54 protein-coding genes (1 of these 54 cut by a window edge) are annotated in these 56,845 nt (G+C 62.6%); 24 read left to right on the plus strand and 30 right to left on the minus strand.

Going from position 1 to position 56,845, the window contains the following annotated elements:
- Positions 1-66 precede the first annotated feature (66 nt).
- Together MA04_RS09330 and MA04_RS09335 are read right to left on the minus strand one after the other, a co-directional pair.
- The gene (locus MA04_RS09330; RefSeq protein ID WP_163121073.1) at positions 67-210 is read right to left on the minus strand and encodes a hypothetical protein; all 144 of its coding nucleotides are present in this window, start codon (positions 208-210) and stop codon (positions 67-69) included.
- A gap of 398 nt (positions 211-608) precedes the next feature.
- Complete coding sequence (locus tag MA04_RS09335) at positions 609-1,529, minus strand: LysR family transcriptional regulator (RefSeq protein ID WP_163121071.1); 921 nt, start codon at positions 1,527-1,529, stop codon at positions 609-611.
- Between the two features lie 214 nt (positions 1,530-1,743).
- Between MA04_RS09335 and MA04_RS09340 the strand changes: the two genes are divergently transcribed.
- Complete coding sequence (locus MA04_RS09340) at positions 1,744-2,259, plus strand: DUF192 domain-containing protein (protein ID WP_262460213.1); 516 nt, start codon at positions 1,744-1,746, stop codon at positions 2,257-2,259.
- 80 nt (positions 2,260-2,339) lie between these two features.
- Positions 2,340-3,083, plus strand: coding sequence for an NUDIX hydrolase (locus MA04_RS09345; protein WP_262460214.1), 744 nt, complete (start codon positions 2,340-2,342; stop codon positions 3,081-3,083).
- Between the two features lie 141 nt (positions 3,084-3,224).
- On the opposite strand, the gene MA04_RS09350 is transcribed toward MA04_RS09345, so the two are convergent.
- The 3 genes from MA04_RS09350 to MA04_RS09360 all read right to left on the minus strand — a co-directional run bounded on the left by MA04_RS09350 (position 3,225) and on the right by MA04_RS09360 (position 5,737).
- Complete coding sequence (locus MA04_RS09350; protein ID WP_262460215.1) at positions 3,225-4,118, minus strand: carbon-nitrogen hydrolase; 894 nt, start codon at positions 4,116-4,118, stop codon at positions 3,225-3,227.
- A gap of 1 nt (position 4,119) precedes the next feature.
- A complete protein-coding gene (locus MA04_RS09355; protein WP_262460216.1) occupies positions 4,120-5,133 on the minus strand; it encodes an agmatine deiminase family protein in 1,014 nt (337 codons plus the stop codon).
- An 88-nt stretch (positions 5,134-5,221) separates the two neighbouring features.
- Complete coding sequence (locus MA04_RS09360) at positions 5,222-5,737, minus strand: outer membrane protein assembly factor BamE (protein ID WP_262460217.1); 516 nt, start codon at positions 5,735-5,737, stop codon at positions 5,222-5,224.
- 196 nt (positions 5,738-5,933) lie between these two features.
- On the opposite strand from MA04_RS09360, the gene MA04_RS09365 reads away from it, so the two are divergent.
- Positions 5,934-7,169: a lipoprotein-releasing ABC transporter permease subunit gene (locus MA04_RS09365; protein WP_262460320.1), complete on the plus strand. Its 1,236-nt coding sequence runs from the start codon at positions 5,934-5,936 to the stop codon at positions 7,167-7,169.
- The gene (locus MA04_RS09370; RefSeq protein ID WP_163121062.1) at positions 7,162-7,845 is read left to right on the plus strand and encodes an ABC transporter ATP-binding protein; all 684 of its coding nucleotides are present in this window, start codon (positions 7,162-7,164) and stop codon (positions 7,843-7,845) included. Before MA04_RS09365 ends, MA04_RS09370 begins: the two co-directional genes overlap by 8 nt.
- 209 nt (positions 7,846-8,054) lie before the next feature.
- Here the strand turns inward: MA04_RS09370 and betT are convergent, their stop codons facing one another.
- The 10 genes from betT to arsC all read right to left on the minus strand — a co-directional run bounded on the left by betT (position 8,055) and on the right by arsC (position 18,437).
- The gene (gene betT, locus MA04_RS09375) at positions 8,055-10,088 is read right to left on the minus strand and encodes a choline BCCT transporter BetT (RefSeq protein WP_163121060.1); all 2,034 of its coding nucleotides are present in this window, start codon (positions 10,086-10,088) and stop codon (positions 8,055-8,057) included.
- Between the two features lie 346 nt (positions 10,089-10,434).
- Positions 10,435-11,757 carry a DUF58 domain-containing protein gene (locus MA04_RS09380; RefSeq protein ID WP_262460218.1) on the minus strand — a complete coding sequence of 441 codons (1,323 nt, stop codon included), beginning with the start codon at positions 11,755-11,757 and terminating at the stop codon, positions 10,435-10,437.
- Positions 11,754-12,725, minus strand: coding sequence for an AAA family ATPase (locus MA04_RS09385; protein WP_014994215.1), 972 nt, complete (start codon positions 12,723-12,725; stop codon positions 11,754-11,756). The genes MA04_RS09380 and MA04_RS09385 overlap by 4 nt, the downstream gene beginning before the upstream one ends.
- Positions 12,722-14,047: a DUF4350 domain-containing protein gene (locus tag MA04_RS09390; RefSeq protein ID WP_262460219.1), complete on the minus strand. Its 1,326-nt coding sequence runs from the start codon at positions 14,045-14,047 to the stop codon at positions 12,722-12,724. The genes MA04_RS09385 and MA04_RS09390 overlap by 4 nt, the downstream gene beginning before the upstream one ends.
- A complete protein-coding gene (locus MA04_RS09395; protein ID WP_262460220.1) occupies positions 14,044-15,537 on the minus strand; it encodes a DUF4129 domain-containing protein in 1,494 nt (497 codons plus the stop codon). Before MA04_RS09395 ends, MA04_RS09390 begins: the two co-directional genes overlap by 4 nt.
- Entirely contained in the window at positions 15,524-16,489 is a 966-nt protein-coding gene (locus MA04_RS09400) for a stage II sporulation protein M (RefSeq protein ID WP_014994218.1), read from the minus strand. The genes MA04_RS09395 and MA04_RS09400 overlap by 14 nt, the downstream gene beginning before the upstream one ends.
- The gene (locus MA04_RS09405; RefSeq protein WP_014994219.1) at positions 16,486-17,163 is read right to left on the minus strand and encodes an RDD family protein; all 678 of its coding nucleotides are present in this window, start codon (positions 17,161-17,163) and stop codon (positions 16,486-16,488) included. The genes MA04_RS09400 and MA04_RS09405 overlap by 4 nt, the downstream gene beginning before the upstream one ends.
- Positions 17,150-17,488: a DUF2069 domain-containing protein gene (locus MA04_RS09410; protein WP_014994220.1), complete on the minus strand. Its 339-nt coding sequence runs from the start codon at positions 17,486-17,488 to the stop codon at positions 17,150-17,152. The genes MA04_RS09405 and MA04_RS09410 overlap by 14 nt, the downstream gene beginning before the upstream one ends.
- The gene (gene wrbA, locus MA04_RS09415) at positions 17,485-18,084 is read right to left on the minus strand and encodes an NAD(P)H:quinone oxidoreductase (RefSeq protein ID WP_262460221.1); all 600 of its coding nucleotides are present in this window, start codon (positions 18,082-18,084) and stop codon (positions 17,485-17,487) included. Before wrbA ends, MA04_RS09410 begins: the two co-directional genes overlap by 4 nt.
- Complete coding sequence (gene arsC, locus MA04_RS09420) at positions 18,081-18,437, minus strand: arsenate reductase (glutaredoxin) (protein WP_163121052.1); 357 nt, start codon at positions 18,435-18,437, stop codon at positions 18,081-18,083. The genes wrbA and arsC overlap by 4 nt, the downstream gene beginning before the upstream one ends.
- Positions 18,438-18,858: 421 nt before the next feature.
- On the opposite strand from arsC, the gene MA04_RS09425 reads away from it, so the two are divergent.
- The 3 genes from MA04_RS09425 to MA04_RS09435 are packed head-to-tail and all read left to right on the plus strand — an operon-like array spanning position 18,859 to position 21,331.
- Complete coding sequence (locus MA04_RS09425) at positions 18,859-20,178, plus strand: YihY family inner membrane protein (RefSeq protein WP_262460222.1); 1,320 nt, start codon at positions 18,859-18,861, stop codon at positions 20,176-20,178.
- Entirely contained in the window at positions 20,175-20,444 is a 270-nt protein-coding gene (locus MA04_RS09430; protein WP_262460223.1) for an acylphosphatase, read from the plus strand. Before MA04_RS09425 ends, MA04_RS09430 begins: the two co-directional genes overlap by 4 nt.
- A complete protein-coding gene (locus MA04_RS09435; RefSeq protein WP_262460224.1) occupies positions 20,441-21,331 on the plus strand; it encodes an alpha/beta fold hydrolase in 891 nt (296 codons plus the stop codon). Before MA04_RS09430 ends, MA04_RS09435 begins: the two co-directional genes overlap by 4 nt.
- Positions 21,332-21,523: 192 nt before the next feature.
- Here the strand turns inward: MA04_RS09435 and MA04_RS09440 are convergent, their stop codons facing one another.
- The 8 genes from MA04_RS09440 to MA04_RS09475 all read right to left on the minus strand — a co-directional run bounded on the left by MA04_RS09440 (position 21,524) and on the right by MA04_RS09475 (position 30,334).
- Positions 21,524-22,792 (minus strand): DUF1835 domain-containing protein, encoded by a 1,269-nt coding sequence (locus MA04_RS09440; protein WP_262460225.1) that lies wholly within the window; start codon positions 22,790-22,792, stop codon positions 21,524-21,526.
- Positions 22,793-23,039: 247 nt separating this feature from the next.
- Positions 23,040-24,029 (minus strand): alpha/beta hydrolase, encoded by a 990-nt coding sequence (locus MA04_RS09445; RefSeq protein ID WP_262460226.1) that lies wholly within the window; start codon positions 24,027-24,029, stop codon positions 23,040-23,042.
- Entirely contained in the window at positions 24,023-24,406 is a 384-nt protein-coding gene (locus MA04_RS09450) for a hypothetical protein (protein ID WP_262460227.1), read from the minus strand. The genes MA04_RS09445 and MA04_RS09450 overlap by 7 nt, the downstream gene beginning before the upstream one ends.
- Positions 24,403-24,789 (minus strand): MaoC/PaaZ C-terminal domain-containing protein, encoded by a 387-nt coding sequence (locus MA04_RS09455; protein ID WP_262460228.1) that lies wholly within the window; start codon positions 24,787-24,789, stop codon positions 24,403-24,405. The genes MA04_RS09450 and MA04_RS09455 overlap by 4 nt, the downstream gene beginning before the upstream one ends.
- Entirely contained in the window at positions 24,776-26,293 is a 1,518-nt protein-coding gene (locus tag MA04_RS09460; RefSeq protein ID WP_262460229.1) for an acyl-CoA synthetase, read from the minus strand. The genes MA04_RS09455 and MA04_RS09460 overlap by 14 nt, the downstream gene beginning before the upstream one ends.
- 75 nt (positions 26,294-26,368) lie before the next feature.
- Positions 26,369-28,840, minus strand: a complete 2,472-nt coding sequence (locus tag MA04_RS09465; RefSeq protein WP_262460230.1) for an NHL repeat-containing protein — start codon at positions 28,838-28,840, stop codon at positions 26,369-26,371.
- A gap of 112 nt (positions 28,841-28,952) precedes the next feature.
- A complete protein-coding gene (locus MA04_RS09470; RefSeq protein WP_262460231.1) occupies positions 28,953-29,711 on the minus strand; it encodes an enoyl-CoA hydratase/isomerase family protein in 759 nt (252 codons plus the stop codon).
- Positions 29,708-30,334 carry a TetR/AcrR family transcriptional regulator gene (locus tag MA04_RS09475; RefSeq protein ID WP_262460232.1) on the minus strand — a complete coding sequence of 209 codons (627 nt, stop codon included), beginning with the start codon at positions 30,332-30,334 and terminating at the stop codon, positions 29,708-29,710. Before MA04_RS09475 ends, MA04_RS09470 begins: the two co-directional genes overlap by 4 nt.
- A 387-nt stretch (positions 30,335-30,721) precedes the next feature.
- Between MA04_RS09475 and MA04_RS09480 the strand changes: the two genes are divergently transcribed.
- The 6 genes from MA04_RS09480 (at position 30,722) to MA04_RS09505 (ending at position 36,690) form a co-directional block, all read left to right on the plus strand.
- Positions 30,722-31,948 carry a substrate-binding domain-containing protein gene (locus MA04_RS09480; protein ID WP_262460233.1) on the plus strand — a complete coding sequence of 409 codons (1,227 nt, stop codon included), beginning with the start codon at positions 30,722-30,724 and terminating at the stop codon, positions 31,946-31,948.
- Positions 31,949-32,038: 90 nt separating this feature from the next.
- Positions 32,039-32,818 (plus strand): ABC transporter ATP-binding protein, encoded by a 780-nt coding sequence (locus tag MA04_RS09485; protein WP_262460234.1) that lies wholly within the window; start codon positions 32,039-32,041, stop codon positions 32,816-32,818.
- Positions 32,815-33,540 carry an ABC transporter ATP-binding protein gene (locus MA04_RS09490; RefSeq protein ID WP_262460236.1) on the plus strand — a complete coding sequence of 242 codons (726 nt, stop codon included), beginning with the start codon at positions 32,815-32,817 and terminating at the stop codon, positions 33,538-33,540. The genes MA04_RS09485 and MA04_RS09490 overlap by 4 nt, the downstream gene beginning before the upstream one ends.
- 12 nt (positions 33,541-33,552) lie before the next feature.
- A complete protein-coding gene (locus MA04_RS09495) occupies positions 33,553-34,614 on the plus strand; it encodes a branched-chain amino acid ABC transporter permease (protein ID WP_262460237.1) in 1,062 nt (353 codons plus the stop codon).
- Between the two features lie 10 nt (positions 34,615-34,624).
- The gene (locus MA04_RS09500) at positions 34,625-35,863 is read left to right on the plus strand and encodes a branched-chain amino acid ABC transporter permease (RefSeq protein WP_262460238.1); all 1,239 of its coding nucleotides are present in this window, start codon (positions 34,625-34,627) and stop codon (positions 35,861-35,863) included.
- Between the two features lie 32 nt (positions 35,864-35,895).
- Positions 35,896-36,690, plus strand: coding sequence for a 3-hydroxybutyrate dehydrogenase (locus MA04_RS09505; protein WP_262460239.1), 795 nt, complete (start codon positions 35,896-35,898; stop codon positions 36,688-36,690).
- Positions 36,691-37,050: 360 nt separating this feature from the next.
- Here MA04_RS09505 and minE read toward each other — a convergent pair whose 3' ends face one another.
- The 3 genes from minE to minC form a co-directional block, all read right to left on the minus strand.
- A complete protein-coding gene (gene minE, locus MA04_RS09510) occupies positions 37,051-37,311 on the minus strand; it encodes a cell division topological specificity factor MinE (RefSeq protein WP_014994240.1) in 261 nt (86 codons plus the stop codon).
- A 3-nt stretch (positions 37,312-37,314) separates the two neighbouring features.
- Positions 37,315-38,127, minus strand: a complete 813-nt coding sequence (gene minD / locus MA04_RS09515; protein ID WP_014994241.1) for a septum site-determining protein MinD — start codon at positions 38,125-38,127, stop codon at positions 37,315-37,317.
- Positions 38,128-38,197: 70 nt separating this feature from the next.
- Positions 38,198-38,929 carry a septum site-determining protein MinC gene (minC, locus tag MA04_RS09520; protein WP_262460240.1) on the minus strand — a complete coding sequence of 244 codons (732 nt, stop codon included), beginning with the start codon at positions 38,927-38,929 and terminating at the stop codon, positions 38,198-38,200.
- A gap of 680 nt (positions 38,930-39,609) precedes the next feature.
- On the opposite strand from minC, the gene MA04_RS09525 reads away from it, so the two are divergent.
- The gene (locus MA04_RS09525) at positions 39,610-39,954 is read left to right on the plus strand and encodes a GFA family protein (protein WP_063139748.1); all 345 of its coding nucleotides are present in this window, start codon (positions 39,610-39,612) and stop codon (positions 39,952-39,954) included.
- 91 nt (positions 39,955-40,045) lie between these two features.
- Here MA04_RS09525 and MA04_RS09530 read toward each other — a convergent pair whose 3' ends face one another.
- From MA04_RS09530 to MA04_RS09540, 3 genes are all read right to left on the minus strand, one after another.
- Entirely contained in the window at positions 40,046-41,305 is a 1,260-nt protein-coding gene (locus MA04_RS09530; RefSeq protein ID WP_163127341.1) for a type II toxin-antitoxin system HipA family toxin, read from the minus strand.
- Between the two features lie 3 nt (positions 41,306-41,308).
- A complete protein-coding gene (locus MA04_RS09535; RefSeq protein WP_063139664.1) occupies positions 41,309-41,614 on the minus strand; it encodes a helix-turn-helix domain-containing protein in 306 nt (101 codons plus the stop codon).
- A gap of 161 nt (positions 41,615-41,775) precedes the next feature.
- Positions 41,776-44,235, minus strand: a complete 2,460-nt coding sequence (locus MA04_RS09540) for an acyl-CoA dehydrogenase (RefSeq protein WP_262460241.1) — start codon at positions 44,233-44,235, stop codon at positions 41,776-41,778.
- 259 nt (positions 44,236-44,494) lie between these two features.
- Between MA04_RS09540 and MA04_RS09545 the strand changes: the two genes are divergently transcribed.
- From MA04_RS09545 to MA04_RS09585, 9 genes are all read left to right on the plus strand, one after another.
- Positions 44,495-45,364: a tetratricopeptide repeat protein gene (locus tag MA04_RS09545; protein WP_163127340.1), complete on the plus strand. Its 870-nt coding sequence runs from the start codon at positions 44,495-44,497 to the stop codon at positions 45,362-45,364.
- A gap of 474 nt (positions 45,365-45,838) precedes the next feature.
- Positions 45,839-47,152 (plus strand): ammonium transporter, encoded by a 1,314-nt coding sequence (locus MA04_RS09550; RefSeq protein WP_262460242.1) that lies wholly within the window; start codon positions 45,839-45,841, stop codon positions 47,150-47,152.
- A gap of 517 nt (positions 47,153-47,669) precedes the next feature.
- A complete protein-coding gene (locus MA04_RS09555) occupies positions 47,670-48,485 on the plus strand; it encodes a polyphosphate kinase 2 family protein (RefSeq protein WP_262460243.1) in 816 nt (271 codons plus the stop codon).
- Positions 48,486-48,623: 138 nt separating this feature from the next.
- Positions 48,624-49,010 (plus strand): SCP2 sterol-binding domain-containing protein, encoded by a 387-nt coding sequence (locus tag MA04_RS09560; protein WP_014994252.1) that lies wholly within the window; start codon positions 48,624-48,626, stop codon positions 49,008-49,010.
- Positions 49,011-49,194: 184 nt separating this feature from the next.
- Positions 49,195-51,114, plus strand: coding sequence for an ATP-dependent DNA helicase (locus MA04_RS09565; RefSeq protein ID WP_014994253.1), 1,920 nt, complete (start codon positions 49,195-49,197; stop codon positions 51,112-51,114).
- Positions 51,115-51,175: 61 nt separating this feature from the next.
- Positions 51,176-51,853 carry a tRNA (adenosine(37)-N6)-threonylcarbamoyltransferase complex dimerization subunit type 1 TsaB gene (gene tsaB / locus MA04_RS09570; RefSeq protein ID WP_262460244.1) on the plus strand — a complete coding sequence of 226 codons (678 nt, stop codon included), beginning with the start codon at positions 51,176-51,178 and terminating at the stop codon, positions 51,851-51,853.
- Positions 51,853-52,290, plus strand: coding sequence for an acyl-CoA thioesterase (locus MA04_RS09575; RefSeq protein ID WP_014994255.1), 438 nt, complete (start codon positions 51,853-51,855; stop codon positions 52,288-52,290). Before tsaB ends, MA04_RS09575 begins: the two co-directional genes overlap by 1 nt.
- Positions 52,291-52,295: 5 nt before the next feature.
- A complete protein-coding gene (locus MA04_RS09580; RefSeq protein WP_262460246.1) occupies positions 52,296-53,111 on the plus strand; it encodes an undecaprenyl-diphosphate phosphatase in 816 nt (271 codons plus the stop codon).
- 50 nt (positions 53,112-53,161) lie between these two features.
- Positions 53,162-53,854 carry a class I SAM-dependent methyltransferase gene (locus MA04_RS09585; RefSeq protein ID WP_262460247.1) on the plus strand — a complete coding sequence of 231 codons (693 nt, stop codon included), beginning with the start codon at positions 53,162-53,164 and terminating at the stop codon, positions 53,852-53,854.
- Between the two features lie 137 nt (positions 53,855-53,991).
- On the opposite strand, the gene plsB is transcribed toward MA04_RS09585, so the two are convergent.
- On the minus strand, positions 53,992-56,496 hold the full coding sequence (gene plsB, locus MA04_RS09590) for a glycerol-3-phosphate 1-O-acyltransferase PlsB (protein WP_041716968.1): 2,505 nt from the start codon (positions 56,494-56,496) through the stop codon (positions 53,992-53,994).
- Between the two features lie 211 nt (positions 56,497-56,707).
- Here plsB and MA04_RS09595 point away from each other — a divergent pair, with 211 nt between their 5' ends.
- Positions 56,708-56,845 carry the beginning of a Dyp-type peroxidase gene (locus MA04_RS09595; RefSeq protein WP_262460248.1) on the plus strand. 726 nt of this gene lie beyond the right edge of the window, so 138 of the gene's 864 nt are visible here — the first part of the coding sequence; its start codon is at positions 56,708-56,710; its stop codon lies beyond the right edge, outside the window.

A 56,845-nucleotide genomic window follows, 5' to 3' on the forward strand; every position in this document is an offset into this window, starting at 1 on the left:
CTCTAAACCGCGATGAACCATAAAAAAGCCCACCGCTATGCGGTGGGCCAGAGCCCCCGATTGGCGTCAGGCAGAGAAGACGACAGCGCTTTGGGAGAAGGGCAAAGAAAGGGATGAGTCGGGTTCGTGGGCACGCGTGGAGGTGGTGGCGCCGAGCAGGTAGATCAGCGCGAATGCCAGCAGTAGTTTGTAAAGCAAGCGGTCAGTCATGATATGAACCTCCCTGTGAGGCCTCCTTTTGGGAGGCCGGTAATGGGCTGCGCATGGGGGCATCGAACGGAACCGTCTTGCCGTTTCCAGTGGATCCGGCCGGGTTCCTTCGAGACTGCTCCGGCGGGGGTAGTGCCGGCTCGGGAGTCGGTAAAAACTCCGGGACCTGCGTGGGAGCTCATCTGCTCCCGTATCGCCCGTGCGCCATGTTCAGTCGGGTCTTGCTGCAACCTGTATCGCCCGATCCCTCGGGCCTCACCTCCGGTCTCTAACCGAAGGTTCTGCTCTTCAAGCTACGCTTATGGAGGGATAAAGAAAAGAAAAAAGAATGAAAAATAATCACCGCCCCGATAGCCGGGTCGGGTCACCGGGGCGGCGTGGGTATGTTAAACAGTCGCTCAGGCGCGTAGGCGTTCAGGATCTTCCCGGGGACGCAGCTGATTCTCGATGAACTGCACGAAAGCCCGGGTTTTCGCCGGTATTAATTGGCGGCCACCGTAGATCACATAGAAACTGAGCCGGGGCATTTCGTAATCGGGCAGGACTTTGACCAATTCACCCCGACGTAAGTGTTCGGCGATGTCCCACTCGCTTTTCAAGGCCAGTCCGTGGCCGTCCAGCAGCCACTGCTTGAGCTGTTCGCTGTTATCGGTGATCTTGTGCGGCGCCACCTTGATGGTGTGGGTGCCGCCACGAGGGTCGCGCAGCACCCAGCGATCGCGGAAGGCGCCGTGGCAATCGAGTATCAGACAGTCGTGCTGATGCAGTTCCCGGGGATGGGCAGGTGCCGGCCGCCGTGCCAGATAGTCCGGCGCGGCGCACAGGCAACACGGGTGAGTGATCAGTCTGCGCGCCACCAGCGACTGATCGATGGGCTCACCGGGGGAGATCACCACGTCCACGCCGGAGCGGAACAGATCTTCCGGTGCGTCGCCCAGTTGCAGCTGGATGGACACCTCCGGATAACGGGCGCTGAATTCCGATAGCAACGGCGCCACCCGGTGACGCCCCAGCGCAATGGAGGAGACCACTTTCAGGGTGCCGGTGGGATGGTCCAGCCGCGACATCGGCTCACCGAGAATCGGGGTCAGTTCCGGCAGCATGTGATCGAGACTTTCGAACAGTTCACGACCATGCTCGGTAAGATGAAAGCCGCGGGCGCTGCGGGCCAGCAGGCGCAGCTTCATGTGCTGTTCCAGTTGCGTGAGATACTTGCTGATCGCCGCCGCGGACATACCGAGAACCCTGGAAGCTTCCGACAGGGTGCCGGCTTTCACCACGGCGAGAAAGAGGCTGAAGTCTGGCGTCCGTTTCATCATTCTTATCCTTCGTTCCGCACTTGTTTGTTGTTATGCGCGGAGGTGTGCCGACGGAGAAGCCTTTCTCCGCCTGGGGAGTCCTTGATGCACACCTCAGGAAAGCGAATTCAGTTGACTATATCACAAAACAACTTTTTGAATACAATTGTGCACATAAGTAATGAACCCGGCAATGAGGCGTTGCCACGTTAATAACCATGGGAGAATTAACGCGGTGAGAGCAAGGATTATCCTTCAATGGTTTTCGGTCGGGTCGCTGGCGGCCGGGGTGGCGGTGATGGCGTCTCCGGGGATGGCCGTGGAAGTGCCGCCGGGGCATACCATGCTGTGCGTGGACGGCGTGCCGCAGAGGATACTGGTGGAACTGGCGGATACCGGTGAAGAGCGGGCCCGTGGTCTGATGGAGAGGGATAACCTGGGTGAGTTCAAAGGCATGTTGTTCCGGTTTGAACGGCCACAGCCGGCGGTTAATGGATTCTGGATGTTCAATACACGCATTCCGCTGGATATTGCTTTCCTGGACCCGAGCGGTGAAATCCTGGCGATTCACACCATGGAACCCTGTACCCACAGTGAGCCCTCCTCCTGTCCCGTGTACCGCCCGGGGGCCAGCTATTCAAGCGCTCTGGAAGTGAATGCTGGTTTTTTCGCCCGCCACGGCGTGACGCCGGGCAGCCGGGTCAGACCGGCCAATTACGACATAGAATGCGAGCCGGTGAAGGAGGAGTGAACGGAGTCGATCGCCAAGCGTCGCATTCCGCTCAAGGACCGGCTATGGTGAAGGGAAAGAAGAATCAAGCGAGCTGATCTATGCAACCACGTCCCGCGGCCACCCTGGCCCTGCTTCGGGACGCCCGTGAGGGCCTCGAAGTACTTATGCTGCAGCGCACCCACAAAGCGGTGTTCATGCCCGGTTTCTATGTTTTTCCCGGTGGCGCGGTGGATCGCGCCGATTCCGATCCGGCGCTGATGCCCCATCTGGACGGCATCGATGAGGACGCCGCCAACACATTGCTGAATCTGGAAGCGGGCGGTCTGGGCTATCTGGTGGCGGCGATTCGTGAGTGTTTCGAGGAAGCCGGTGTGTTGCTGGCTCGGCCCGCCGCCGCCGACTGGCCAGAACCACACCATCCGGTATTGGCCGATGACCGCGACGCGATAATGAACGGCGAACTGGACTGGCTCACTTTATGTCAGCGCCATGATTTGCGGGTGGCGCTGGAAAGTCTGGGCTATTTTGACCATTGGGTGACTCCGCCGGGGCCGCCGCGCCGCTTCGATACCCGTTTCTTTGTCGCCGAGGCGCCGCCGTTCCAGCAGCCCCGCCATGATGGCCAGGAAACCATCGACCACTGCTGGGTCAATCCCCGTCTGGCGTTGGAATACCATGGCGGCGGCGAGCGCCAGTTCGCTACTCCGACGTTGAGTGTGTTGCGTCGTCTCGGTCAGTTCGATTCAGTGACAGCGGTGATGGAATACGCCAGCGTTCATCGCCCACGGCGAATGGCGCCGCTGAGCGAGGAAGACGCCGCCGAGCGCTTCGCCTCGCCGTGAAGGGGGAACATGCACACTGTTCTTTAGCCGCTGTAGGAGCTTGCCTGCAAGCGTATATATTCTCCGACGGTGGAAGAATTCGCTTGCAGGCAAGCTCCTACAGCGGCCTGGTGTCGGCGGATTGCCGGATCGCGACGTTATTCAGTCCCGGTAGCGTTTGCTGAGATCGCCGTAGGCGTCCACGCGGCGGTCGCGCAGGTACGGCCAGATGCGTCGCACCGCCTCGCTGCGGCGGGTATCCACGTCGACCACCAGCACGGTCTCCTCGTCGCTGCCGGCCCGGGCCAGGAATTCACCCTGCGGACCGCAGACGAAGCTGTTACCCCAGAACTGAATGCCATCGTCACCGTGCGGGCTGGTCTCGAATCCGGTGCGGTTGGCCACCAGCACCGGCAGACCATTGGCGACGCCATGGGCCCGCTGCACGGTGATCCAGGCGTCCAGTTGGCGCTGCTGCTCCGCGTCGTCGTCGTTGCGGTCCCAGCCGATGGCGGTGGGGTAGAGCAGCAGCTCGGCGCCGGACAGTGCCATCAGCCGGGCCGCTTCCGGATACCACTGGTCCCAGCACACCAGCACGCCCAGCTTGCCGACGCTGGTCTGAATCGGCGTGAAACCGGAGTGGCCGTCATTGAAAGTGGCATCGCCGGGGGTGAAGTAGAATTTCTCGTAAAAGCCAGGGTCGTCGGGAATGTGCATCTTGCGATAAATGCCCGCCAGGGTGCCGTCCCGCTCCAGCACCACCGCCGTGTTGTGGTAGAGGCCGGCGGCGCGTTTTTCAAACAGACTGCCGACGATGACGATGTTCAGTTCCCGGGCCAGAGCGCCGAGCCGTTCAGTGCTGGGGCCGGGGATTGGTTCGGCCAGGTCGAACACCGAGGTGTCCTCGGTCTGGCAGAAATAGAGGCTGCGGTGCAGCTCCTGCAGCAGCACCAGTTCGGCCCCTTCGGCGGCGGCCTGACGCACCAGATCCAGGGACCGGTTCAGGTTGGCTTCCAGGTCGTTGCCGTTGCTTTGTTGAACGATGGCTATCCGCATGTCAGTCCTCCAGCACGCCTTCCGGTAATTGCATGGTAACGCAATGCAGGCTGCCGCCCTGTTCGATCAGGGCGCGGCAGGGAATGCCGATCACCGGCCGGCTGCCCGCCACCTGTTGCAGCGCTTCCAGCGCCGCTTCATCAGTGGGGCACTGATAGGTCGGCATGAGGATGGCCTGGTTGGTGATCAGGAAGTTGGCATAGGTGGCGGGTAACCGCTCGCGGTCGTCATTGTACTGTGACGACACCATCGGCAACGGTGCCAGCGTCAAACCATTCTGTTCGGCCAGCACCTGCAGTTCCCGTTCCATGGCCGCCAGGGCGGGGTAGTGGCTGTCGCTCTCGTCCCGGCATTGCACATAGGCGATGGTGGTGGGATTGACGAAGCGGGCCAGTGTATCCACGTGGGCGTCGGTGTCGTCGCCTTCGAGATGGCCGTGCTCCAGCCACCAGATGCGTTCCACGCCGAGATGCTCACGCAGCGCCGCTTCCAGGGCCTGGTCGTCCAGATCCGGATTACGATTGGGGTGGCCCAGGCAATGACGGGTGGTGAGCAGCGTGCCCTGGCCATCGGTGTCGATGGAGCCGCCTTCCAGAACCAGCTCGACACCCTCCACGGGAACCCGCCAGGGCAGACGGCGATTGAGGGCGTTGTCGCGCTCCGCCGGGAATTTGCCGCCCCAGCCGTTGAAGCGGAAATCCAACAGCCGCAAGTCGCCGTCGTCGGCCACCGCGATGGGACCAAAATCCCGCGCCCAGGTGTCGTCATAGTCAGCGTGCATCACCCGCAGCCGCGCCAGGTTGGCACCGGCGGCGCCCAGACACTCCCGGGCGCGGGCTTCCACCGCCGTGTCGCGACACAGCAGGAGTACGTTTTCATGGCCGAGGATAGCGCCGATCAGGGCGGTGAAGCTCTGTTCGGCGTCATCCAACAGCCCGGCCCAGTCGGTCTCGGCGTCCGGCCAGGCCAGGAGTACGCCCCATTGAGGATGCCATTCGGGAAGCAGGCGGCGCATGATGTCGGGTTCCAAAAAGGGATGGCCCGCGATTGTGGTATCGCCCGAAGGCGCCGTCAACTGGCCCCGATGCCGGGCATCGACGGTTTTACTGGCGTGCCGCGTCGCCGCCCTGATCCGTGGCCGGGCGGTCGTCTATGACAATGCGTCCGGTGACCGGGTCGAAGCGGAATTGGCCGTCGTCACCGCCGTCCTCCGCCTTGCTGGCGGTATTGTCGCGCGGTGCCGTCGACGGGGTGTTGCTGTCCTGCGCGGGCGTGGGAGCCACGGGCGCGGGAGAGGATTCCGCGTTGCCGGCGGCGTCGCCGGAATCCATGTCTTCGGTGTCGTCGACCCCATCGCGATCGGCCGGCTTGGCGATGTCCGCTGCTTCGCTCAATGGCCGGGTGACGCTGTGCAGTACCGCCTGATTCTCGAAGTACACGGTATAGTCCGGATAGACCCAGCGGCTGATCGGTGGCTGGCCCACCGGCCCCTTGGTTTCCTCCGGAGCGCCGAACTGCGCGCGTACCTGGGTCTGGGTCATGCCACGCTGTGGCGCCTCCCCGGCCTGCACAAGGCCGTTCCCCGCCAGCGCCAGCAGCGCCACGACGATTCTTATCATGGTGTGTCCCCCAACAACATAAAAGGAATCCGGGCTGGCGACAGAGGCCGCCGGATCAATAAAAACGTGGATCATTGAATCAATTGTGATTTGCATGGTCGAGGATACTGGTCACAAAGCGAGTTGAGGTGATCCGACCAGGGGACGGAACCGAAAGCAGTTTCGTCATATCGGCAATAGTGCTTAAATGCGCGCCATGTTTCGACCATTCTCTCTCTATGTCGGCCTGCGTTACACCGGTGCCCGGGCCCGCAACAGTTTTATTTCCGTTATCACGCTGATTTCGGCCCTGGGGCTGATGTTGGGGGTGGCGGTATTGATCACCGTGCTGTCGGTGATGAACGGTTTTGACCGGGAATTGCAGACCCGCATCCTCGGCATGGTGACGCACCTGTCGGTATACGGCCGCGAGCCGGTCAATGACTGGCAGCAGCTGGCGGATCAGATCGAAGGCTACCCAGGGGTGGAGGCCGTGGCCCCGTTCCGGCAGTTGGAAGGCATGTTGACCTTTGACGGTAACGTGGCCGGGGCTCTGATTTCCGGGATCGAGCCGGAGGCGGAACGGCAGGTGTCGATCGTCGGTGACATGATGTGGGAAGGGGATTTCGATGCCCTGCGGTCCGGTAGTTTCGGCGTGGTGCTGGGCTACGGCGTGGCCCGCAAGCTGGATGCGGAACTGGGCGATAAAGTCACCCTGGTGCTGCCCGAGGCGACGGTGTCGCCGGCGGGCGTGATGCCGCGTTTCAAACGGTTCACCGTGGTGGGCATTTTCCGCGCCCGCGCCGAGGTGGACTCACTCTACGCCTACATCAACGTGGAAGACGCCGCCCGCCTGGCGAGACAACCGGGCACCGCGGAAGGGGTGCATTTGCGGCTCAATGATTTGTTCGCCGCCCCTCAGGTGGGCTGGGAGCTGCAGCAGAGTCTCGGTTACGGCTACTACACCAGCGACTGGACCCGTACCCACGGCAACCTGTTCCAGGCCATCAAGATGGAAAAAACCATGATGACGCTGTTGCTCAGCTTCATCGTCGCGGTGGCCGCCTTCAACATCATTTCCAGCCAGGTGATGCTGGTCACCGAGAAGCGCGGCAATATCGCGGTGATGCGCACGCTGGGCGCGTCCCCCGGTGCGATCATGCGAATCTTCATGGTGCAGGGCACGGTGGTGGGCATGGTCGGCACCTTGCTGGGCACGGCATTGGGGATTTTGCTGGCGGATAACGTCAGCACTCTGGCGCAATGGATCGAGCGCACTTTCAATACCCATTTGTTTGACGCCTATTTCGTCAACTACCTGCCGTCCGAATTGCAGTGGAGCGATGTCGGCATCATCGTCGCTATCGCCTTGCTGATCAGCTTCTCGGCCACTTTGTATCCGTCCTGGCGCGCCAGTCGGGTCCATCCGGCGGAGGCATTGCGCTATGAATGATACCGTGCTGCACGCCCGTGGGCTGATCAAGAGCTATCAGGAAGGCCATGGCGAATTGCAGGTGCTCAGTGGTGTGGAGTTGCATGTACGGCGCGGGGATATGGCGGCCATCATCGGTGCCTCCGGTTCCGGCAAGTCCACTTTGTTGAACCTGCTCGGCGGGCTGGATGTCCCGACCCGCGGCAGCGTTACCATCGGCGGTCAGCCGCTGGCGGGGATGAACGAGCGGGCGCTGGGGCAGATACGGAACCGTTATCTCGGCTTCGTCTACCAGTTCCATCATTTGCTGCCGGAGTTTACCGCTCTGGAGAATGTGGCCATGCCGCTGCTGATTCGGGGTGAGCTGCCCAAACACGCCTCTGAACGGGCCGAACGGATATTGTCCCGGGTGGGCTTGGGCGAGCGCCTCCAGCACAAGCCCTCCATGCTCAGCGGCGGCGAGCGCCAGCGGGTGGCGATCGCCCGGGCACTGGTGACCGACCCGGCGCTGGTGATGGCGGATGAGCCCACCGGTAATCTGGACGAGCGCACCGCCGCTCAGGTCCAGGATCTGATGCTGGAACTCAATCAGACGTTGGGAACGGCTTTCCTGCTGGTGACCCACGCGCCGGAGTTCGCCCGCCGTTGTCACACCCGCCATGAACTGCACGACGGTCTGCTCAGGCCGTTGGATTAAGGTTTTTCGAGATAAAAAACGTCACAGGCCATCCCACGGTTGTGGAATGGCCTGTCTGCGTGCTGTTCGCTGCTAAACCCCGGGCTACGAAGCCGCTGTGGGAGCTTGCCTGCAAGCGAATTGTGCTATCAGGCCCCGAGATTCGCTTGCAGGCAAGCTCCCACAGCGGCTTCGTGCCAGGGTTTAATCGAAGCGCTCGATTCGCCGCCTCACCGCATCATGTGCAGGAAGTGCATGTGCTTCTCGTACTGGTCGAGCACGTCGCCGATCACCTGCTCGCGGGTGAAGCCCATCAGATCGTAGTCCTGACCGCCTTCGCTGAGGAAGACATCAGCGCGATAGTAGCGGTCGCTTTCCGCTTTCCGCTTGGAGTGCTCCAACTGACGCATGCTGATGGAGGGGCGGGTGTAGCCGCGTACCCGCACGCCATAGACGAAGTCCATCTCCTGTCCCAGGTCCACGGTCAGATAGGCGCGATCTCCTTCGTCGCTCTCGTTGACCTCGACCTTGAGGCCATGGCCACGCAGTTCCTCGGCCACCGATTGCAGTGCCGGAGCGGCCACCTCGGCCACGTATTGCAGAACCCGCGCCTTGCCGGGGAAATGGACCATGCCGCGCAGACGGGCTTTCCAACCGCCAGCGGGGGTGCTGTGGCCCATGTGCACAGCGGGCGGCGGTGCCAGAGAGGCCTGGAAGCTGAGCTTGCGGATGCCCTCCACCTTGAGTGAACGCAACAGGCCGACACAGGCCACCAGCAGTACCAGGGAGAATGGCAGCGCCAAAGCGATGGTGGCGGATTGCAGTGCCTTCAGGCCGCCGGCCAACATCAGAGCGATGGCCACGATCCCTTCGGAGCTGGCCCAGAACACCCGTTGCCATACCGGGGTGTCGTCATGGCCGCCGGAGGCGAGCATGTCCACCACCATGGAGCCGGAGTCCGAGGAGGTGACGAAGAACACCACCACCATCAACACCGCGATCGAGGAAATCACACCGGACCAGGGGAACTGTTCAAGGAAATGGAACAACGCTACCGCCGCGTCCTTCTGCACTTCGGTGCCCAGGGCGGGGAAGATGTTTTCCGCGATCATCCGGATACCGGAGTCGCCGAACACCGTCATCCACAGCAAGGTGAAAGCGGCCGGCACCAGCATTACGCCGAGGGCGAACTCTCGGATCGACCGGCCCCGTGAAATGCGGGCGATGAACATGCCCACAAACGGCGACCAGGAGATCCACCAACCCCAGTAGAACAGGGTCCAGTCGCCGAGCCAGCCCTGCGGCCCGCTGCCGTCGCTCTCTACCGGTTGATAGGTGTACAGATTGAACGTCATGTCCACCAGATTGGACAGATAGGCGCCCAGGTTCTGCACATAGGCTTTCAGCAGGAACAGGGTCGGTCCCAGGAACAGCACGAACATCAGCAGCAGGAAGGCCAGTGCCAGGTTCAATTCGGAGAGGCGCCGGATACCGGCGTCCAGGCCGGTCACCACGGAGATCGTGGCCAGGGCGGTGATCGAGATGATCAGTCCCACTTGCACCCATTCGGTTTTGGGTAGCCCGAACAGATGATTGAGACCGGCGTTGACCTGCTCCACGCCGAGGCCAAGTGAAGTGGCCACGCCGAACACGGTACCGACCACCGCGAAAACGTCCACCATGTGGCCGATCGGTCCGTAGATTTTTTTGCCGATCAGAGGGTAAAGGGCGGAGCGCAACGTCAGCGGCAGACCATGGCGGAAACTGAAGTACGCCAGAATCATCGCCACCACGGCATAAATAGCCCAGGCGTGCAGCCCCCAATGGAAGAAGGTGACGCGCATGGCTTCCTTGGCGGCGTCGATGGAGCCGGGCTCGGCCATGGGGGGCGACATGTAATGCAATACCGGTTCGGCCACGCCATAGAACATCAAACCGATGCCCATGCCGGCGGAAAACAACATGGCGAACCAGGAGCCATAACTGTAGTCCGGTTCCGAGTGATCCGGCCCCAGCTTGATATCGCCATAGCGGCTGACGATCACGAACACCACCAGCGCCAAAAGAATCGCCACGGTGAGAATGTAAAACCAGCTGGCGTATTGTTGCACACCGGTTTTCATTGTTGAAAAGAACTCGGCCGCCTCGGTTTTAAACAAGATCGAGAACAGCACCAGGCCAACAATGATGATCACGGATGTGAAAAAAACCGGGGGGTTTATTTTGACCTTTGCGGAAGGTTCCTCGAGGGAATTAGGTTCCATGCAAGATTCCTTATCCTGAAGAATAACAGCCACGGCTTTTTCAACGGCTTGTCAGAAAAATGATCCGTACCCAGAAAACCAGGGTAACAATTTGCGGGGGAAGCGTCGAATGAAGGCAGTTAATAAGGAACAGTGAATAGTGAATAGTTAACAGCGAAAATCAAAAACATTGCGTAGCCGGGGGACGATTGAGTATCGATAACGTCTGACCGCAGCCGTGAAGCGGATGGTTTTCTTGATGACGATAATGTCGCGCAGGGCTTTGAACGCGGCCTCTGTACTATCTGCGTGGAAGGATCTGCCACGCGAAACTATTCACTATTCATTGTTCCTTATTAACTGCTTTTCACAGTCTCCCCGCCCGTTTCAACGCCAGATAGGTCTGTCCCAGGCGTTCGGCGAGGCGTTCCGGGGTGGCGGCGACCACGTTGGCGCCGGCGCGGCGCAGGCGCACGTGCAGGGCTCTCCGGTGTTCCTGTTCCTGGGCGTCCGCCGCCAGCCGCAGGGCATCGTCCAGGTCCTGGACTGGCGCCTGGTGCAGGGCTTCCTGCTCGGGCAGGCGGATGTCCGCCACCATCACCAGGTGGCGCCGGCTCAGCAGCGTGACGGCAGCGAGCAGATCGTCGCTGTCCTCCGGGTGCAGCCGGCTGACCAGCACCACCAGGGAGCGGCGTTGCCAGCGGCCGTGGAAATAGCGGGCGGCCTGGCTGAAGTCGCTGGCGTGCTCCTGGGGATGAACGTCATAGAAGCCTTTCAGCAGGGTTTGAATGCCGCTGGGCCCGTGCACCGGCGCCAGCCAGCGTGGCGTGTCCCGGGAGAACAGCAGGCTGCCCACCCGGTCGCCCTGCCGCAGCGCCGACCAGGCCAGCAGCAAGGTGGCGTTGAGCCCATGGTCGAACAGGGTCAGATCGCCCACCGGCAGCTTCATTCGCCGCCCGGCATCGAGCAGCACCCACAGGCTCTGGTTCTGTTCATCCTGGTAGTGACGGGTGATCAAATGACGGCGGCGGGCACTGGCTTTCCAGTCGATGCGGCGCGGGCTGTCGCCGGGCTGGTATTCGCGCAATTCGTGGAATTCCAGGCCCTGGCCGCGGCGCGGCTGCTGGCGGTTGCCGAAGCGCAGCTGGCTTTTATCCACCGCCAGGGCGGCCCGGGCGATGGGGGAAAAGTCCGGATACACCGGCACGGTGCGGGCGGCGGCCACCCGGCGGCGGCCCTGCCACAGACGCGCCGGGGACGGCAGCCACACTTCGATGTCGCCGAACGCCACCGGGCCGCGCCGGGAGGGACGGTAACGGTAGTGGACCTCGGTGATGTCCGCCGCCAGGGTCACCTCCCTGGGCAGGCCGGTGTGACTGTCGTCATCGGGGTGATGATCGGCCAGATTCCACACCTCACCGGGCTGTCCGCCGCTCAGGCGCAGGGTGATGGTCTGCGGCACCCCCACCGACAGGGCGGCGGGCAGTGAGCGTTCGGCGGCCGGGGCCGGGCGCGCGCTCAGGCGCCGGGCGTCCAGCACCGCCCATAACGCCAGCGCCAGACCGGCCAGTACCCAGATCAGCAGGGCGCTGTCGCGCCATCCGGAGGCGAAGGCCGCCGCCAGCACCGGCAGCAGGGCCAGCGCCGCCCAGCACAGCAGCAGGAAAAGCAGGCGCGACCCGGGTCTCATTGACGCGGGGCCTCCACTTGTTCGAGCAGATGGGTCAGCACCGTCTCCACGGTCTGGCCTTCCAGTTCCGCGTCCACGCCCAGGCGCAGGCGATGGCGCAGCACCGGCGGCGCCACCGCCTTGATGTCATCGGGAATGACGAAGTCACGGCCATCGAGCAGGGCGTAGCTTTTCGCCGCCCGGGCCAGGGCAATACTGGCACGCGGACTGGCTCCCTGAACCAGGGCCGGGTGATCGCGGGTGGCGCGGGCCAGACGCAGCAGGTAATCGAGGATGGCGTCGTCCAGCAGCACCTGTTCCGCCCAGCGGCTCAAGGAGAGCACGCCGGCGCTGTCGGTGACGGCACTGAGCCCGGCGTCGTCGAGACTGTCCGCCAGGGTGCCGTCCAGCACCATGCGCAGCATCCGCGCCTCGTCTTCCTGTTCCGGGTAGTCGATCAGGATCTTGAACAGAAAACGGTCCAGCTCCGCCTCCGGCAACGGGTAGGTTCCTTCCTGGTCCAGCGGGTTCTGGGTGGCCAGGACCACGAACGGCGGCGCCAGACTGAAGCTTTCGCCCTCGATGGTGATCTGCCGCTCCTGCATCACTTCCAGCAAGGCCGCCTGGGTCTTGGCCGGCGCCCGGTTGATCTCGTCCGCCAGCAGCAGATTGGTGAAGGCCGGCCCCTTGCGGATATGGAAGGTGGCGTTGCCGGCGTCGTAGATGGCATGGCCGGTGACGTCGGTGGGCATCAGATCCGGGGTGAACTGGATGCGCTGAAAGTCGAGTTTCAGCACCCGTGCCAGGCTCCGTGCCAGCAGCGTTTTGCCCAGTCCCGGCACGCCTTCGATCAGCACGTGTCCGCCAGTGATCAGGGCGATCAGCACCTGGCGGGTGACTCCGGGTTGCCCGATCAGCACCCGGTTCAGTTGCGCCTCGATGTCGGCGGCCAGGGCGGTGGCCTGTTCCAGGGTTTCAGCGGTTTTCATGGTTGACTCCTGATCCTCTGCCTGACCTGTTGCAACAGCGCCACCATGGCCACGCATTGAGCGCGGTCGGCGGGGGGTTGCTCCAGGGCTTGGGAAAGCGTGTGTTCGGGGATGTCCAGACGCTTGGCGGTCAACGCCAGGGCCTTGACCGGGTCCGCGTGTTGCAGGGCGATGCGGCGCTGGATCTGCTGGCGCAGGGATGCCAGCAGCCGGTCGCTCTGGCCGGTGCGCCAATGGAAATGGCCAATGGCCCGTAAATGACCGAGATAATCGGTGTGCTGCCGGGCCGGATCGCGCCACAAGGGCCCGCGGCGCGGCAGCCGACGCCACAACCAGAATGCCAGCGCCAGCATCAGCGCCAGAATGAGGGGCCAGAATCGCTCCCACAGCCATATTGGCAGCGGCGGGATATCGATTCCGCGTACGAACCATACCGGTCCCCGGACGGTCAGCTCGGCCAGCAGCCGGGCATGATCAAAGTGGTGCAAGTGGTGGTTGTCCCACAGCCCCAGTTCGGTGAGCACGGTGACGGTGCCGCCGCCGACCCGGAAACGCAGCAGGGTTTCGCCAGTGTCGTTGCTGGCCGAAGCTTCCAGTACCTGGTCCGGCTCGCCGGTGGAATCGTCGATCGGCAGGGGCGTGTAAAGCAGCCGTATCGGCGTCTCGCTTTGCAGTAGCCGGGGGCGGTCGCCCAGATTGTGGGTCGCCGCCGGCGGTTGCCAGTGTTGCGGTGCCTGACAGGTGAGGACCTCGCATTGATGCAGCCGTTCCTCGGAGGCGTCGCCGCTGAGGCAATACTCCAGAAACCAGTCTTCCATTGGCCGGAAGCGGTCGAACAGCAGCGCCAGCGGGTCTTCTTCACTGTCCTCGCGGGGCAGGGCCTCGACCTCCACTCCGAACAGAGACAGCAGCGAGTCCGGATCGCGGCGCTGTTGCTCGCTTTCGTCCTGTTCCGTTTCCTCCTCGGCGAACCAGCCGCTGGAGGGCGGCAGGTAGCGCGCGGCAATGATCAGATTGCCGCCGTCGTGAACCCAGTTGAGCAGATCCAATTGCCGCTCGTAGCCCAGCGAGCCACGGTCGCCATCGAGGATCAGGGTGGTATCGGTGTCCGGCAACGGAAACAGGGCGCGGGTGCTGAAGATGCGGCGGCTGGGCCGCCCCCAGTGGTCCAGCAGCTGTTGTGCGGCGCGGTACGGATTATTGCGTACGCTGGCGTCCGGCGAGGCCGACGCGGCGTATTGCACCGGTACCGTGGCCAAGAAGTAGCCCGCCACCAGCGCCACCAGTAGCACCAGCACCAGATAGGGCCACCAGCGCTTCATGATGCCGCCTCCGCGCTGTTCACTTGTTGCCAGCGCAGCAGCAGTTGGCGCGCCTGTTCCGGTGTCACCGGCTGATGGGCCCAGGCGATGCGCGTCCATTGCTGTATCAGTTGGCCCAGATACGTCACTCTGGCATCGTCACCAAGCAGATGGCGGTAGGCATTCAGACAATCTCGCTCGGTGGCGCCGGGGGTGAGCCGGGTGGGGTGGCTCTGAAACAGGGTCACCAGGGCATGGCGTAGTAACAGCGCCAGCGCGGCGCGCACATCGTTGCTGGCCAGCGCCTGCTCCACGCCGTTGCCCAGATCGTCCGGCAAGGACTCGGCGCGGGTATCCAGACCCGCCACGCTCACCGGCATCTCCAGGGATTTGGAACGTCCCCTTTTCAGGGCACCGCGGTTGCGGAACAGGGCCAGCAGCAGGAACACGATCAGAGCCACCAGCACCAGACTGGCGAGCACCGTGACCAGCCGATCCGGCAGTTGCCAGTCACTGCCGGCGCGGTCGCGATCCGCGTGGTCACTGTTGAACACCTGGTCAAGCAGGTGGTTCCACCAACTGTCGTTGTCATCGCTGCGCAAGGACGGGCGCAGTTGGCGCTCCTCGCGAATTTCCACCGGCATGAACTGCTCGCCCGCCAGTAGTTCGATAGCCGCTTGCTTGGGGGCTTCCGGTTCGGCCGCCGCCGCCGGCGCCGGATGGGGCATCACGGTAAGCATCAGCAGCAGCGCCAGGGTGGTGACGCCGAGCGCCCGGCGGCGCCGGCCGATACGGTCCAGCCCCAGTTGCAGATCCCAGCCTTCCAGCCAAGTGCGCTGATTAAGATAGAGGGAAAAAGCGGCGGCCACGTAGAGCGGCTCGGTGATGGTCAGCGTCAGATACCAGGCCAGCGCCGCCAGCCCCTGATGCAAATAGTTCTGTTCGCTGAACCAGACACTGAACTCCATGTTGAAGTCCCAGGGCACCAGCGTCAGCACCAGCACCATCAGGCCGGTGAGCAGCACTTGCTCGAGGGTCACCATCAACGCCATGAGCGTGCCGGCCCGCTGCCCGGGCGGACTCAGCAGCACCTGGATGCGGGACGAGGCCTGGGCGCCGCGGCAGCCTTCCAACTGCCAGATGCCGGTCAACAGCCCCCGAAACGGGCTCAGCCGGCGCCAGGTCAACTGCCCGACCAGTCCGTTCAGGCCATAGTCCGGGAAGCGCTTGAGCAGGGTCCAGGCGTTGGGGTAGTCACCGAACAAGGCATGGCTGAAAAACGCCAGCAGCGGTCTTTCCCAGAGCGGCTTCAACCACCAGAACACCAGTACCGGCCAGAGGCTTTCCAGGCCGATGGACAGGGCGCTGAGCAGGGCGTAGGGCAGTGCCGTGAACAGCAGCCATACCAGAGTGACCTGGCGCCACCAGCGGCGGTAGAAACGGGTACCCAGATCCATGGCCTGCCAGGGAGAGCGGGGCGCCAGGCGGGCGCGCAGATTATTCAGATCCATGACGCCCCGCGAACAGCAAATAGAAGTAAAGCAGGGCCCAGCTGATGCCGCCGACGGTGTATTTGATCTGGGCGTCCAGCTCCCGGGAGGACCAGAACGCCTCGATCATCGCCGCCAGCACCAGCAGCAGGAACACGCCGTACATGACCGGCAGGGTTTCCCGTGCCGCCCGGCGTAAGGCGTCCACCCGTCGCCAGGAACCCGGCGCCACCAACGACCAGCCCAGGCGCAGCCCGGCGCCGCCGGCCAGCACGATGGCGGTCAGCTCCGGCGCCCCATGGGCAATGACGAAGGTGTAGAACGGCTGCCCGGCGCCTACCAGGGTCAGGTGGGCGGCGGCGGCGCCGAGGAAACTGCCGTTGAACAGCATTACCACCAGGGAGCCGATGCCGAACAACACGCCTCCGGCGAAGGTGCGGAAGGCGATGCCGACGTTGTTGTAGATGTAGTAGCCGAACATCATCAGATCGTCGGCCCGGTTGCGGTCGCTGCTGTCGCGCAGATCCGGGTGGTACATGTTTTCCAGATCGCTGACGCCGTTGCCGTCCACCACGGTATGCACCAGTTCCGGGTCGTGCAGGATCATGGCCGCGACCAGACCGGCGGAGAGCAGGAAGGCGAGGGCGCTGATCAGATGCCAGCGCCACATGGCGCGCACCGCGCGCGGGAAGTCACCGCGCAGGAACGCCGCCAGCCTCGGCATCAACGGCGCCCGGTGACGGTAGAGTTGGCGATGGGCACGCAGCATCAGGTCGTTCAGGTAGTCCTGCAGTACCAGGCTGTAGCCCCTTTCTCGCGACAGCGCCAACTGATGGCACAGGTCCTGGTAGTCGTCGGTGAAGCGCGACAAATCCACGTTCTTGGGCCGCTGCTTCTTCTCCAGCGCCGCCAGACCCTGTTCAAGGCGACGCCACTGGGGCTGATAGCGCTGTTCGAACTGGCTTTGTCTCATGCCGCCCCCAGTACGTGATTGACCACCCGGCGTAACCGGGCCAGGGCGGCATCATCGTTGAGTTCCGGATAAGCCAGCCTGGCCAGTTCCCGTTGACGCTCCTCGGACAGCCGCGGGCCACGGTCATGAAAGGCCAGCAGCACCAATTGGTCGCCACGGTCCAACGGCCAATCCGGCGGCTCTCCACCGCTGTCACCGGGAGCGGGACGGGTTTGCGACGCGGGCACGTGAATCACCAGAGTGTCGGCGGCGAGATCGCCCAGCCGTTGCTGGCGGGAGGAGACCAGCATCACCACGAAGCCGGTCAGGTAGGCGAACGGGAACAGATCGGCGGTGCGTAGCAGATTGCGCACCAGCGAGCCGCTCAAGCCCACCGGAGCGCCGTTGCCGTGCACCACCGCCAGGCCCATCATCGCCTTGCCCGGCGTGCGCCCCTGCCGGAACACCTCGAACAGCACCGGGTAAAACCATTCCAGCAGGAACAACAGCAATAAATAGAGACCGGAGCCGCCACGGCCCAGCAACGTCAGGGGCGTGGCCACCACCATCAGAATCAGGCCTCGGATCATCAAATCGATGCCGTAGGCCATGCCGCGGGGTAGCGGCCCGGCCAGGGACAAGGTCAGCCGAGCGCCTTCCGGCGTATCAATGTGCAGACGTTCATCGATCAGCACGTCCACCCCGGATCACTTGCATGGCCAGTACGAACAGCACCGTGGTCAGGCTCACCTTGACGATGGCAAGGGTGCGCACCGGCGCCGGATCCAGCACTTGTATCACGTAGCCGCAAAAATAGAACAGCAACAGAAAACACAACCAGGTGAGCCCACGCTTATCGGCGCTGATCACCGCCGGCATCATCAGCAGCAACGGCAAATACAAGCCAACCCCCATGATCACCGCCGCCATCCAGGGGGCGTCCGGTGGTCCCAGCCAGAACTGATTGGCCAGACCGATCAGCAGCAGCAGGGCATAGGTGAGCCGCAACAGCAGAATCATCGGCGCCGCTCCAGTGCCCGGGCGAGTCCGCCGAGGCGATGCCCCAGCGCCCGCGCCAGAGTGATCTCGTCGTCACTGGGCTGGGTGCGGTTGTCGATGCCGGCCACATGGCTTGGGCCGTAGGGCGTGCCGCCGTCGCGGGTGCGGGTCAGGGCCGCCTCGCTGTAGGGCACCCCGGCCAGCACCATGCCGTGGTGAAACAGCGGCAGCATCATCGACAACAAAGTGCTTTCCTGGCCGCCATGCTGGCTGGCGGAGGCGGTGAACACGCCGGCGGGTTTGCCGATCAAATCCCCGGACATCCACAGGTCGCTGGTCTGATCGATGAAATACTTCAGCGGTGCCGCCATATTGCCGAAGCGGGTGGGCGAGCCCAGGGCCAGCCCGGCGCAACCGCGCAGGTCTTCAAGGGTGACATAAGGCGCGCCGCTGTCCGGTACCGCCGGCGCCGAGGCCTGGTGATCGGCGGACACCGGCGGCACGGTACGCAGACACGCTTCCATGCCGCTACTCTCCACGCCCCGCGCGACCTGGCGCGCCAACTCCGCCACCGCGCCGGTGCGGCTGTAGTACAGGACCAGAATGTAGGTGCTCACGATTCAATCAACTCCAGCACTTTTTCCGGCGGCCGTCCGATGACCGCGCGTTTGCCGTGGACCACCACCGGCCGCTCCAGCAACTTGGGGTAGCGGACCAGGGCGGCAATGACGGTGTCGTCATCGGCCTCCGGGTGCAGCCCCGCTTCTTTGTATTCCGCTTCCTTGACGCGCACCAGATCATGGGCGCGGGCCAGTCCGAGTTGTCGGACCAGAGCGCGCAGAGTGTTGGCATCCGGCGGGTTGTCCAGATACTTTATCACGTTCGGCTCGACGCCGTTCTCTTCCAGCAGCGCCAGCGCCTGGCGGGATTTGGAACAGCGCGGATTATGATAGATGCTGTAGTCGGCCATGGCCTCGCTCCCCTTGCGAAATAGTGGGCGGTGCCGTCCCCGTAATCGGCGGCGCACGCGAAAGCCCCCGATTGTACGGTAGTGGGCGGCGTTTGTGGGAGATTCCATGTCGCCGATGATGCACGAGGCTGACACGACGATAGGATCGGACGTCAGGCCTTTTTGTAAAAGTGGGCTGGGACCACTGGTGTTCCACAGATTTTGATGACGCTGGGGCTTGGTCTGCGAATCATGCATTGTCCATAGCCAACCTGCCTCGGTGAGATGGCCACGGAGCCGCTGTGGGAGCTTGCCTGCAAGCGAATCTGTTGGGGCCGAAAGCACAATTCGCTTGCAGGCAAGCTCCCACAGCGGCTTCTTAGTCAGGTCTGTGGGAAGCTGCCTGGACCGCGATAAGCGGATGCACAACAGGAAAAAACCGATGACGGACAAGGGCGAGACACCGCTGATTCCCTTTCGTGTGCGCATGCAGTCGCTGGTGGCGTTTCTGCGCTTACTGCGGCGCCAGTTCGTCGAGGACGGCTGCCTGTCATCGGCGGCGGCGCTCACCTATACCACCTTGTTCGCCATCGTTCCGGTGATGACGGTGATGTTCACCGTGATATCGGCGATTCCGGCGCTCAATGAACGGGGATTGGCGATTCGTCAGTGGGCGTTTCAGTATTTCGTGCCGTCCGCCGGTGACCAGATTCTTCGCCACCTGGAAGGCTTCTCCCGGCAGGCCACCAACCTCACCGTTGTGGGCGCCTTGTTCCTGGTGGTGACCTCGGTGTTGATGTTGCGCACCATAGAGCAGTCCTTGAACCGGATCTGGCGTATCGGCAAGCCGCGCAAGGGGCTGACCAGCCTGATGATGTACTGGGCGGTGTTGTCGCTGGGCCCGATCCTGCTGGGCGCCGGCCTGGGTATCAGTTCCTATCTCACTTCCGTTTCCCTGGTTACCGATACCGTGGCGTATCTGGGCGGCGATCGTTTCTGGCTGCGCGCCTTGCCGGTGGTGATGACCACCGGTTTACTCTCGTTGCTGTATATCGTGGTGCCGAACACCTCGGTACCGATTCGTCAGGGCATGCTCGGTGCCTTGCTGGCGGCCTTGGCGTTTGAACTGGCCAAGGGCGGGTTCGCGTTCTTCATCCGGCAGGTGCCCAGCTATCAGGTCATCTATGGTGCCTTCGCCATGGTGCCGGTGTTTCTGTTGTGGATTTATATTTCCTGGATCATCGTTCTCGCCGGCGCCGAGCTGGTGCGCGGCCTGGTGGTGTTCGAGGAGTTTCGGCGCCGGGTGCCGCGCACCCAGTCGCTGCTGCGATTGCTGTGCGTGCTGTGGACACGGCAACGTAACGGGGAAGTGCTACGTCATAATGAGGTGCAGCGCGTACTGCGGGAAGCCGGCGTCACCCATTGGGATGAATTCCGCAATCTGCTGGAGGATCGTGGATTGATGCGCCGCACCGATGAAGGCGGTTACATGCTGAGCGGAGATTTACGTTCGTTGACCCTGGCGGAGCTGCTCGCCATGTTACCCTGGACCAGCGAGCAGCAACTGAGCGTCAATGCCCAGGGGCTGGAGCCCTGGGAAACGGTGCTCAAGGCACGATGCGATCAGGCGCGCGAAGGCATGCGTGAGCCCTTGTCGTTTCCCCTGGAAACGCTGTTCGAGAATCAGTTGTCGGAAACCGGCCCCGATCCCGACCTCAGTGATGAGGGGGCCGGTCATCGAAAAGAGGATGAACGATCATGATTGCCCGTCAAGTGGTGGTGCGCGGCCGCGTTCAGGGCGTGCTTTTTCGTGCCAGCACCTGTGATGAAGCCCGCCGGTGTGGCGTGGTGGGCTGGGTCCGCAATCTCGAGGATGGAGGCGTGGAGGCCTGGCTGGAGGGTAGCGAGGAAGCGGTCAGCGCCTTGCTGGCCTGGATGCGCCGTGGCCCGACCCGCGCGCGGGTCACCGATGTGACGCAAACCGAACGCAGCCCAAGGGGTTACGAGGACTTCGAGGTATCCCGGTGAAACAGGTTGAACTGGTGAATGGCGATCTGCGCTTTCCGGCGCTGCTGACCGGTGACGGCGAGCCGGTATTGTTGCTGCATGGCTTTCCGGACACCCATGAGAATTGGGCCGATATCATGCAGCGGCTGGCGCGCGCCGGTTATACCGCGGTGGCCCCGGCATTACGCGGCTATGCTCCTTCCTGTCAGCCCGGCAGCGGTGACTATGCGTTGACCGCCGCGCTGGAGGATCTGATGGCCTTCACCGATCAACTGGGCGGGCGTGTGCATCTGGTCGGCCACGATTGGGGCGCGGTGCTGGGCTACCTGGCCTGTGCCCGCTACCCGGAAACCTTCAGCTCTTTTTCCGCGCTGGCGATACCGCCTTTGAAGCGTTTGCCCCAGGCGCTGCTGCGGGTGCCGGAACAATTGGGATTGAGTGCCTATATTCCGTTTTTCCAACTGCCGCTGGCGGCGGAGACCTGGCTCAACCGCAACGACCTGGACGGTGTCGCCACCCTGTGGCGGCGCTGGTCGCCGGGTTGGGAAGCCGGTCGCTACCTGGAGCAGGCCAAGCACACGCTGGCCCAACCCGGCGTCTTGTCCGCCGCCCTGGGCTGGTACCGGCACTTGCCCCGGCTCTGGCGCCGGGACCTGCGTCAGGCCAGCAAAACACTGTTGGGAGAGACCCGGGTTCCGACCCAGGTGTTGCTGGGCGAAAGCGACGGCTGCATGAGCCCGCGCCTGTTGGACCACACCATCTATCCCGGGGACTTCCCGGAAGGCCTCCACGTCAAAACCCTGGCCGACGCCGGCCACTTCCTGCACCTGCAACAACCGGACGCCGTGGCGGAGCTGTTGGTGGAGCACATTCGAAAAGAAGAAAAAAAGGCAGTTAAGAGTGAATAGGGAACAGTGAATAGTTAAAGCGAAAAACAAAAAAATGCGGTCCATGCGCTTTCTGTGGGAGCTTGCCTGCAAGCGAATATTGCCAAGCGCCCGAGCAAACCCCATTCGCTTGCAGGCAAGCTCCCACAGCGGCTAGGCCTGTTTTGGTTTTTTTCTCTGTTAACTATTCCCTGTTCACTCTTAATTGCTTTTTCAGCGCTGTCTTGGTTGTCCACTGCTCTTGTCAATGCACCAGCAGGCGTGGGTGCCGTCGATGGGGATGCCGCCCACCCAGCGTATGGGCGGGCGGCTGTCCAGCCAGTTGCGGTAGCCGCTGAGGACGCCATGGCCGGCATGGGTGACATCCAGCAGGCCTTCATCCCAGGGGCGCCCGGGGGTGCGGTGATATTCCAGCAGCGCCCGCTCGCCTTCCAGCAGGGGTTTCAATACCCAGCGAAACATTTGAGGTGACAAATAGGGGAGCGGTTCGCGTTCCTCTTGCAGGGCGTTATACACCCCGCGTATGGAAATCGGCCCGCGTTCCGCCACCAGTTGCGCCGCCAATTGCTCGCTCAGTCCCAGGCCGGTGGCCGGATCCGGCAGTTCCAGCAGGTGACGGCGCAGGGCCCGGCCGAGCATGGGCAGCGCCGAGGTAGTGTGCCGGGACAGGTGGTAAAGCGCTTCGGGATGATTGGCGGTCACCGCGCGCCAGGCCGCTTCGCCGAGCGACAGCTGCGCGGCACTGACCGTGCGCCGTCGCTGCCACAACCAGTTGAGGACAAAGGGCGCCAGTTGGGTGAGGCAGCGGAAACGCTTGACTCCCGGCACCGATTCCACCGCGATCAATTGCAGCGGACCGCCGTTGGAATTATGGCTGAACTGGTGCAGCAGCCGGGCCAGAATCAGTTGGTCCTGGCTGTCGTGCTGGAACCACAATACCACCCGCCGGCCCCGCGCGGCTTCCGCCAGCCGGTCTTGAATGTCTTGCTGTTCCCGCGCCACCCGTTGCCAGTCCTGTTGCCGCAGATTGGCCAGAAAACGGCTGCGCCGCCGCCGGAACAGCGGTATCGGTTCGTTACGCAGGGGGCCGAGGCTGTATGGATCCGCCAGGCTCAGTATTTCACCGACGAAGCCGGCCTCGCGCAGACGCGGGGTCAGGTCCATGGCGCCGCACAGATGCAGGGTGGCTTCATCGCCATCGGGGCTGAGGCCGTAGAGCGGTTGGCTGTGTTCCAGCTCGCGAATGTGGTGGCTCTGTGACGCCCAATCCGGGAAACCCTGCTCCCGGGCAATGGCTCGCCGGGCATCGGCCAGTGTGAACGGCTGGCGTTGTGAACGGCGGCGCGCGGCCAGCCGCAACACCGCCGGACTGTGATGCCGCCGGGCACCGCGCAGCAGATTACGGGCGCGGCGTTCCTGTCTTTCCTGCGTCAGATGGCCGTGAACAAAAGGGCTGGATGGAGCGGGTACTGCAGAAGACATGTCATGGTCCCTGGACATTCTTCAAACCGGTTTCTCTACCATAAATCGGCGTGGCAAACGGTCAATATGCATACCGGTCGGAACGGTCATGTTTTCACAAGTTTTACCAATGGAGTCGGGCGATTGACGCCAGACGCTTAAGGCGCCTCTGAGAAACGTCATGCCGGACTTGATCCGGCATCTCCTTCTACGAAGCCATGCGCCCTGTAGAGGGAGATCCCGGGTCAAGCCCGGGATGACGTACGGGTCAAGCCCGGGATGACGGGGTGTTTTTCAGGCGTCTGGCCCGCCCCAGGAATTCACCGATACACCGGTAAGTTTCCGCGCAGGCCTCCGGCACCAGATCCTCCAGATTCAGATAAGCGTGAATCATGTCCGGGAAATGCACATGCTGATGAGGGATGCCGGCTTCACTCAGCCGGTCGAGGTAGCGCAGGCCTTCATCGCGCAGCGGGCACAGACCGGCGGTGATCATCAGGGTCTCCGGCATGCCCGTGCCCATGGGCATGTACAGCGGAGAATGGGCGCGCCGATCCTCGCCGTGCTGGAAGTAATGGTCCACATACCATTCGATACGCGGTGTTTCCAACAAATAGCCGTGGCTGTTTTCCTGCAATGAAGGCTGATCCAGGGTGTAATCCAGACTCGGGTAGATCAGTACCTGGCGTTGCGGGCGATGTTCCTTATCGTCCTGCAGCAGGACGGACAGCGTGGCGGCCAAAGCGCCGCCGCCGGAGTCCCCGGCCAGGGTCAGTGACCGTTGCACCGGATAACCTTCCCGGGACAGCAGCGGATAGAGCCCGCGTGTCACCGCCAGGCAGTCCTCCAGACCCGCCGGGTAGGGGTGCTCCGGTGTCAGCCGGTATTCCACCGACAGCAGCAGGTGACCGCTGGCCTCGGCCAGTTTGCGGCAGATCGGATCGTACACCTGGACACTGCCGGCCATGTGGCCGCCGCCGTGAAAGAACAAACACACCGGCTTGCGCTGGCCCGGGGCCGGATCGTAGGCGCGCACCGTGATGGCGTGTCCGTCCGCATCCACCACCAGATCGCGCACTCCGGCGATGTCGGGGATACGCGTGACCAGGGTTTCGGTCATCCCGGCCAGGCTGTCGCGGACCATGGCGGGGGTGGCTTCGATGCCCTTGCGGCGTTGTTCTTCGATCAGATGGTTGAGTCGGGTGAGCCAGGGCAACAGACCGGGGTGAAGGGTCTTGCTCAGCATTCCTTTCAACATTGAAACAGCACCAGGGCTTCGCCGGAACAGATCATCCGGCCATTGGCGCCGGTGCATTCGGTGGCCAGATTCACCAGTGCCTTGTCGGCGCGCAGGCGGGTCACGGTGACCTTGGCGGTGAGCGCTTCGCCCACATCGGCGTTCTGTTCGAAGTGCAGACTTTGCTTGAGATAGTTGGTGCCGTGGCCGGGTAACTCCTCGCCAAGCAAATAGGAAAACAGGCCGGCGATGAGCGGTTCCGGCACGGTGGCGCACCGGGCCTCGGGGAAGTTGACCAGCGCGCACCAGCGGCTCAGGTCCCCGCCGCTGAAATGACGGGAGACAGTGGCCTGATCGCCAACCTTCAGGGCGTGAAAACGGGTCAGGGTCTCGCTCACGGGGTGTTCTCCTCGGCGATGTGAATGCGGGCGCGACCTTCCAGGCAGATGCTGCCGTCGGCCTTGACCACGCGGGTGGTGAATAAGGCGTCCTGTTGCTGCGCTTCGACGATCACCGTCAATGCCTCGCCGGCGTAGGCGGGGGCGGGGAACATCAGTTCCTGCATGGACAGGGTAGCGCCGGGCCAGGACCGGGCGATCAGCGCGCGCAGATGGGAAAACAACAGCATGCCGTGGGAAACGGTGGCGCCGAAGCGGGTTACCGAGGCGTACTGGGGATCCACATGGATGGGATTGTGATCGCCGCTGATCTCGGCGAAATCATCAAAGTCCTGTTGGGACAAGGTCACGGCCTGCTCCAGCCGTGCTTTATTCAGCGCCATTGCGCAGCTCCTGTTTGGTGACTTTGCCCAGGGCGTTACGGGGCAGTGCCGGCAGGCACTGGAAAACCTTGGGAACCTTGTAGCCGGCCAGCCGCTCACGGCAGTGGGCGCGCAAGGTGTCCTCGTCGACGCGGCTGTCCGGGCGCAGTACATAGCAGGCCTTGCCCACTTCGCCCCAGCGCTCGTCGGCGATGCCCACCACCGCTACCTCGGCGATGGCCGGATGTTGTTCAAGTGCTTTTTCCACTTCGGCGGGATAGACGTTTTCGCCGCCGGAGATGTACATGTCTTTCCAGCGGTCGACGATGTAATAGAAGCCGTCGTCGTCGCGCCGGGCGACGTCGCCGCTGTGCAGCCAGCCGTCGGCTTCGATGGCCTCGGCGGTGGCATCGGGCCGGTTCCAGTAACCGGGAGTGATGTTGGGGCCACGGATCAGCAGCTCGCCGGCTTCGCCATCGGGCACGTCACGGCCGTCACGGTCGACGATGCGGACTTCGGTCAGCAATTGCGGGCGGCCCACGGAGCCGATTTTTTCAATCACTTTGTCTTCATCGAGCAAAAACACGGTGGGGCCGGTTTCAGTCATGCCCATGCCGGTGCGCACATGAATGCCGTGCTCCACATAGCTCTGTGCCACGGGCAGGGACAGCGGGGCGCCGCCGCAACCCCAGGAACGTACCCGGCGCAGCCGTTCGCCGCTGAATCCCGGTTGCTCCAGCAGCGCCTGGTACACCGCCGGCACGCCAAAGAAAATCGTCGCCCGCTGTTCCAATATTTCGAGTGCCTGTTGCGGCTCGAAGTTACGCGCCACCAGCACGGCGCCGCCAACAAAAAACACCGCGCTGGAATAGAGATTGATGCCGGCGGTGTGGAACAGCGGCAGCACGTTGAGCAGCACGTCCTCGCCGGTGAGATTCACCGCCAGACCGATGTTCAGGTAGTTGGCCAGCATCATGCGAAACGTTTGCACCACGCCCTTGGGCCGGCCGGTGGTGCCGGAGGTGTAGAGCAGGTACCAGGGCGTGTCCGGACTCTTTTCCGGGTGCGCGCCGAGATCCGGGGCCACCTGTTGAAGATCCTGGTGATAGTGGCGCTCCGAGCCGACCGGCTGATCCAGCGCCACCAGCGTCAGGTCGGTGAAGGTGCCTCCCAGGGCGCGGGCCGCGTCGGCCAGTTCGTCACCGAAGATCAAGGCTCCGGGCTGGCAATCGGCCATCAGGACTTCCAGCTCCGGCACCGCCAGACGCCAATTCAGCGGCACCAGAATCAGGCCGGCCTTGGCGCAGCCGTACAGCATGGCGAAGAATTCCGCGCGGCTGTGGCCGAGCCAGGCGAGCCGGTCGCCTTCCCGTAACCCCCAATGCTGACGGGCCGCCGCCGCCAGCCGCGCCGCCCGTTCGTTGAGCTGCGCGTAGTTGTAGCGTTCGCCGTTGTGCAGATCTTCCAGTGCCAGCCGGTCCGGGGTTACCCGGGCGCGTTGGGCCAGCAGGTCGAACATTTCCATCGATGCCTCCGGTTTCTTGTTCCATGGGCACGGGACCCGGACGTTCGCGATCAGGGTCCCGTTCCCACGCCTTTGTTACGGGTTCAGTTCCGACCAACTGAAGCGGGTGACACGGTTGCTGATCAGTGAGAACACGAATACCGAGCCGTCACCCACGGCCACCTGTTCGGCGTCGAACAGGCCGCCGGGGCGGCTGCCCAGAGAGCGGTCCAGCCAATGGCCCAGATAGTTCGGGCGGATCACGCCGTTACCGTCCGGGGTGCTGTCGTCCGGGTTATCCCAGGCCCGCGCCACCATGTTGAAGCCATCGGCCACCAGCAGGCTGTCCTGTTGCGCGTCGTAGGCCAGGCCGGCGGGGAGGAACAGCCGGTCCGCTTCCAGGTCTTCCGGGTGGTCATAGGTGCCGCCGCCGACGCCCACTTGCCCGAGCAGGCCGCCGTTGGCCGGGGACAGAGCCTGGATGCGCTGGTTGCGCCGGTCGGTGACGTAGATGCGGTCGGACAAGGCCAGCACGCCGCCGATCTGATCGAAGGTGCCGGGCGCGCCCTGGTCGAAAAACGCCGGGCCGAGACTCCAGTTGTCGCCCAGGTCACTGCCTTTGCTGCTGTCGACGCCGCCGGCGTACCAGATCCGGTTCAGCGTGCTGCTGCCGCTGTCGTAATCGAAACGCCAGGCGTAGTTGGCGAAGCTGGTGATATACAGTTCGTGCTGGTCGCCGCTGCCGCGTACCGAGATCGATACCGGATAATTGATGTTGCTGGAGGTCAGGGCGATGCGCGGCGCTGACAGGCCGCCGGTGCGGTAGCTCAGATTGAACAGCTCTTCCAGGTTGCCGTCGGCGTCGTAAATACGAACGCTGGCGTCACCGGTGTAGGGCCAGGGCAGGGTGGCGTCGGCGCCCACCAGAACGGCCACCATTTCGCCGTGGTTGCTGTCGTTGAAGGTGGCGATGCCGGTGACCCCATAGCTGATGTTGGTACCGGGGAAACGGCCCAGGAAGTTGCCGCTGCCATCGTACATGTTGATGCGGGTGTTGGGCGTATCGCTCACCAGCAGGCGATTCTTGCTGCCGAGCCACGCCATGCCGCTGGCGGAGTGCAGTTGTCCGGCGAGTGTACGCGGGTGCCCCCAGAATTCGTGGGTGCTCTCACCGCCGACGCCAGCGGAAACGGAACAGCGCAGCAGGGTGGTGCCGGCGGAATTGGTCCAGCATTTCTTGATGCGGTTGTTGCCGCTGTCGCTGACCAGATGTACGCGGGCGTTACTGAAAAAGTAACCCCAGGACCAGATATCCTCGCGGTGGAAATTGCCGTTGGCATCGATCACCGGCACCAGATCGTTGGGTAACTGGAAGGCGGCATCTTCATTGGCGGCGGTGGTGGGGGCGCGCATTTCCACCTGATGAATGCCCAGATGGCCGTAGACCCAGGTGGCCTGAGCGTCGGCGCTGCCGCTACTGCGGTACTTCACCGGATTGGCATCGGTAGTGGCGGCCAGATTGGGGAAGCGCAGGATGCGGCCGTTGTAGGTGTCCGCCACATACAGGTTGCCCTGCAGGTCGGTGCGCACGCCACGGGGGCGTTTCAGGTGATCGGCGTTGCCGTCGTCATCGCGGATGCGCCCGAGCATGTCGTCCAGGGTTAATTGGCCGGTGGCGGTATTGACCCGGAAAATCTTGATGCGATTGTTGCCGTTGTCGGCCACGTAAAGATAGGTGGCGCCATTGTCCGGTGACTGGTAGTAGGTCATGCCCTGGGGAATGCGGAAGCCGTCGCGTTTTTCCGGTTCGCCGGCGTAGTCGTCGTAGTTGGTGGAATCGGTGCCGTAGTTTTTATCCACGCCGCGCAGGATCGGCCCGGCGCCGACGTACTGGCCGCTGCCGTCCTGCCAGCCGACGGTCTGGATCAGGTTGACCTGATAGTTGTTGTCCGGGTCGATGCTGAACGCCTTGATGCGATGGTTGAATTCATCGGAGATGTAGATGAACCCCTGCGGGGTGATCGTCATGTTGCGCGGCAAATACAGATCGGCGCCGCCACCGTGACCGGGCTGGCCGATGGAGGTGACGTATTCAAAATTGTCGGCGTTGCCGGCAACGGTGCGGAAAAAATGCACCTGCTGACGGCCCACATCATTGACGTAAAGACCGGCCAGGCGATCGTCATCCGCTTCGCTTTTCGACAGAAAGGCGATGCCCAGCGGCGCGCGGATATCCGGAACGGCGCTGGCCGGGCTATCCGCCGCCAGGGTCTGGTCGGCGTCGTCCAGGGTACCGATGGAGGCGCCGTTGAGATTGAGCACGCGGATCTTGTAGTCGCCCATGTCCGCCACGTAAACGCGGGTCTGGGCGGCGCCCAGGGCGACGGTGTCGCGGTCGTAAGTAACGGTGGTGGGGGTATTGAATTGATAGCGTTGGTGCGCCGGCTCGCTGCTCAACTCCGCCGAACGATCTTCATCGGCGAAGGTCTGGAAGGCGCTGGCCGACAGGGGCAGGGCGCTGATCAGCGCGGCCTGGCCAAGCCGGTATAGCAGGGTGTTTATGGTCATTTGGGTTCTCCCGATTGTTGTTGTTATGCCCTGATAGAGACCGTGAACAGGCTCGCTCACTCGCTCGCTCGCTCTTACTGCTAGGGCGGTTCTGCTTTTTGCGGTTTCTGTATCAGCGGGCGAGGAAGGCGGCCATACCGCTGTCCGCTTCGTCGCTGTCGATCTGTTCCAGAAAATGCTGGCGCTCGTCATCCAGGGCGGCGCGCACCCGGTGTGGATCTGGCCGCGTCAGTGCCAGGGTGTGACGGACGCTGGACGGCTGCGCCCGGCACAACTGCCGTGCCAGCGCGAGCGCCTGATCCAGCTCCTCGCCCTCGTTCACCAAGTGCTGTACCAGACCGATGCGGTGCGCTTCCTCGGCGCTCACTCGCCGGTTGAGCAACTGGATGTCGAGGGCGCGGGCGCGGCCGATACGCTCCGGCATCAGCGCGGTCCAGCCGCCGTCCGGGCTGTAGCCCACCACGGTGTACCAGGGCGCGAAGTTGGCGCGCGGTCCGGCCACGGCGATGTCGCAGCCCAGTACCAGACCGAGGGAACCACCGGTCACGGTGCCGTGCACCGCCACCACGGTGGGGCAGGGCAGCGTCAGCAGAGCCAGGATGACGTCGTTGAGGCGTCCCACCACGTGGTGGGCGTAATCGCGGCGCTGTTCTCGCGGCGTGTGATAGAAGCCGGCCACGTCACCGCCGGTGGAAAAGGAACGGCCGTTGGCGTCCAGCAGCAATGCCCTGGGGGCTTCGCCATGGGCACGGGCCAGGGCATCGGCGAGGGCATCCAGCAATTCCGGCACCAGGGCGTTATGCCGCTCCGGGCGGTTGAGGGTGAGCCGCACCAGGCCGTCCTGGTTCTGATAAAGCACCAACTCGCTCATGCTTTCTCCTTGCCGTCCAGGGCCAGCCCGTTGCGGAACAGATCGGATATGGTGGTGACGACCTCGTCGAAGGAGTGGTCCTGGTCCCACAGGGCGAAGCGCAGGCCGAGAAAGTTGGACAGGCCCATCAAGGCCCAGACCCGGATCTCATCATTGCCGGGCCGCACTTCACCCTTGCGGGTGGCGTCGGCCAGCATGCGCATGTAGCCCCGGCCGAACGCCTCGTAATATTCGCGGAAGATCGCTTCATCGACGAATTGCGCTTCCTGCAGGACCCGATACAGCGAAGGGTTGGCGCTGACGTATTCGAGGAAGGCGCGCAGACCCAGCTCCTCCGCCTGCAGCCGGTCGCGGGCGCCGATCACACTGGCGGCCAGGTGGGCCCGCACTTTATGTCCCATGTCGCGTACCAGTTCACGCAGGATTTCCTCCTTGCCGGAGAAATAGCAATACAGCGTGCCCTGGGCGACGCCGGCGGCGCGGGTGATGTCACTGATGCCGGCGCGGTGATAGCCAAGAGTGCCAAAGGTGTCCTCGGCGGCTTTCAGAATCCGGGCACGGGTGCGGGCACCACGGGCGGTTTTCGGGGCGCTGGGAGAGATGTCCTTGGCGGCGGAACTCATGGGCAAATCCTGTTTTGTTATTTGAAAACTGAATCAGTAGTCAGAAAAATTACGACCGAAGCAATGCAGTGTCAAGTTGAACCGTGCTTGGAAGGATTTCTTGATGATCGCTTTTGATGGCTGTTTTATAGGGTTTTATTGGTTATCTGAGAGGGCTGGGAGTCGCTTGGTAGACGAAATAATGAAATTTGTCTCCATTTCGATGCTTGAAGAAACCTGATTCAGTTGTCATATTGTGACCAATGCAGTTCGCTCTGTTTTGACCAGGCGAGGTGCCACGCCGTCCGGCCGTGCCGGGACGGTTCTCGACCCAATGACAACAACCGAACAACAAGCCCACTCATCGCGCTGCCGAGCAGACGATGAAGATAGAAAGGGAGAGGTAACATGAAGCAGCGTCTGCTCGCCGTATCGGCGTTCACCCTGGGTACCCTGTCGTTTTCCGCTGTCGCGCAAGCCGATGACAGTGTCCGCATCGCCCACGTCACCGGATTCTCCGGGCCGCTTTCCGCCTACGCCAAGCAATTGGGTGACGGCATGCGCATGGGCTTTGAATACGCCACCGACGGCACCATGGAAGTGGCCGGCCGCAAGATCGAGATCATCGATAAAGACACCCAGAACGACCCCGCCCGGGCCCGCTCCCTGGTGGAGGAAGCCTATGCCGAGGATGATGTCAGCATCGTGGTGGGGCCGGTGGCCTCCGGCGTGGCTCTGGCCACCTTGCCGATCGCCGAGGAATACGAGCGCATCATCATGCCGGAAGGGGTCGCCGACGCCATCACCGGTGAAGACTGGAACCGCTATGTGTTCCGGGTGGGGCGCAATTCCTCACAGGATGCGGTCTCCAACGCGGTGGCGCTGGGGCAACCCGGTGTCTGCGTGGCCACCATCGCCCAGGATTACGCCTTTGGCCGCGATGGCGTCGCCGCCTACAAGGAAGCGATGACCTCCGCCGGCGGCAAAGTGGTGCATGAGGAATACCTGCCCCTGGACACCACCGATTTCACCGCCGCCGCTCAGCGTTTGTTCACCGCGTTGAAGGATCCTGATGGTTGCGACAAAGGCAAGTACATCTTCGCCATCTGGGCGGGCAGTGCCAATCCGCTCGGCCGTATTCAGGATCTGCATCCGGAACGTTACGACATCAAGCTGGCCACCGGCGGTAACATTCTGGCCGCTCTGGCAGGCTATTCCGCCTTTCCCGGCATGGAAGGCGCCGGCTTCTATTACTTCGAGTCCCCGAAAAACGAGATCAACGACTGGTTCGTGAAGGAACACTTCAAGCGTTTCAACGCGGCACCGGATTTCTTCACCGCCCAGGGCTTCGCCCAGGCCATGGCGATCACCGCCGCGCTGCGCAAGACCGAAGGGTCCACCGACAGCGAGGACCTGATCGAGGCCATGGAAGGACTCAGCTTCGACACGCCCAAGGGCAAGATGACCTTCCGCCCGGAAGATCATCAGGCGATGCAGGCCATGTACCACTTCCGTATCGAATCGCAAGAGCGTGACGACTGGTTCGCGGATCGTACCGTCACCGCCGGCGTGCCGGTGCTGGTACGGGTAATCTCCATGGACGAAATGAAGATTCCGCTGCGCAATCAGCGCTGATCAGCTGCGGGCGGCGTGTTCCGGCACGCCGTCCGCGGAGCTCGCGGAGCCTCGTCTCCACGGTTTGAGTTTGCCTACGGGGAAGTTGTCATGGCGTCACCAACCGCCGTTCTCGAAACCCGCGACCTGACCATCCAGTTTGGTGGTCACGTGGCGGTGAATCGGGTGTCCTGCGCCTTCCAGGCGGGCACCCTGACCGCCATCGTCGGTCCCAACGGGGCGGGTAAAACCACCTGGTTCAATCTGATTTCAGGGCAACTGCGGGCCAGCGCCGGCAGTGTCCATTTGTTTGGCGAAGACATCACCGATCTGGGCGTGGCCGCCCGGGCGGACAAAGGGTTGGGGCGCGCGTTTCAGCTCACCAATCTGTTTCCCGATCTCAGCGCTCTGGAAAACGTGCGCCTGGCGGTGGCGTCGCGTCACCGTATCGGTCATGTATTCTGGCAGATGGCGTCGAAGCGCCGTGATATCTCCGACCGCGCCGCCGAGTATCTGCGCCAGGTCAACATGCTGCACCGCGCCGATGACGCGGTGGCCAATTTATCCCACGGCGACCAGCGCAAGCTGGAAGTGGCTCTGATGCTGGCGTTGGAGCCCACCGTGTTCATGTTCGATGAGCCCACCGCCGGCATGAGTGTGGACGAAGTGCCGGTGATCCTGGATCTGATCGCCCAGATCAAACAGCGTGAAGATAAAGTAGTGCTGCTGGTGGAACACAAGATGGATGTGGTGCGCTCCCTGGCGGATCGCATCGTGGTGTTGCACAACGGTGAGTTGGTGGCGGATGGCGAGCCCACCGAGGTGATCGCCTCGCCGATCGTGCAGGAAGCCTATCTGGGTGTGGCGGCGGAAGCGGAGGAGAGCGCATGAGCGAGCCGATTCTGTCTCTGCGGGATGTCTACGCGGACATCGACCAATATCACATTCTGCATGGTGTCGATCTGGATGTGCCGGCGGGGGAGCTGACCGTACTGCTGGGACGTAACGGTGCCGGTAAAAGCACCACGCTGCGCACCATCATGGGCCTGACCACCCTGACCAAAGGGCAGGTGCGTTTTCAGGGACGTGACATTGGCGGCACGGCAACGCCGGCCATCGCCCGTGGCGGCATTGCTTTCGTACCGGAAAACATGGGCATCTTTGGTCAGCTCACGGTGCGGGAAAACATGGTCCTGGCGGCGGTCAGTGGTGCCATGGACGAGCAGCGCCTGGACTGGATTTTTGAAGTGTTTCCACCGTTGAAAAAATTCTGGAATCGCGCCGCCGGTAATCTTTCCGGTGGGCAGAAACAAATGCTGGCGATCGCCCGGGCAGTGATCGAACCGCGTGATTTGTTGCTGGTGGACGAACCCACCAAAGGGCTGGCACCAGCCATTATCAACGATCTGGCCGATGCTTTCGAACAACTCAAACAGCAGCAAGTATCGATCCTGCTGGTGGAACAGAACTTCAATTTTTCCCGGCGCCTTGGCCAGTCCGTGGCGGTGATGAGTGACGGACATATCGTGCACCGGGGCACCATGGCGGAACTCGCCGGGGACGAGGACCTGCAGCATGAACTGCTGGGCCTCGGCCTGGGCGCGCACCAATAAGGAGAACAGAGCATGTCCGCTCCTCAAGATATTTTTGATGCCGACACCGGCAACAGGTCGTGGTGGGAGAGGCTGCGCGCCTTCCGGCAGGACAAACCGCACCTGTTCCTGTTGCTGATCATGGTGGTGATCCCGCTGTTTCTGATGCCTTCCTCCACCTGGGCGGTGCTCACCTTGAGCGGCCTGGCCATGGGCGCCATGCTGTTTCTGATGGCTTCCGGCATGACCCTGACCTTCGGCTTGATGAACGTATTGAATCTGGCCCACGGTTCCTTTATTTCCCTCGGCGCCTTCGCCGGCGCCACCGTGCTCACCATGTGGCTGAACGACTACACCAGTGGCTCGCTGTGGGTCAATCTGCTGGCGGTGATTCCGGCGCTGCTGTTCGCGCTGGTGGTGGCGGGGCTGCTCGGCGTGTTGTTCGAGCGGCTGGTGATCCGTCCGGTTTATGGCGATCACCTCAAGCAGATCCTGGTGACCGTGGGGGGCTCCATCATCGTCATGGAGCTGCTGCAGGTGATCTGGGGCTCCAATGAGATCCCGGTGCCGCGGCCGGAAGCGCTGCGCGGCGCGCTGTTGATCAGCGATGCCATTCCCATTATTGGCGGCATCGCCCTGGAAAAATATCGCCTGCTGGCGGTGATCCTGGGGCTGGGGGTGTACGCGCTGATGTTGTGGGTAATCGACCGTACCCGCCTGGGCATTCTGATCCGTGCCGGAGTGGAAAACCGGGAGATGGTGGAAGTGCACGGCTACCGTATCCGTCTGCTGTTCCTGGCGGTGTTCGTGGCGGGTTCCGCCCTGGCTGGCATCGGTGGTGCCATGTGGGCCATGTACCGGGAAATCATCACCGCGCACATGGGTGAGGAACTGATGATCTCGGTGATCGTGGTGATCATTCTCGGTGGTCTGGGTTCGGTGCGTGGCTGTTTTTACGGCGCCGTGCTGGTGGGCCTGATCAATCTCTATGTCGGTTATCTGGAGCCACGGCTGGCGGCGGTGGCCACCGTCGGTCTGATGGTGGCGGTGCTGATGTGGCGGCCCCAGGGCCTGATTCCGGTCATCAAGGTGTGAGGAGAGAGACATGCTGAAGACCTTGCTTTCCGGAGATTATCCGCGCAGCCGTCCGCTCACCGTGGTGCTGCTGTTGATGTTCCTGTGTCTGGCGCTGGGGCCGTTCCTGTTCCCCGGCACCCGGGCGTTTTCCACCCTGGGCATGATCTGCGTGTTCGTGATCGTGGTGGCGTCCTACGATTTGATGTTGGGATACACCCACATTGTGTCCTTTGCCCATACCATGTTTTTCGGCATTGGCGCCTATGGCGTGGCGATGACCATGGACGCCATGGGTAAAGGCTTTGCTCCGATCTTTATCGGTCTGGGCGCCTCCTTGCTGGTCAGCCTGCTGTTGGCATTGTTATTGGGATTGTTGTCGTTGCGGGTGAAGGCGATCTTCTTCGCGCTGGTGACGCTGGCGGTGGCGTTCGCGTTCCTCAGTCTGGTGACGCAGCTTTATCACATCACCGGCGGTGAGGATGGGCTGCGAGTGCGGGTGCCGCGTGAACTGGGCCCGGCCTTCAAACCTTTTGATGGTGAGCTGCGCGGTTTCAGTATCACTACTTTCCTGACCGGGTTGTTCACCGATCCGGGAAATCTTGGTGAGGTATGGCGGGAGTCGGTGTTCAAGGCGCGCATCACTGGCCGGGATCTGATGTATTACATTACTTTCTTTGTCACTGTTGGCGTGTTTCTGTTCCTGCTGCGCTTGGTGAACTCTCCGTTCGGGCGCGTGCTGCAGGCGATTCGGGAGAATGAATTCCGTGCCCAGGCGCTCGGTTACCGGACCGTGTTTTACCGCACCGCGGTGGTGATCATCTCCGCTTTGCTGGCGACGCTGGCCGGCGTGTTGTTCGCGCTGATCAACCGCTATGTGAATCCGGAGAACACGCTTAATTTCGAGCTGATGGTGTTCATTCTGCTGATGTGCGTGATCGGTGGCATGGGCACACTGTATGGCTCGGTGGTGGGCGCGGTATTGTTCCTGTTGGCGCAGAATTATCTGCAGGATGTGCTCAAGTGGCTGGGCGGCGGTCTGGAGCCAGGCTCGCTGCTGGCGGAGCTGGTGGGGCCGGAGCGCTGGTTGCTGTGGTTCGGCCTGCTGTTCGTGCTCAGCGTATACTTTTTCCCCGCCGGCATCGTCGGTCAGTTACGGTTGTGGGCAGGGCGGTCGTCATCGCGGAAACAGGGCAACGGCGATGACACCACGGCGGCCGGCGAGCAGGAAAGCGGCAACAAGGGCAAGGACGGCCCGGTGGTGTCATGAACCGGAAAGCAGTAGGACAGGAGAGTAGCGGAATGGGAGAGCAAGCGGGACGTCTGCACGGCAAGGTGGCGTTGATCACCGGCGCCGCTCGCGGCATTGGCCGGGGCATCGCCGAGCGCTATGCCCGGGAAGGGGCGCGGGTGGCGGTGGCCGACCTGGACAGTGACAGTGCCGGGGAAACGGCGGCGGCGATTCGGGCCACCGGCGGCGAGGCCATGGCGGTGACCATGGATGTCACCGACGAAGCGGCGGTCAGCGACGGCGTCAGCGCCGTGGTGACGGCCTGGGGCGGTCTGGACGTGGCGTTCGCCAACGCGGGCATTCAACACATCGACCCGCTGGATCAGTTGTCCTTCGCCAATTGGCGCAAGGTCATGGCGGTGCATCTGGATGGCGCCTTTCTGCTCACCCGTGAGGCGCTGCGGGCCATGTACGCCAGCGGTGGTGGCACCATGCTGTACATGGGGTCGGTGCATTCACTGGAAGCCTCACCGCTGAAAGCGCCCTATGTGGCCGCCAAGCACGCCCTGCTTGGCCTGTGCCGCTCGGTGGCGAAGGAGGGCGCTGCCCACGGTGTGCGCAGCAACATCATCTGTCCCGGCTTCGTGCGCACGCCGCTGGTGGATAAACAGATCCCGGAGCAGGCGAAAGAACTCGGCATCTCCGAGGATGAAGTGATCCGCAACGTCATGCTCAAGAACACCGTGGACGGCCAATTCACCACCGTGGACGACGTGGCGGAACTGGCCCTGCACCTGGCGGCCTTCCCCTCGGCGGCGCTCACCGGCCAGTCCGTGGTGGTCAGCCATGGGTGGCATATGGGATGAGAGAAGCAGGGAATAGTGAATAGGGAACAGTGAATAGCTGCGCGAGATGCGCCGGCTGGAAGCTGAAAGCAAAGAGGCCGCGCCCAAATGATGGGTGCGGCCTCTTTGTTTTAATGCGCCTGGAAACAGGGCTCACGTTTAAGCGCGGGCCACATACTCTCAGAGCCCGCACGCTTTTCTCGCGAACTATTCACTGTTCCCTATTGACTATTCCCTGCCTTAACGGGAGCCCGGTTCCATCCGTGGAACCTGGAGATCGATCAGGCCTTCAAGGGGTCACAGAAGGGAATCTGAAGGGGGCTCGCCGAACCGCAAAGATACTGTGCAAAAGGACAGTGTGTCAAGGTTCGGCGATGGCGATCAATCGTCCTCGCCCTCCGGCAGGGTGATGTTCAGTTCCAGAACCTCACAGCCGGACTCCCGGTCCACTTGCACATTCACCGCCTCCGGGCTCACCGGGACGTATTTGCGCACCACGGCCAGCAGTTCTTCCTGCAGTTGTGGCAGGTAGTCGGGACCGCCGCGTCCGCTGCGTTCGCGGGCAACGATGATTTGCAGCCGCTCCTTGGCGGTGGAGGCGGTGTTCTGCTTCTTAGGCAGCAAGTAACTGAAGATGCCCATGATTTAGCCTCCGAACAGTCGTCCAAACAATCCTTTTTTGGCGGCGGTGAGGAAGCGGTGGGGGCGTTCCTCGCCAATGAACCGCGCCACGGCATCGGCGTAAGCCAGACCAGCATCGGATTCCAGATCCAGGATTACCGGCGCGCCGGAGTTACTGGCGTTGAGCACGGCCTGGGATTCAGGAATCACGCCGAGCAGGTCCACGGCGAGAATTTCCTGCACGTCCTCCACGGACAGCATTTCTCCGCGCTCCACCCGTTCCGGAGAGTAGCGGGTCAGCAGCAGCCGGGCGGGAATGTCGCCTTCGCCCAGTTCGGCCTTGCGGGTCTTGCTGGAGAGAATCCCCAGGATGCGGTCGGAGTCGCGCACACTGGACACTTCGGGGTTGGTCACCACGATCGCTTCGTCGGCGAAATAAGCGGCCATCAGAGCGCCTTTTTCGATCCCCGCCGGGCTGTCGCAGATCACGTATTCCATTTCCATGTCACGCAGGCCGTTGAGCACTTTCTCCACGCCTTCCTGGCTCAGAGCGTCCTTGTCGCGAGTCTGGGAGGCGGGCAGGATGAACAGGTTTTCCACCCGTTTGTCCTTGATCAGACCCTGCTTGAGGTTGGCGTCACCGTTGATCACGTTGACCAGGTCGTAAACCACGCGGCGCTCGCAACCCATGATCAGGTCCAGATTCCGCAGCCCCACATCAAAATCGATTACCGTGGTTTTATGGCCACGCATGGCGAGACCGGTTGCCAGGGCGGCGCTGGTGGTGGTCTTGCCCACTCCTCCCTTGCCGGATGTCACGACCACGATTTTTGTCACGATCTCTTCTCCTCGAAGTCCTTGCAGACGTAGGTGCGAGCCGCTGCCGGGCACCGGCAACGACGGGTTCTCAACTTTTGCCCATCAGATCGGCGAAGCTCATGGCATCGCCGTCCAGGCTCATTTGCACGGGTTTGCGTCGATAGGCGTCCGGCAGATCCTCGGCGACCCGGTAATGGCCGGCGATGGACACCAGTTCCGCGTCCAGATCCTGACAGAAGATCCGCGCCGCCTCATTGCCCCGCACGCCGGCCAGAGCCCGTCCGCGCAGCGTGCTGTAAATATGGATATTGCCTTCGGCCAGCAACTCGGCGCCGGTGCTTACTGGCGCCAACACGATCAGATCGCCGCGGGCGTAGACCTGCTGCCCGGAACGCACCGGCTGCTCCACTACCAGGGTGTCCTCGGCGGCGGCGGCCGGGGCGGCCTTGCTGTTGCCGGTGCGCGCCGGCGGCTCACTGCGGGCCACATCGCGGCCGTTGGCCAGATTGATGCTGCCCAGGCCGAGCATGGCGGCCACCTGGTCATCCAGTTCCGGGTGACGGGCCAGGGCGACCAGATTGACGCCCAGCCCGCGCAGGGTGTCCACGGCGGTCAGCAGCTCCACCTGGGAGGCCTCTTCCGGATGGGCCACATCCACCACCACCGGGGCGTCCAGCAGCCACTGGGCGGCGTCTTCCAGCCGTTGGGAGATTTGCTGATGCAGACTACGGGAGTCCAGGTCCTTGAGATAGAGGACCGTCGCCATCAGCATGCGGCCCTTGAACTCGAAACTTGCCTTTTCCTCGATGGAAACTGTCATTGACTGGGTCTTTTTACCTGCTTATTGGGTCGAAGGCGGCCGCCGGGAAGCGGCAAAGGCCCCAGGCGGCCGGCGAATGAGCCGGCCATTGGGGGCACTCGACATATCCGGCAAAGCGTAGACGAAACCGACAAGCGGCGAAAGACGCGCGACCCACGGTCATTGTTAAATTTGCCAATGTTGGGACCCGTCGATCAAAAAATCGCCGGGAGCGATTTTTGACGTCGCACCCGCGACGGCCCGGAGGGCGGCGGCCATGGACGGCAAGCCGCAAAAAATCGCCGGGAGCGATTTTTGACGTCGAGCACCTGCGCGGTGGCCCAGGCAGGCCTGAATTCAGGTGATGGCAGAGCGGGGTGCCTCTTGCCAGGGGGGAGAGCCAGCGGTCAGCGTTCCAGGACACGGGAGAAGCACGGTCCTGGAACGCTGACCGCCGGCTCTCCACGAACTCCGCGGACTCTCGCTCCGAATCTACCCTGGCTACGAAGCCGCTGTGGGAAGCGGCCTTAGCAGCGAATCGACGCCTAGGTGTGCGTGCAAATTGGGGGAGAATCCGTCTTGCAACCGTTCGCAGCCAAGGCCGCTTCCCACAGCCGCTTCGATTGTCCGTGTTTGGAGAGGACGATAAGCTCAAGATTGGAATTCAACAGCGCAGCCACTGCCAAGGTTATCTCCAGATCATGAATACGTATCAGGGAAGCTGTCATTGCCAATCAGTGGTATTCGAGGTCAGGTGTAGCCTCGACATGGCCTATATGTGTGACTGCTCCATCTGCACAAGAAAAGGGGCGAGAATGGTTTATGCCGAGCAAACTGATTTTCGGCTTTTAAAGGGCGAAAACAGTCTGGGTTGCTATCAGTTCAACACTAAAGTGGCCGAGCATTATTTCTGCAGGACGTGTGGTATCTATACACACCACAAGCCCCGCTCTTTACCCGGCAAGTACGGTATAAACGCCGGGTGTTTACAGGGCATTGATCCATTCAATCTGGAGATCACGAAGGTGAATGGCGGTTCCAGGTAGCCATTGCCGACAGTGTTCGTCTGTTTTAGTTATACCATTTGTGTATCTGGGGAGGGCTGCTGGCGAAAAACAAAAACCGCCATGGAATCTCTCAGACAATACGGAAATCATCGCCGAGATTCCGCCAATGCGTACGCAGGAGTTGCTTGTGTTCCGGCGCCATTGGCAACTCGGTCAGCAGAGTCGGCCAGTGTTCCCGTGCGCGGTCCCGGGCGTCCAGTAGATGCACGCGAACCGCCGGCCAGGGTACGCCCACTCGTTCCGCCCACAGTTGGAAATGCGCCAGGGTCAAGGCATACCAGTTTCTCTCCCGGCCCATATTCAGGGCGAGATCCGTCTCGCCTCTTATATAAGGTAGTGTCGTCAGAATGTCGTAGGCTGGCGCCAGTCGCGCCGTCCGCTGATCGGGGTAGTGGAGCGTCCAGTTTTTAATATGCGCGTCGCCATTGGCGAGCAGGATATTGGCCAGTAGGCGGCGTGCCATCTGTTGGGTGTCCGGCAGGCCTTCTCCGCCATAATGGTAGATCGTCGCGGCGATCTGCTCATAGTTTCTCCGGCCATATTTTTCGTGGGCATACAGTTCGAAAACCTGAGCGAAATCCTCACTGTGAATCCGGCCCTGCGGGGAACGGTCAAAACGTTGTATGGCGTAGACCAGGGATTCATCAGGCAGCGGAATATCAGGTAGTCCGCTTATTTGATCCAATGGTAATAAGGCTACTTGTGGAATGGTCACACCAAGGTATTCCGCCAGTTTCATGGCGCTGTATTCGTTGGCGGGTACGTGCTGGTGTACGGTGGAGGGTGTCTTGATGATCCACTCATCTTTCCCTTGCGTGGAGGCGATGTTCATCCGTCCATCCTGGCGACTGGCGGAGAATTTCATCTGCACGCCGGCCAGGGAAAACTTCTGTTGAAGCGCCAGGACATTGATTTGAACCGGTTCGATACGATCCCTCTGGCTAAGAGCCCAACTCGGGATTTCGCCCGCCGGGATAGGCTGCGCCACGAGCGCCCCTGGCAGGTTGGTGCCTGCCGCCGCCAGCAACGGGAATTCGTTATCGGTGTGAACCTTGAGGGCCTGGCTCATCCAGGCCCGCAGAGCGCCTTCGGGCAGCAGATTGGACAGCACCGGAGGCAGCCGTTGTGAGGCCATGCGGGGTTGGAAAGCCGGCTTCGAGATAGTCTGGGACAGCGTGAAGACAGGTGCCGCGGGCATGGCCGCAAAGGCGGGGTCGAACACCAGAATATTCTTGCCGCCGGCATAGTGGGACACGATGCCGACACGCTGGCCATGCAGGGTCAGTGACAGGGCTTCCACGGATTCCCGTTGTTTGAGGGCCGAAGACACCGGCTAGTCCTCCAGATCCTTGAGTATCTTGTCCCAATGGCTTTCATCCGGCTCGGACAAGATGTTCCGCTCCAGTCGTCCGGTGCCGTTCAGCAGAGCGTCGACCTCGGCTACTTGCTCCTCGGGCACCAGACGCAATTGCAGTCCCATGCCTTCCAGGATACGCAGCAGGGTGGAGACGCGAGTATCCCCGCCGGATTCGATGCGTTGATATTGCTGTTGCGACATGCCGATACGCATCAACATGTCCTTTTGGGTCAGCCCCAGGGACTTGCGGCGTTGTTCCAGTATCCGGGTGATCTCCAGCATGACGTACTCCGATTATCGGAAAACAACATACTGGCTGTTGTATCATGAAAAAACATTAAATAAATAGTAAATTAGATAAATAACATCTTATTTGCTGTTTTTGGGGAGGCTGATTGGCAAGACATTGCCGGACGCCGGTCCCCCGGCGCCCGGCCCGCGACTCACACCGGTCGTTCGGTGTGCATTTTCACCTCTTTGAGTTCGAAGTCGAAAGCGTCGGTGAGCAGGCAGTCGTAGCGCAGGGCGTCGTACTCGAGCAGCTCGTTCACCTTGTCGCCGGCAATCACGCCCTTGGCCACCGCCACGTGCAGGCGTTCTTCCAGGGTTTCGCCATCCAACTCGCCTTTGCCGTCGGCCTTGAGGAAGGCCAGGTAGGCGGGTTCCACCTCCAGCAGTTTGCGGTAGGTGTTTTCCACCCGGCCGATGGCGTCTTCCGGGTCATCACAGCGGTAGGTGAAGCTGGCCAGGGATTCCCGCACGCTGGTGGGCTCCATGATCTGGTCGCCAACGGTGCGGATCAGATCGTCTCCGGGACGGTGGGCGCCGGCCGGGCGGCCGAGCGGGAAGAACCAGCCTTTCAACAGGCAGCCGATGCCGAACACGCCCAGGTTGCGGTAGAACGCCTCCAAGGCTTCGTGGGCCTGGCTCAGGGCGTGATGCAGGGCATAGGTGGCATGGGCGTCGTTAGCTTCGTCCCGGGGCAGGGTGCCATGGAACTTGAGCACGGCGCAGGCGATCAGCAATTGGCTGTGGGCATCGCCGAGCCGCGCGCTGAGCAGTTCGCGACGTTTGAGGTCGCCGCCCAGCAATGCGAAAGCGGCGTCGGAGGTGCTGGCCAGCACCGCGCTGTAGCGGCTGATCAGACGGTACCAGGGGGTGCTGAAGCTGTCCGCGTTGGCGGGGATGTCCGCCAGGCGGCCGCCGGTCAGGGCATGGACCAGGCCCCGGCACATATTGCCGATGGTGTGACCGGCGTGCTTGAGGAACAGTGCCTCGAAGGCCTCCAGGCCGCGCTCCTTGTCCTCGTCCTGCAGGGCGTTGAGTTCGTCGTAGAGGAAAGGATGGCAGCGCAGCGCGCCCTGGCCGAAGATCATCAGCGAGCGGGTCAGGATATTGGCGCCTTCCACCGTGATGGCGATGGGGATGGCCTGGTAGGGCAGTGCCATGAAGTTGCGTGGCCCGGCCTGCACCGCGCGGCCGCTGGCGATGTCCATGCCGCGGTTGATCAGGCGGCGCATCATTTCGGTGGAATGGTACTTGGCCATGGCGGTGACCACCGAAATAGTGCCTTCTTCCAGCCCCCGGGTAACCAGATGGCGGTAGGCCTCCAGGGTGTAGGCGAGGCCGGCCACTTCAGCGGAGGCTTCCTGTACCCCCTCGAACTGCCCAACGGCGGTGTTGAACTGGCGGCGGATGCGGCCGAAGGCGCCGGCGGTCTGGTAGCCCATCTCGGCGCTGGCGGTGGCCAGGGCCGGCAGGGAGACGCCGCGTCCGGCGCCCAGGCATTCGATCAGCATGCGCCAGCCCTTGCCGGCCATGTCCGGGCCGCCGATGATGGCGTCCAGAGGCACGAATACATCGGTGCCGTTGATCGGCCCGTTCATGAACGGCGAGCCGCCGGGGTTATGGCGCCGGCCGATTTCCACGCCGGGGGTGTTGGCGGGGAGCAGGGCGCAGGTGATGCCCAGCTCTTCCTCGTCGCCAAGCAGATGATCCGGGTCATACAGTTTGAAGGCGAGTCCCACCACGGTGGCGATGGGCGCCAGGGTGATCCAGCGCTTGGCGAAGCTCAGACGCATGCCCAGCACTTCCTCGCCATCCACCTCCTGGGTGCAGATCACGCCGCGGTCGGGCAGGTTGCTGGCGTCGGACCCCACCTCGGGCCCGGTCAGACCGAAGCAGGGGATTTCCTTGCCGGCGGCCAGATCCGGCAGCCAGCGTTGTTTCTGTTCGTCGGTGCCGTATTTGGCCAGCAGTTCACCCGGGCCGAGGGAGTTGGGCACCATGGCGGTGACGGCGGCGGTCAGTGAACGGGTGGCGATCTTGCTCATCACCCGGCTCTGGGCGTAGGGGCTGAAATCCTTGCCGCCGTACTCCTTGGGGATGATCAGGCCGAAGAAACCCTTGTCCTTGAGGAATTGCCAGACCTCCTCGGGCAGGTCGCGCAGCTCATGGTAAATCTGCCATTCATTGAGCATGCCGCAGAGCTGTTCCACCTCGTTGTCGATGAAGGACTGCTCCTCCTCGCTGAGGGTGGTGAAGCGGGTCTTGGAAAAATCATCCCAGTCCGGCTTGCCGCTGAACAGCTCGGCCTCGAACCAGGTGGCGCCCGCTTCGATGGCTTCGCGCTCGGTATCGCCGATCGGCGGCATTACCTTGCCGAGGCTGTTGAACACCGGCTGGACGATCAGCTTGCGACGCAGTCCCGGGTGGTTGAGCACCACCAGGGCCGCCGCCACCAGAATCAGCAGCAGAGGATTCAACAACCAGCCGGCGAACAGCACACCGCACAACAGGTACGCCACCACGAAAGTGATGGAGCCGACGGTCAGCGACAGTTGTAAATAGAAAACAGTGATCAGAGTGGCGGCCAGAATCAGCAAGGCCAGCAGACTCAACATGGTCATCTCCTTTGCCAGCGTGAATGGCACCGGTGGCATCCGGTGTTGTCCCGTCCGTGTGCGCTCCCCTGCGACGACACTTGGGGACGACTTTAGTCTACCTTTATACCTGTGTTCGTGGGGTCTTTTAACCGTATTTGACGTCGCCGCGGTGACTATCGGATGAATCCCGCGCGGTGGGTGCGGATGTCGTTGACGCGCGGAATTACGTACAATTGCCGCTCTCCCTGGTCCCGACACCCCCGACAGGAGCATTGCGGTGCAAGACAACGCCTCGATCATTGACGTTAACGAACAGAATATTCAGCAGGTGCTGGAAGCCAGCCGGCAGACGCCGGTACTGGTGGATTTCTGGGCACCCTGGTGCCAGCCCTGCCTGCAGATGGCACCGACCCTGGAAAAACTGGCCGCTGAATATCAGGGCAAGCTGATCCTGGCCAAGGTCAATGCCGATGAGCAGCAGAATATCGCCGCGCAGTTTGGTGTACGCAGCCTGCCGTCCCTGAAACTGGTCTATCAGGGCCAGTTGGTGGCGGAATTGGAGGGGGCTCAGAGCGAAGGGGCTCTGCGCCAATGGCTGGCGCCGGTGCTGGATCCGGAAGCCGCCGAGAAAGAACAGGAAGAAGGGTTTCTCGAGCAGATACGCATGGCCATCGATGCCGGCCACGGCGATCAGGCCGAGCAGGCCCTGCGGCAGACGCTACAGCAACAGCCCGACAAACACGCTTTCCGTGCGTTGTTGGTGGAATTCCTGCTCGGCGAAGGCCGCCAGGACGAGGCGCAGTCGGTGTTGGCGGAAATCGCCGAGGACGTGGAGGAACTGCGCCCGTTCCGTGCCCGCTTTGCCTTGCTGGACAAGCTGCCGGCCGGCAACGAGAGCCTGAAGACGCTGGCGGAACGCATCCATGCCGACGGCAAGCCGGAGGATCTGCATGCCTATGGGCTGCGGGCCGCCGCCGCCGGCCAGTTCCGCGAAGGGCTGGAAGCGCTGCTGACCTTGTTGCGGGATCATCGTGACTATGAGGAAGGGGTTGCCCGGGCAGCTCTGCTGCAGGTGTTCGACTGCCTGCCCAAGGGCGATCCGCTGGCCAGCGAATACCGCCGCAAGATGTTTACTTACCTGTACTGAGGGAAGGCTCGCAGGCAGTGCCCGAATTGAGGTCCGTGACCACAGCTGACTCACCGTGAAGCCGCTGTGGGAAGCGGCCTTGGCCGCGAATGGTCCAAACCGTCCGAGCAAATCCCTTCGCTTGCAAGCAAGCTTCCCACAGCGGCTGCGTAGCCCGATCTGTGTGAGCCAGCTTGCAGGCGAATGCCGGCCCGTTGCACCGGTGCCGGGCAGGCAGGGGAGCAGAGGTCCATCCCACCCACCTTTCCGCACTGATTGATAACACCGGAAGTGCACAAAAACAGTGCCAAATGCTTTGTCCCGGCACCGATATTGTGCGCAGCAACGGTGCTTATGCCCTTCTATGCCCGAATTCCGGGCAATGCCTCCCTGGCCCGATTCTTGAATGCCCTTGTCCGGTGCAATTGGGGCGGGCTGCTTCCCGCTGGTGCAACCGGCCGCCCGGGCGGCCTTCGAGGACCAGGAATTCGATCTATGGGCATATCTCTGATTTCTTCGCGGCGATGGTTGGGATGGCTGGCGGTTTTGCTGCTGCCAGGCGTGGCTTCCGCCGACACCCTGAACCAGGCGGACACCGCCTGGATCCTGACCGCCACCGCTTTGGTGTTGTTCATGACCTTGCCGGGGTTGAGCCTGTTCTATGGCGGCCTGGTGCGCGGCCGGAACGTGCTGTCGGTGCTGATGCAGTGTTTCGCCATCGCCTGTCTGGTGTCGCTGATCTGGCTGGTGGCCGGCTACTCCCTGGCGTTCACCGATGGTGGCGCCGCCAACGCCTGGATTGGCGGTCTGGATCTGGCGTTTTTCGCCGGCATGACCCGTGAGAGCCTGTCCGGATCCGTGCCGTTGAGCCTGCACGCACTGTTTCAGATGACCTTCGCCATCATCACTCCGGCGCTGATTGTCGGTGCCTTCGCCGAACGTATGCGCTTCGGTGCCATGTTGGCGTTCAGCGGCCTGTGGGTGCTGTTGGTGTACGTGCCGGTGTGCCACTGGGTGTGGGGCGGTGGCTGGCTGGCCGAGCTGGGATTGTACGACTTCGCCGGTGGCACGGTGGTGCACATCACCGCCGGGGTGGCGGCGCTGGTGGCGGCGCTGGTGATGGGCCGGCGTAAAGGCTGGCCCGGGCAGGCGATGACGCCACACAACATGACCATGACGGTGACCGGCGCTGGCATGCTGTGGGTGGGTTGGTTCGGTTTCAACGGCGGTTCCGCCCTGGCCGCCGACGGCAACGCCGCCATGGCCATGCTGGTGACCCATATTTCCGCCGCCGCCGGTTCCCTGGCCTGGGTGACCATGGAGTATCTGAAGTTCGGCAAGCCCTCGGCGCTGGGTATCGCCACCGGCATGGTGGCCGGTCTCGGCACCATCACGCCGGCTTCCGGCTTCGTCGGGCCGGGGGCGGCGCTGGTGATCGGTCTGTGCGCCGGGGTGCTGTGTTTCTATATGGTGCTGGTGGTGAAACAGAAATGGCGGATCGACGATTCCCTGGATGTGTTCCCGGTGCACGGTGTCGGCGGCATACTCGGCACGCTGCTGGCCGGGGTGTTCGCGTCCACGGAGCTGGGGGTGTTCTCCGGCTTCGGTTTCGCCAAGCCGGACTACGGCATGTTGCAGCAAGTGGGCGTGCAGGCATTGGGCGTGGTGGTGACCTTCGTCTACACCGCCGTGGTGACCTGGGGCGTTCTGAAGCTGGTGGGGCTGTTCTCGCCGCTGCGGGTGACGCCGGACGAAGAGACCCAGGGTCTGGATCTGGCGTTGCACGAGGAACGTGGCTACGACCTGTAAAGGCGCCGAACGCCTGACGCTTTAGAACACCGGGTCGGGTAAAGCATCGTGGAGATAAATGAGGTTCATCGCGGAATAACGAGAATGTGGGCCTCCGTGCAGACCCGCTTCGAGTGAACCGCGGCACTTTGGGCTCCAACAACGTCGACCGCTGCCACAGAAGGGGCTACGAAGCGGCTGTGGGAAGCTTGCTTGCAAGCGAATCTTGGGGTCCGAAAGCCCATTCGCTTGCAAGCAAGCTTCCCACAGCGGCGTTGTAGCTGCCTTCGAATTTATGTCTCCAAGGCCAAAGAACATCTGCACTTTCCGGTTACCTCGAAGCGGAGCCGCGTTACGCCTTTGCGGGACCCTGCTTCACGGCGTTCCCGCAAAGGCGTAACGCGGCTCCGCTTCGAGGTAACCGGAAAGTGCAGATGCCAAACCGCGATGAACCACAAATAAGCGCTCTTAATGCTTGGTAACGACAACGCCATGCCGGGACCGCTATGCTCGGGGTATCGCAATGGGAGACCCCGGCATGGAAATCGACCCCTACGGCTGGCCCGCCGCCGGCACCCTGGATGTGCGCAAGCTGCCCACCCTCGCCAGCGAACCGCCACCACCACTGGAAGAGAGCCGGGAACGATTGCATGAGCACCAGCGGCGGCTGTATGCCTGCCAGCGTTATGGGGTGTTGCTGGTGGTGCAGGGACTGGATGCGGCCGGCAAGGACAGCCTGATCCGTACTCTGGCGCGGGCCATGGACCCCGCGGCGTTCCGCGCCTATTCCTTCGGCCGGCCGCTGGGGGATGAACTCAACCATGACTTTCTCTGGCGGGTATGGCCGCGTTTGCCGGCACGGGGGCAGGTGGTGGCGTTCAATCGCAGCCATTATGAGGCGGTCCTGGCCGAGCGGCTCTGGCCGGTGGTCGAGGTCCCGGAAGAGCCGGACTGGCCTGGCCGCTACCAGGCCATCAACGATTTCGAGCATCATTTGCACCGCGAAGGCACCCGCATCATCAAGGTGTGGCTGAACACCTCGGCGGAGGAGCAGCGCAAGCGTCTGCTCAAGCGTCTCAACAAGCCACGCAAGCGTTGGAAGTTCGAGCCGGCTGACATTGAGAACTGGTTGTCCCGCGACCAGTATCTGGAACGGGTCAATGAAACGCTGATCGCTACGCATACGGGGCACGCTCCCTGGCATCTGATTCCCAATGACGACAAGGGCGACGCCCGTGCCCGGGTGGCGCATGTGCTGGCGGAGACCCTGGCATATCTGGCGCCGGATTACCCGCGTGAGAACATTGAGTGCATCGGCCGATATCGGACTTTGTTGGCCGAGCCGGAGGATTGACCTTTTTGGCCTTCTTGGACCCGCGTACGGCTATTGCCACCCCCCAAGCCTTTCTATAAGGTACGGGAAAGTTTCGAACGGCCGTTTGAAAAGGAAAGGCGCGTCTCGAAGCCCTATCCCTTGAGCGAGGAGAACATAATGAGCGTTGAATTCCTGTCAGACGAATGGTTCGCGAAAGTGAAGGAAATTCGGGATGCGGCCGGCGACGTGTCCGCTCCGGCGGCTCTGGCCGATCTGGTGATCAACATTACGGTCAGCGGCGACGGTGGCGAGAAGGCGTTGTCCCTGGTGGGCGGTATGATCGAGGAAGGGCATCGCGACGAAGCGCCCACCACTCTGATTCTGCCGCCCGATCTGGCCAAGCGCATTTTCATCGAAGGCGACCAGTCCGCCGGCATGCAGGGCTTCATGAGCGGCCAGATCCGTATCGAAGGTGACATGAGCAAGCTGATGGCGCTGCAATCCGCCCAGCCCACCGACGATCAGAAGCAACTGATGAAGCAGATTCAGGACATCACTGCCTGATCACCGCCTTCTCAGCAAAACGCCCGGTGCCTTCGTGGCCCGGGCGTTTTTTTATGGGAACGCGGCACGCCAGATGCCGGCGTTCCCTTTGGCCTCTCCCCGCGATATCCGCTATCCTCTGCCACCCGACCCGATGTTGCCGGCATGCCCCGGCGACCTTTCCTGACCGGTTCAAGGATACGCCGTGACTCGCGCCAGCGAATTGCTTAATGATGCCGACCATATGGGCCGCCTGCTGGAGGGCTATCGCCCCCGCGAGCCCCAGTTGCGCATGGCCGACGCGGTGGACGCGGCGATCCGTTCCCACGGCACCTTGCTGGTGGAGGCGGAAACCGGCACCGGCAAGACCCTGGCTTATTTGCTGCCGGCGCTGCTCGGCGACGGTCCCACGCTGGTCTCCACCGGTACCAAGAGTCTCCAGGATCAGTTGTTCTTCAAGGATCTGCCGGTGGTGCTCAAGGCGCTGCCGGTACCGCGCAAAGTGGCCCTGCTGAAGGGGCGCGCCAACTATCTGTGCCCCTACCGCCTGGAACTGCACCAGGAAGAAGCCCGTTTCCTGACGCGGGAAACCGCCGAGCAGTTGCAGATCGTCGCCCATTGGGCCGGCCGTACCCGTTCAGGTGATATCGCAGAGTTGAAGCAGTTGCCGGAAGACGCGCCGGTGTGGCCCTGGGTGACCAGCACCGCGGATAACTGCCTGGGCGCGGAGTGCCCGCGCCATTCCGAATGCCCCTTGATGAACGCCCGGCGGGAGGCCCAGGAGGCGGACCTGGTGGTGGTCAACCATCACTTGTTCTTCGCCAATGCGGCGTTGCGCGGGGAAGGGGTGAGCGAACTGCTGCCCAGTGTCAACACGGTGATTTTCGACGAGGCGCACCAGTTGCCGGAGGTGGCGGCCAATTTCTTTGGCGATTCGCTGAGTACCCGGCAGCTTCAGGAACTGGGACGGGACAGTTTGTCGGAGGCGTCCAGCAATGCCATTGATGTGGGCGAGCTGAACCGCCGTATCAGCGCGTTGGACAAGGCCTGTCAGGATTTCCGCCTCAGCCTCGGTGAGCAGGAACGCCGCGCGCCCTGGTCCGAGGTGGCGGAATTGGAGGCGGTGCGGGAAGCGGGGCAGGCGCTGCGCGAGGCCACCTCGGAACTGGAAGCCTTTCTCAAACCCCACGCCAAGGCCAGCCGGGGATTGGAAGCCTGTGCCCGACGCGCCTGGGAGCACCTGCGTACTCTGGAGAATCTGTTGGAGGCGCAGGCGCCGAACCGGGTCTATTGGTTCGAGACGTTTCGTCGCACCGCGGTGCTGCACGGCACCCCGTTGTCGGTGGCGGCGCAACTCCGGGCTCAACGGGAACAGCACCCCTGTGCCTGGGTGCTGACCTCCGCCACCCTGTCCGTGGCCGGCCGTTTCGAGCATTTACAGAAGCGTCTGGGACTGGACGAGGCCGAGACGCTGCGTCTGGAAAGCCCGTTCGATTTCAAACGTCAGGCGGTGTTTTACGCTCCGGATGGCCTGCCGGCGCCGTCCTCGCCGGGGTATACCGCGGCGCTCTCCGAAGCCATGGTGCCGGTGATCGAAGCGGCCGAGGGGCGGACCTTTTTTCTGTTCACCAGCCATCGGGCGTTGCGCGAAGCCGCCGGTATTCTGCGCCAGCGCCTGAGCTATCCGTTGCTGGTGCAGGGCGAGGCCGGTCGCCGGGAACTGCTGGACGAGTTCCGGCGTCTGGGCAATGCGGTGTTGCTTGGCACCAGCAGTTTCTGGGAAGGCATTGATGTGCGAGGCGATGCGCTGAGCTGTGTCATAATCGACAAGCTGCCGTTCGCGTCGCCGGGTGATCCGGTGGCGGCGGCCCGCATCGAGTACATCAATCGCAACGGCGGTAACGCCTTTCGTGATTACCAACTGCCCCAGGCGGTGCTGGCCCTGCGTCAGGGCGCCGGCCGTTTGATCCGCGATCCGCAGGACACCGGCCTGCTGGTGGTGGCGGATCCGCGCCTGCTCAGCAAGGGCTACGGGCGCATGTTCATCGACAGCCTGCCGGGCATGACCCGCACCCGTAAGCTGGAGGTGGTGAAACGTTTTTTCGATTACATCAGGAATCGCTGACCGTGCCCGGCACCGTGTTCCGCCGGATCGGCTCCGCGACCTTCTCGGGAGTAGCCAGCCGATGACCCGTATTGTCGCCATCGAAACCGCCACCGACGCCTGCTCCGTGGCGCTGTGGCAGGACGGTGCCGTATTGGAAAAGTTCGAACCCGGCGCGCGCCGGCAAACCGAACGAGTATTGCCGATGGTGGAGGAACTCCTGGTCGAAGCGGGCATCGAACTCTCCTCGGTGGACGCGCTGGCGTTTGGTCAGGGCCCGGGTTCCTTCACCGGGGTGCGCGTCGCCACCTCGGTGGTGCAGGGGCTGGCCTTTTCACTGGACTTGCCGGTGGTCGGTGTCTCCACCCTGGCATCCTGTGCCTTGGCCGCCCATGATCGCCATCCCCGCTTTCAACGGATCGTCGCGGTGTTCGACGCCCGCATGGGGGAAGTGTATTTCGGCGCCTATCGTTGTGGCGGTGACAAGGTGGAAGCACTGTGTGATGAAGGGGTGTTCGCACCGGAACGGATTCCCGTGCTGGATGGCGGCGACTGGCTGCTGGCCGGTTCCGGAACGGTTTATCAGGACGCGCTGCGCGACCGCCTGACCTGGGCCGGGATGGACGCCGAGGCGATGCCTCGCGCGGCCACCGTGGCTCGTCTGGCGGTGGCGGCGGTACGGGAAGGTCGCACCGTGCCGGCCGAGCAGGCGCAGCCGGTTTATTTGCGCGATCGGGTGGTTCAGATAGGGAGCAAGTAATGATCGAGTGGGATTTGCCGAATGTGCACCATCTGCAAGTGGTGGTGCCGAAGCAGGCCATTGATGTCATGGGCCACGTCAACAACACCGAGTATCTGCGTTTCATGGAGCAGATCGCCTGGCACCACACCCAGGCGCTGGGGCTGGGCTGGGACAAATACCAGCAGCTCAACCGTGGCATGGTGGCGCGTCGTACCGAAGTGGATTATCTGGCGCCGGCGTTTGAAGGGGAGTCTCTGCTGGTCGGCACCTGGATCGTGGAGAACGACGAGCGCATCAGTATCACCCGCCGTTATCAAATCATCCGTGAATCCGATGGGCTGACGCTGCTGCGTGGCCGTACCCGCTGGGTCTGCGTGGCGCTGGATTCGGGCAAACCCCGCCGTATGCCGCCGGAGTTTTTGTCCGGTTACCAACTTACCGCCCGGGAAGACTGAGCCGAATGGATGCCTTTCAAGCCGTTATCCTGGCCCTGATCCAGGGCCTTACTGAATTCCTGCCCATCTCCAGCTCCGCTCATTTGATTCTGCCCTCGGCCCTGTTCGGCTGGCCCGACCAGGGGCTGGCTTTTGACGTGGCGGTGCATCTGGGAACCCTGCTGGCGGTGGTGGTGTATTACCGCCGGGATCTGTTGGCGATGACCGGTGGCAGCCTGAAGGGGATCCGCACCAGCACCATGAACAGCGAGTTGCGTCTGACCCTGCTGGTGGGGCTGGCGACAATACCGGCGGTGGCCGCCGGTTTTCTGGCCAAGGATCTGATCGAGAACGAATTGCGCTCGGCCATGGTGATCGCGGTGACCACGGTGTTCTTTGGCGTGCTGCTGTGGCTGGCGGACGTGCTCGGCGCGCGTCGGCGCGGTACCGAGACCATGGGCGTGGGCAGTGCCTTGTTGATTGGTTTGGCGCAGGCGCTGGCCCTGATCCCCGGCACCTCGCGCAGTGGCATTACCATCACCGCGGCGTTGGCGCTGGGCTTTCGCCGTGAAGACGCGGCCCGCTTTTCCTTTCTGATGTCGATACCGGTGATTCTTGGCGCCGGCCTGCTCAAGGCCAAGGATCTGGCGGAAAGCACGGTGCCGGTGGACTGGCTGCACCTGATCCTGGGCGTGGTGGTCAGTGGTGTGGTGGCCTACCTGACCATTGTGTTCTTCCTGCGTTTGCTGGATCGCATTGGCATGCTGCCGTTCATGATCTACCGGCTGTTGCTGGGCGGTGTGCTGTTCTACGTTATTTATTCGGCAACGGCGCTGTCTTGATACCTCTGGCCTGTCTCCCCGGCGCCCCGGACCTGAAGGGTGTCCCTCGTGTGGAGGATGTGGCCAGTGCCCGGGAGCAAGGCATTGAACTGGTGCTTGGGCGTGTCGAAGACCGCCTTTCCTTGTGGGCGCCGGCGCAAAAAGCGGTGCCTTTGTGCGTGGATTTCCTCGGTGGCCGCCAGGGGTACCGTCTGGCCGCGGACCGGGTGCGTCATGAGCGATTGATCAAGGCGTTGGGGAAAGTCGTCAACGAGCCGGCGCGGGTCTGCGATCTCACCGCTGGCCTTGGCCGCGATTCAGCGTTGATGGCCCAAGCCGGCTTTCAGGTACTAATGGTGGAGCGCGAGCCGGTGCTGCATGCCTTGCTGGCGGACGGGTTGGCGCGTGCGGCGGGCACGCCGCTGGCGTCCCATCTCACTCTGCTGCCGCTTGCCGACGCGCGGGATCTGACGGTTGTTCTGGAAGGACCGTTCCACGCGGTGTTTCTCGATCCCATGTTTCCGCCCAGGGACAAAAGCGCGGCGGTAAAGCAGGATTTGCGCTGGTTGCAGCAGTTGTGTCGGTACCCGGATGAGGACGAGGAGCAGGCGTTGCTGGCCATGGCGCGGAGCCTGGACGCGCGCAAGGTGGTGGTCAAGCGTCCGCGACGGGCGCCGCCGCTGGCGGCGGTGGCGGCCTCGCACAGTCTCGAGGGCAAGACCGTTCGCTTTGATGTCTACACTTCACCCTCCGTCCGCAAGTGACGCGGTTTTCCACGGAAGATGCTACGAGCCACTGTGAGGACTTGTCCGCAAGTGAATGTGCGGCGGGATTCGCCAGCAGGCTGGCTCCCACAGTTGTGCTACGAAGCCGCTGTGGGAGCTTGCCTGCAAGCGAATCTCTACGTCTGGCTGTGCGGCTCGTCCGCCAGCGCTCGTTCCAGCTCCGGGACTCGCGTCACCCGCTGGATCGCCTGACTGACGTCGGTGCTGAGAATACGGCGGGCTTCGTCATCCAGGGCCCGCAGATGATCGCCGAACTGCAGCATGCCGGCCTCGTCCTTCCACACCAGCCCAGTGTCCAGCAACTGCTGGATGAAAGTGCGTAACACCACCTTGTCGAAAAACTCCGGTGAATTGAATTCGTACAGCAGCGACAGTCTTTGCGTGGTGCGGCTGGCGAGCTCCGCCAGTTGCTCCGCTTCGAGCCGACCGCCGCCGTACTGCACCAGCAGACGGATGGTCAGATAATAGCGCTCCAGGGACGGCATCACCGTCTGACCCAGATGGGCCAGCATGTCCGATGCCACGGTGTGAATCGGCGCGCCGTGCAGGCAATCGCCGTCACGTTCCACCAGACCGTGTGCTTCCAGCATGCCGACGATGCGATTGACCGCATCGGTCAGTTCGTCGCCTTCCTGCCAGTGCAGGAAATACTCGTTGCGGAAGAACGGGTAGAGCAGGGCGACCATGCGCTGCAGCGTGCTCTGATTCAGACTGCGGGCATTGAAGAACAACGAGCAGATCAGTCCCGGCAAGACGAACAAATGCAGGCTGTTGTTGCGCACATAGGCCATTTGCAGCGCGGTGGCCGGATCGGTGGTGACCACGTCGCCGAGGGGGTGGGATACTCGCAACAGAAACTCGTGTTTGAGCCCGTAGTCGATCAGGGCATCGGCGTCGGTGTCCGCCAGGCAGGCGGTGTCACTGTAAGGGGCTTCGTTCAGCAGCGTGATATACAGCTGCAGTTGCTGCCGCAGCTGTTGCAGATCCATGGTGTGTTTGGGCGTTGCCAGCAGCGCCAGGCTGATCAGATTGACCGGGTTGGCCACGGCGGCGGCGTTGATGCGCGTGGCCACTTCCTGGCCCAGGGCGTTGACCGTCTGTTTGAACCAATCCGGGGACTCCTGGGCGTCCAGTGTCTCGCCGCGCCAGCCTTCCCGGTGGTCATCGAGGAAGTCCACCAGTTTGATCGGTTCGCCGAAATTCACATGCACCTGGCCGAAGTGGCTGCGCAGCACTTTTACGGATTTCAGCAGCCCAAAGACCGATTCCTTTTTCTTTTTCTTGCCGTGCAGTTCGCCAATATAGGAACCGCCTTCGATGACCTTTTCATAGCCCACATAGACCGGTACGAAAGCGATGGGTTTGCGCGCATCGCGCAGGAAGCTGCGCAGGGTCATCGCCAGCATGCCGGTGCGGGGTTGCAGCATGCGGCCGCTGCGGCTGCGGCCGCCTTCGATAAAGTATTCAATGGAAAAGCCGCGCGCGGTGATGGTGTGCAAATACTCATAAAACACCGCCGCGTAGAGCGGATTGTCACGAAAACTGCGACGCATGAAGAAAGCACCGCCGCGCCGCAGAATGGTGCCCACCACCGGCAGGTTCAGGTTGATACCGGCGGCGATATGCGGTGGCACCAGGCCATTGCGATAGACCACGAAGGACAGCAGCAAATAGTCGATGTGGCTGCGGTGGCAGGGCACGTAGATCACTTCGTGATCCCTCGCCACCTGCGTGAGATTGTCCAGATTATAGAGGCGAATGCCATCGTAAAGGCGGTTCCAGACCCAGTTGAGAAACAGCTCCAGCGCCCGGATCACGGTGTGGGAATAGTCGGCGGCGATTTCCAGCGCGTAGCCTCGGGCCCGGGCGGTGACTTTCTCTTCCTTGTCCTCGCTGCTGGCGATCTCTTCCTGGATCGCCTGGCGCACCGCCGGAGACTGAATGATGTCATTGGTCAGGGTGCGCCGGTGAGACAGGTCGGGGCCGATGGCCGCTTCCTGCTGGCGGCGGAAGTGCACCCGCAGAACACGGGATGTCTTGCGCACCACCTGGTCCACATCATCGGACTGGTCGGCAAGCACGCGCAGGGATACCGGCGGGCTGAATTGCAGGTACAGATCGCGGCCCTGGGTAAGAATGATAAGAAACTTCTTGATAAAACCCGGTGGCGCCCAGGTATCGGAGAACAGAATCCGCCACAGGGAATTTTCCTTTTCCGGTTGGCGTCCCCAGAACACCGACACCGGCACTAATTGCACATCCAGGTCCGGGTTGTCGTGCAGGGCACGCACCAGTTTCCGCAGACGCGGCGGCACCAGGGCATCCCGTTGCCGGGTGCCCGTCACTCCGCGTTTGTACAAGTAGAAATAGCTGCGGCGCAGATGCTGTTTGCCCAGACTCAGGGAGGAATTGGCGGCACTCAGCTTCTGCTTGCGAGTGGCCTGATGCACCACTGCGGCGTCTGCCACGGAGCGATCTCGCATTACATAGACCACCGGTTTGTTCGGGTCCAGTTGCAATTCTTCGGGATCCGCCGGCAGTGCCGTGGCGCGGGTGCATAGCCGCATGAAGGCGCGGATCAGCAAAAACAACAGTCGGTCGAGGCCTAGCCATGGACTCATAAAGCGAGCTCTTGGGTATCCGGGTAGAGGTCGATTCTACCGGACGCGGACCGATGGCGCCCACCATGGTGATTCACACTGGCGCGGAATCGAACGGTATCCACGGTCATAGCGTTACCGGGACCGATTAACCGCTCCGTCCGTATGGCATTTCTTCCCGCAATCCGCGATCATCCTGATTCGCGATACCCCCGTATTAAAGGAGTAACCCGTGTCCGAACACCAGGCCGGCCTGTTTGACCGTCACTATACCCATCATCTTTTCCTGGAATTCGCCCTCGGCGCTGGCGCCGACATGGACGGGGTGCGCCAGGCCTTGCGCGATGTGCTGGCGCGGGCACCGGCCAGC

Origin of the sequence: Alloalcanivorax balearicus MACL04, assembly GCF_025532145.1 — a bacterium.
GTDB classification, from domain to species: domain Bacteria; phylum Pseudomonadota; class Gammaproteobacteria; order Pseudomonadales; family Alcanivoracaceae; genus Alloalcanivorax; species Alloalcanivorax balearicus.

Coding starts and splice junctions, on each gene's coding strand:
- MA04_RS09575 (WP_014994255.1), top strand. CDS start 51,853: ATGATCGAGTGGGATTTGCCGAATGTGCACCATCTGCAAGTGGTGGTG.
- plsB (WP_041716968.1), bottom strand. CDS start 56,496: ATGAGTCCATGGCTAGGCCTCGACCGACTGTTGTTTTTGCTGATCCGC.
- MA04_RS09495 (WP_262460237.1), top strand. CDS start 33,553: ATGTCCGCTCCTCAAGATATTTTTGATGCCGACACCGGCAACAGGTCG.
- MA04_RS09350 (WP_262460215.1), bottom strand. CDS start 4,118: ATGCGGATAGCCATCGTTCAACAAAGCAACGGCAACGACCTGGAAGCC.
- MA04_RS09555 (WP_262460243.1), top strand. CDS start 47,670: ATGGAAATCGACCCCTACGGCTGGCCCGCCGCCGGCACCCTGGATGTG.
- MA04_RS09390 (WP_262460219.1), bottom strand. CDS start 14,047: ATGAAGCGCTGGTGGCCCTATCTGGTGCTGGTGCTACTGGTGGCGCTG.
- MA04_RS09525 (WP_063139748.1), top strand. CDS start 39,610: ATGAATACGTATCAGGGAAGCTGTCATTGCCAATCAGTGGTATTCGAG.
- MA04_RS09330 (WP_163121073.1), bottom strand. CDS start 210: ATGACTGACCGCTTGCTTTACAAACTACTGCTGGCATTCGCGCTGATC.
- MA04_RS09335 (WP_163121071.1), bottom strand. CDS start 1,529: ATGATGAAACGGACGCCAGACTTCAGCCTCTTTCTCGCCGTGGTGAAA.
- MA04_RS09470 (WP_262460231.1), bottom strand. CDS start 29,711: ATGAGCGAGTTGGTGCTTTATCAGAACCAGGACGGCCTGGTGCGGCTC.
- minC (WP_262460240.1), bottom strand. CDS start 38,929: ATGACAGTTTCCATCGAGGAAAAGGCAAGTTTCGAGTTCAAGGGCCGC.
- MA04_RS09480 (WP_262460233.1), top strand. CDS start 30,722: ATGAAGCAGCGTCTGCTCGCCGTATCGGCGTTCACCCTGGGTACCCTG.
- betT (WP_163121060.1), bottom strand. CDS start 10,088: ATGGAACCTAATTCCCTCGAGGAACCTTCCGCAAAGGTCAAAATAAAC.
- MA04_RS09485 (WP_262460234.1), top strand. CDS start 32,039: ATGGCGTCACCAACCGCCGTTCTCGAAACCCGCGACCTGACCATCCAG.
- minE (WP_014994240.1), bottom strand. CDS start 37,311: ATGGGCATCTTCAGTTACTTGCTGCCTAAGAAGCAGAACACCGCCTCC.
- MA04_RS09355 (WP_262460216.1), bottom strand. CDS start 5,133: ATGCGCCGCCTGCTTCCCGAATGGCATCCTCAATGGGGCGTACTCCTG.
- MA04_RS09500 (WP_262460238.1), top strand. CDS start 34,625: ATGCTGAAGACCTTGCTTTCCGGAGATTATCCGCGCAGCCGTCCGCTC.
- MA04_RS09490 (WP_262460236.1), top strand. CDS start 32,815: ATGAGCGAGCCGATTCTGTCTCTGCGGGATGTCTACGCGGACATCGAC.
- MA04_RS09580 (WP_262460246.1), top strand. CDS start 52,296: ATGGATGCCTTTCAAGCCGTTATCCTGGCCCTGATCCAGGGCCTTACT.
- MA04_RS09505 (WP_262460239.1), top strand. CDS start 35,896: ATGGGAGAGCAAGCGGGACGTCTGCACGGCAAGGTGGCGTTGATCACC.
- MA04_RS09550 (WP_262460242.1), top strand. CDS start 45,839: ATGGGCATATCTCTGATTTCTTCGCGGCGATGGTTGGGATGGCTGGCG.
- MA04_RS09465 (WP_262460230.1), bottom strand. CDS start 28,840: ATGACCATAAACACCCTGCTATACCGGCTTGGCCAGGCCGCGCTGATC.
- MA04_RS09455 (WP_262460228.1), bottom strand. CDS start 24,789: ATGGCGCTGAATAAAGCACGGCTGGAGCAGGCCGTGACCTTGTCCCAA.
- MA04_RS09385 (WP_014994215.1), bottom strand. CDS start 12,725: ATGAAAACCGCTGAAACCCTGGAACAGGCCACCGCCCTGGCCGCCGAC.
- MA04_RS09440 (WP_262460225.1), bottom strand. CDS start 22,792: ATGTCTTCTGCAGTACCCGCTCCATCCAGCCCTTTTGTTCACGGCCAT.
- MA04_RS09410 (WP_014994220.1), bottom strand. CDS start 17,488: ATGATTCTGCTGTTGCGGCTCACCTATGCCCTGCTGCTGCTGATCGGT.
- MA04_RS09460 (WP_262460229.1), bottom strand. CDS start 26,293: ATGGAAATGTTCGACCTGCTGGCCCAACGCGCCCGGGTAACCCCGGAC.
- MA04_RS09535 (WP_063139664.1), bottom strand. CDS start 41,614: ATGCTGGAGATCACCCGGATACTGGAACAACGCCGCAAGTCCCTGGGG.
- MA04_RS09370 (WP_163121062.1), top strand. CDS start 7,162: ATGAATGATACCGTGCTGCACGCCCGTGGGCTGATCAAGAGCTATCAG.
- MA04_RS09395 (WP_262460220.1), bottom strand. CDS start 15,537: ATGGATCTGAATAATCTGCGCGCCCGCCTGGCGCCCCGCTCTCCCTGG.
- MA04_RS09430 (WP_262460223.1), top strand. CDS start 20,175: ATGATTGCCCGTCAAGTGGTGGTGCGCGGCCGCGTTCAGGGCGTGCTT.
- MA04_RS09365 (WP_262460320.1), top strand. CDS start 5,934: ATGTTTCGACCATTCTCTCTCTATGTCGGCCTGCGTTACACCGGTGCC.
- tsaB (WP_262460244.1), top strand. CDS start 51,176: ATGACCCGTATTGTCGCCATCGAAACCGCCACCGACGCCTGCTCCGTG.
- MA04_RS09380 (WP_262460218.1), bottom strand. CDS start 11,757: ATGAGACCCGGGTCGCGCCTGCTTTTCCTGCTGCTGTGCTGGGCGGCG.
- MA04_RS09345 (WP_262460214.1), top strand. CDS start 2,340: ATGCAACCACGTCCCGCGGCCACCCTGGCCCTGCTTCGGGACGCCCGT.
- MA04_RS09360 (WP_262460217.1), bottom strand. CDS start 5,737: ATGATAAGAATCGTCGTGGCGCTGCTGGCGCTGGCGGGGAACGGCCTT.
- MA04_RS09540 (WP_262460241.1), bottom strand. CDS start 44,235: ATGTTGAGTCTGCTGGCCTTGCTGATTCTGGCCGCCACTCTGATCACT.
- MA04_RS09445 (WP_262460226.1), bottom strand. CDS start 24,029: ATGTTGAAAGGAATGCTGAGCAAGACCCTTCACCCCGGTCTGTTGCCC.
- MA04_RS09400 (WP_014994218.1), bottom strand. CDS start 16,489: ATGAGACAAAGCCAGTTCGAACAGCGCTATCAGCCCCAGTGGCGTCGC.
- MA04_RS09475 (WP_262460232.1), bottom strand. CDS start 30,334: ATGAGTTCCGCCGCCAAGGACATCTCTCCCAGCGCCCCGAAAACCGCC.
- arsC (WP_163121052.1), bottom strand. CDS start 18,437: ATGGCCGACTACAGCATCTATCATAATCCGCGCTGTTCCAAATCCCGC.
- MA04_RS09560 (WP_014994252.1), top strand. CDS start 48,624: ATGAGCGTTGAATTCCTGTCAGACGAATGGTTCGCGAAAGTGAAGGAA.
- MA04_RS09425 (WP_262460222.1), top strand. CDS start 18,859: ATGACGGACAAGGGCGAGACACCGCTGATTCCCTTTCGTGTGCGCATG.